General features: G+C 74.8%; 38 protein-coding genes and 1 riboswitch. Of the genes, 17 read left to right on the top strand and 21 right to left on the bottom strand.

What is annotated here, in order from left to right:
* The 3 genes from AB0D10_RS39680 to AB0D10_RS39670 all read right to left on the bottom strand — a co-directional run.
* On the bottom strand, window positions 1-753 hold a 753-nt coding region (locus AB0D10_RS39680), incomplete at its 3' end, for a SulP family inorganic anion transporter (protein WP_360265784.1).
* Between the two features lie 65 nt (window positions 754-818).
* A complete protein-coding gene (locus AB0D10_RS39675) occupies window positions 819-3,563 on the bottom strand; it encodes an HAD-IC family P-type ATPase (protein WP_360265781.1) in 2,745 nt (914 codons plus the stop codon).
* 150 nt (window positions 3,564-3,713) lie between these two features.
* A complete protein-coding gene (locus AB0D10_RS39670; RefSeq protein ID WP_360265778.1) occupies window positions 3,714-4,661 on the bottom strand; it encodes a polyphosphate kinase 2 family protein in 948 nt (315 codons plus the stop codon).
* Window positions 4,662-4,918: 257 nt separating this feature from the next.
* On the opposite strand from AB0D10_RS39670, the gene AB0D10_RS39665 reads away from it, so the two are divergent.
* From AB0D10_RS39665 to AB0D10_RS39645, 5 genes are all read left to right on the top strand, one after another.
* A complete protein-coding gene (locus tag AB0D10_RS39665) occupies window positions 4,919-5,410 on the top strand; it encodes a DUF1269 domain-containing protein (RefSeq protein ID WP_360265775.1) in 492 nt (163 codons plus the stop codon).
* Window positions 5,411-6,115: 705 nt separating this feature from the next.
* On the top strand, window positions 6,116-8,689 hold the full coding sequence (lanKC, locus tag AB0D10_RS39660) for a class III lanthionine synthetase LanKC (RefSeq protein ID WP_360265772.1): 2,574 nt from the start codon (window positions 6,116-6,118) through the stop codon (window positions 8,687-8,689).
* A gap of 205 nt (window positions 8,690-8,894) precedes the next feature.
* Entirely contained in the window at window positions 8,895-9,020 is a 126-nt protein-coding gene (locus tag AB0D10_RS39655) for a SapB/AmfS family lanthipeptide (RefSeq protein WP_350522840.1), read from the top strand.
* A gap of 179 nt (window positions 9,021-9,199) precedes the next feature.
* Window positions 9,200-11,047, top strand: a complete 1,848-nt coding sequence (locus tag AB0D10_RS39650; RefSeq protein WP_360265769.1) for an ABC transporter ATP-binding protein — start codon at window positions 9,200-9,202, stop codon at window positions 11,045-11,047.
* A gap of 198 nt (window positions 11,048-11,245) precedes the next feature.
* Window positions 11,246-13,000 carry an ATP-binding cassette domain-containing protein gene (locus AB0D10_RS39645; RefSeq protein ID WP_360265766.1) on the top strand — a complete coding sequence of 585 codons (1,755 nt, stop codon included), beginning with the start codon at window positions 11,246-11,248 and terminating at the stop codon, window positions 12,998-13,000.
* Window positions 13,001-13,104: 104 nt separating this feature from the next.
* Here the strand turns inward: AB0D10_RS39645 and AB0D10_RS39640 are convergent, their stop codons facing one another.
* Window positions 13,105-13,794, bottom strand: a complete 690-nt coding sequence (locus AB0D10_RS39640) for an SDR family oxidoreductase (RefSeq protein ID WP_360265763.1) — start codon at window positions 13,792-13,794, stop codon at window positions 13,105-13,107.
* Window positions 13,795-14,106: 312 nt separating this feature from the next.
* Window positions 14,107-15,321: a TIGR03364 family FAD-dependent oxidoreductase gene (locus AB0D10_RS39635; RefSeq protein ID WP_360265760.1), complete on the bottom strand. Its 1,215-nt coding sequence runs from the start codon at window positions 15,319-15,321 to the stop codon at window positions 14,107-14,109.
* 161 nt (window positions 15,322-15,482) lie between these two features.
* Between AB0D10_RS39635 and AB0D10_RS39630 the strand changes: the two genes are divergently transcribed.
* Window positions 15,483-16,244 (top strand): GntR family transcriptional regulator, encoded by a 762-nt coding sequence (locus AB0D10_RS39630; protein ID WP_360265757.1) that lies wholly within the window; start codon window positions 15,483-15,485, stop codon window positions 16,242-16,244.
* Window positions 16,245-16,248: 4 nt separating this feature from the next.
* A complete protein-coding gene (locus AB0D10_RS39625; protein WP_360265754.1) occupies window positions 16,249-16,938 on the top strand; it encodes a phosphonatase-like hydrolase in 690 nt (229 codons plus the stop codon).
* Window positions 16,939-17,076: 138 nt separating this feature from the next.
* On the opposite strand, the gene AB0D10_RS39620 is transcribed toward AB0D10_RS39625, so the two are convergent.
* Window positions 17,077-17,796 carry a DUF4232 domain-containing protein gene (locus AB0D10_RS39620; RefSeq protein ID WP_360265752.1) on the bottom strand — a complete coding sequence of 240 codons (720 nt, stop codon included), beginning with the start codon at window positions 17,794-17,796 and terminating at the stop codon, window positions 17,077-17,079.
* 404 nt (window positions 17,797-18,200) lie between these two features.
* Window positions 18,201-18,405, top strand: a riboswitch (M-box (ykoK) riboswitch).
* Window positions 18,406-18,717: 312 nt separating this feature from the next.
* Here AB0D10_RS39620 and AB0D10_RS39615 point away from each other — a divergent pair.
* Together AB0D10_RS39615 and AB0D10_RS39610 are read left to right on the top strand one after the other, a co-directional pair.
* On the top strand, window positions 18,718-20,085 hold the full coding sequence (locus AB0D10_RS39615) for a CBS domain-containing protein (RefSeq protein WP_360265749.1): 1,368 nt from the start codon (window positions 18,718-18,720) through the stop codon (window positions 20,083-20,085).
* The gene (locus tag AB0D10_RS39610; protein ID WP_360265746.1) at window positions 20,082-21,422 is read left to right on the top strand and encodes a divalent metal cation transporter; all 1,341 of its coding nucleotides are present in this window, start codon (window positions 20,082-20,084) and stop codon (window positions 21,420-21,422) included. Before AB0D10_RS39615 ends, AB0D10_RS39610 begins: the two co-directional genes overlap by 4 nt.
* Before the next feature lie 347 nt (window positions 21,423-21,769).
* Here AB0D10_RS39610 and AB0D10_RS39605 read toward each other — a convergent pair whose 3' ends face one another.
* From AB0D10_RS39605 to AB0D10_RS39570, 8 genes are all read right to left on the bottom strand, one after another.
* Window positions 21,770-24,391 carry a TIM-barrel domain-containing protein gene (locus AB0D10_RS39605; protein WP_360265744.1) on the bottom strand — a complete coding sequence of 874 codons (2,622 nt, stop codon included), beginning with the start codon at window positions 24,389-24,391 and terminating at the stop codon, window positions 21,770-21,772.
* A gap of 252 nt (window positions 24,392-24,643) precedes the next feature.
* Complete coding sequence (locus AB0D10_RS39600; RefSeq protein WP_360265741.1) at window positions 24,644-25,585, bottom strand: SIS domain-containing protein; 942 nt, start codon at window positions 25,583-25,585, stop codon at window positions 24,644-24,646.
* Between the two features lie 55 nt (window positions 25,586-25,640).
* Window positions 25,641-26,480, bottom strand: a complete 840-nt coding sequence (locus AB0D10_RS39595) for a carbohydrate ABC transporter permease (RefSeq protein ID WP_360265738.1) — start codon at window positions 26,478-26,480, stop codon at window positions 25,641-25,643.
* On the bottom strand, window positions 26,477-27,412 hold the full coding sequence (locus tag AB0D10_RS39590; RefSeq protein WP_360265735.1) for a sugar ABC transporter permease: 936 nt from the start codon (window positions 27,410-27,412) through the stop codon (window positions 26,477-26,479). The genes AB0D10_RS39595 and AB0D10_RS39590 overlap by 4 nt, the downstream gene beginning before the upstream one ends.
* 106 nt (window positions 27,413-27,518) lie before the next feature.
* Window positions 27,519-28,805, bottom strand: a complete 1,287-nt coding sequence (locus AB0D10_RS39585) for an extracellular solute-binding protein (RefSeq protein ID WP_360265732.1) — start codon at window positions 28,803-28,805, stop codon at window positions 27,519-27,521.
* A gap of 182 nt (window positions 28,806-28,987) precedes the next feature.
* Window positions 28,988-29,746: a DeoR/GlpR family DNA-binding transcription regulator gene (locus AB0D10_RS39580; RefSeq protein ID WP_360265729.1), complete on the bottom strand. Its 759-nt coding sequence runs from the start codon at window positions 29,744-29,746 to the stop codon at window positions 28,988-28,990.
* 135 nt (window positions 29,747-29,881) lie between these two features.
* The gene (locus AB0D10_RS39575; protein WP_360265726.1) at window positions 29,882-30,310 is read right to left on the bottom strand and encodes a hypothetical protein; all 429 of its coding nucleotides are present in this window, start codon (window positions 30,308-30,310) and stop codon (window positions 29,882-29,884) included.
* Window positions 30,311-30,857: 547 nt separating this feature from the next.
* The gene (locus AB0D10_RS39570) at window positions 30,858-32,288 is read right to left on the bottom strand and encodes a hypothetical protein (RefSeq protein WP_360265724.1); all 1,431 of its coding nucleotides are present in this window, start codon (window positions 32,286-32,288) and stop codon (window positions 30,858-30,860) included.
* Window positions 32,289-32,720: 432 nt separating this feature from the next.
* On the opposite strand from AB0D10_RS39570, the gene AB0D10_RS39565 reads away from it, so the two are divergent.
* Together AB0D10_RS39565 and AB0D10_RS39560 are read left to right on the top strand one after the other, a co-directional pair.
* Window positions 32,721-33,215: a DUF6325 family protein gene (locus AB0D10_RS39565; RefSeq protein WP_360265721.1), complete on the top strand. Its 495-nt coding sequence runs from the start codon at window positions 32,721-32,723 to the stop codon at window positions 33,213-33,215.
* Window positions 33,216-33,238: 23 nt separating this feature from the next.
* On the top strand, window positions 33,239-33,526 hold the full coding sequence (locus tag AB0D10_RS39560) for an SHOCT domain-containing protein (RefSeq protein ID WP_360265719.1): 288 nt from the start codon (window positions 33,239-33,241) through the stop codon (window positions 33,524-33,526).
* Window positions 33,527-33,757: 231 nt separating this feature from the next.
* Here AB0D10_RS39560 and AB0D10_RS39555 read toward each other — a convergent pair whose 3' ends face one another.
* On the bottom strand, window positions 33,758-34,261 hold the full coding sequence (locus tag AB0D10_RS39555) for a hypothetical protein (protein ID WP_360265716.1): 504 nt from the start codon (window positions 34,259-34,261) through the stop codon (window positions 33,758-33,760).
* 155 nt (window positions 34,262-34,416) lie between these two features.
* Window positions 34,417-34,938, bottom strand: a complete 522-nt coding sequence (locus tag AB0D10_RS39550; protein WP_360265713.1) for a hypothetical protein — start codon at window positions 34,936-34,938, stop codon at window positions 34,417-34,419.
* Window positions 34,939-35,492: 554 nt separating this feature from the next.
* On the opposite strand from AB0D10_RS39550, the gene AB0D10_RS39545 reads away from it, so the two are divergent.
* The 3 genes from AB0D10_RS39545 to AB0D10_RS39535 all read left to right on the top strand — a co-directional run bounded on the left by AB0D10_RS39545 (window position 35,493) and on the right by AB0D10_RS39535 (window position 39,773).
* A complete protein-coding gene (locus tag AB0D10_RS39545; protein WP_360265710.1) occupies window positions 35,493-35,735 on the top strand; it encodes a hypothetical protein in 243 nt (80 codons plus the stop codon).
* A 200-nt stretch (window positions 35,736-35,935) separates the two neighbouring features.
* The gene (locus tag AB0D10_RS39540) at window positions 35,936-36,826 is read left to right on the top strand and encodes a YhjD/YihY/BrkB family envelope integrity protein (RefSeq protein WP_360265707.1); all 891 of its coding nucleotides are present in this window, start codon (window positions 35,936-35,938) and stop codon (window positions 36,824-36,826) included.
* A 223-nt stretch (window positions 36,827-37,049) separates the two neighbouring features.
* Window positions 37,050-39,773 carry a LuxR C-terminal-related transcriptional regulator gene (locus tag AB0D10_RS39535; RefSeq protein WP_360265705.1) on the top strand — a complete coding sequence of 908 codons (2,724 nt, stop codon included), beginning with the start codon at window positions 37,050-37,052 and terminating at the stop codon, window positions 39,771-39,773.
* An 80-nt stretch (window positions 39,774-39,853) separates the two neighbouring features.
* Here AB0D10_RS39535 and AB0D10_RS39530 read toward each other — a convergent pair whose 3' ends face one another.
* The 3 genes from AB0D10_RS39530 to AB0D10_RS39520 all read right to left on the bottom strand — a co-directional run bounded on the left by AB0D10_RS39530 (window position 39,854) and on the right by AB0D10_RS39520 (window position 44,325).
* On the bottom strand, window positions 39,854-40,840 hold the full coding sequence (locus AB0D10_RS39530) for a hypothetical protein (RefSeq protein WP_360265702.1): 987 nt from the start codon (window positions 40,838-40,840) through the stop codon (window positions 39,854-39,856).
* Between the two features lie 99 nt (window positions 40,841-40,939).
* Window positions 40,940-42,055: an inosamine-phosphate amidinotransferase 1 gene (locus tag AB0D10_RS39525; RefSeq protein WP_360265700.1), complete on the bottom strand. Its 1,116-nt coding sequence runs from the start codon at window positions 42,053-42,055 to the stop codon at window positions 40,940-40,942.
* 449 nt (window positions 42,056-42,504) lie between these two features.
* Entirely contained in the window at window positions 42,505-44,325 is a 1,821-nt protein-coding gene (locus AB0D10_RS39520) for a hypothetical protein (protein WP_360265698.1), read from the bottom strand.
* 243 nt (window positions 44,326-44,568) lie between these two features.
* Here AB0D10_RS39520 and AB0D10_RS39515 point away from each other — a divergent pair, with 243 nt between their 5' ends.
* From AB0D10_RS39515 to AB0D10_RS39505, 3 genes are read left to right on the top strand one after another with little or no spacing between them, the layout of a single operon-like run.
* Window positions 44,569-45,552, top strand: coding sequence for a CoA ester lyase (locus AB0D10_RS39515; RefSeq protein ID WP_360265695.1), 984 nt, complete (start codon window positions 44,569-44,571; stop codon window positions 45,550-45,552).
* Between the two features lie 2 nt (window positions 45,553-45,554).
* Window positions 45,555-46,790: an aminotransferase class I/II-fold pyridoxal phosphate-dependent enzyme gene (locus AB0D10_RS39510; protein ID WP_360265692.1), complete on the top strand. Its 1,236-nt coding sequence runs from the start codon at window positions 45,555-45,557 to the stop codon at window positions 46,788-46,790.
* A 17-nt stretch (window positions 46,791-46,807) separates the two neighbouring features.
* Complete coding sequence (locus tag AB0D10_RS39505) at window positions 46,808-47,338, top strand: MaoC family dehydratase (protein ID WP_360265689.1); 531 nt, start codon at window positions 46,808-46,810, stop codon at window positions 47,336-47,338.
* Window positions 47,339-47,384: 46 nt separating this feature from the next.
* On the opposite strand, the gene AB0D10_RS39500 is transcribed toward AB0D10_RS39505, so the two are convergent.
* Complete coding sequence (locus tag AB0D10_RS39500) at window positions 47,385-48,383, bottom strand: zinc-binding dehydrogenase (RefSeq protein WP_360265687.1); 999 nt, start codon at window positions 48,381-48,383, stop codon at window positions 47,385-47,387.
* Window positions 48,380-49,708 (bottom strand): peptide ligase PGM1-related protein, encoded by a 1,329-nt coding sequence (locus AB0D10_RS39495; RefSeq protein WP_360265684.1) that lies wholly within the window; start codon window positions 49,706-49,708, stop codon window positions 48,380-48,382. Before AB0D10_RS39495 ends, AB0D10_RS39500 begins: the two co-directional genes overlap by 4 nt.
* Between the last annotated feature and the right edge of the window lie 224 nt (window positions 49,709-49,932).

Raw genomic sequence — 49,932 nt, 5'->3', positions numbered from 1 at the left:
CGGCATCAGCAGCCGGTTCAGCTCGGTCAGGTCGGGCAGCGCGGGGCGGGGCAGTCCGGCCGGAATGTCGCCGATCACCGCGAGGCCGTGGTCCTGGAGCGAGAACGCCGCCGAGATCGCGGTGCCGAGCACGAGGGCCAGCAGCGGGCCGGGCAGGCGAGGGAGGAAGCGGGCCACCAGGAGGAGGAAGAGCAGGGTCGCGACGCTGAAGGCGACCGTCGGCAGGTGCGCCTCGGTGATGTCCGACGCGAACGACACCAGCTGCGGGAAGAAGCCCTCCCCCCGGACGTCGATCCCGGTGAGCTTGGACAGCTGGTCCACGATCATGATCAGTGCCACGCCGGCGAGGTAGCCGATCAGCACCGGCCGGGAGAGCAGATCGGCGACGAAGCCCAGCCTGGCCAGCCAGGCGAGCACGCACAGCACGCCGACCACCACCGCCAGGCTCGCGGCCAGGCTCGCGTAGCGGCCGGTGTCGCCGCCGGCGAGCGGCCCGACCACGGTCGCGGTCATCAGCGCCGTGGTCGACTCGGGCCCGACCGACAGCAGGCGGGACGAGCCGACGAGGGCGTAGAGGACGATCGCGGGCAGGATGGCCCACAGTCCGGTCACCGGCGGCAGGCCCGCCACGCTCCCGTACGCCATGACCTGGGGCACCAGGTAGGCGACCACGGTGGCACCGGCCAGCAGGTCGCCGCGCAGCCAGTCCCGCCGGTAGCCGCGCAGCACCGCGAGCCCCGGCAGGGCCGGCACGAAACGGTGCCGGCCGCCGGTGCCACGGACGGCGCCGGGCTCCGGCGGGGGATCCGGGAGCGCCGTCACGGACGGTCGGCGGTCGCCGCGGCGCCGTCGGCGGCCGGCGACCGGCGGGCCAGGGCCTTGCCCAGCTCCCACAGCAGCAGGAGCGCGACGGCGGCCAGCACGGCCCAGCCGAACTGCCGGGCGCTGATGTCGGTGGTGCCGAGGAGGCGGTGGAACGCGTCCATCTGGGTGACCAGCACCGCGAGGACGAACTCGCCGAGGGCCGCCCGGTTCATCTGCTTGCTGTCGAAGGTCCGGACGGTCAGCGCCGTGCCGCGCTCGCTGCGGCATTCGAAGGCCGCCACGATCAGGCAGAGCGCGAAGGCGGTGAACGCGATCGAGTTGCCGACGGCCGCGCTGTGGTAGTGCGCCTCGCCGAGCTTGGTCAGCCCGAGCAGGGCGACCGTGACGGCCAGCCCGGCGAGCCCGACGGTGACCATGACGGGCTTGGTCAGCACCGTCTCCCCGCGCGGGCGCGGGGTGCGCCGCATCAGGCCGGGGCTCTCCTGGTCGAACCCCAGGGCGAAGCCGAACGGGGCGTTGACCACGAAGTGCACCCACAGGACCTGCGCCGGGGTGAACGGCTCACCGGCGGCGATGTTCAGGAGCGCCGCCCCGAGGAACGTCAGCACGAACGTCACCAGCAGCACCAGGACGAACCGGATGTACTTGGTGAGGTTGTCGTAGAGCTTCCGGCCCTCCTCCACGGCGTAGACGATGGTGGCGAAGTTGTCGTCGGCGAGGACCATACGACTGGCGTTCTTCGCCGCGTCGGTGCCGCTGCCCATCGCGATGCCGATGTCGGCGGCCTTGATGGCCGGGGCGTCGTTGACGCCGTCGCCGGTCATCGCGACCACGTCGCCCTTCTTCTTCAGGGTGTCGGCGAGCAGCACCTTGTGCTCGGGGGCGACCCGGCCGACCACGCCGATGCCGTCGATCCGGGCCAGCCGCTCGTGCTCCGGCAGGGCGGCGAAGTCGGCGCCGAGGACGGCCTCGCCGTCGATGCCGAGCTGCCGGGCGATGGCCGCACCGGTGGTGACGTCGTCGCCGGTCACCATCCGGACCCGGATGTGGGCGGCCTGCGCGCTGGCGACCGCGGCCCGGGACTCCTCCCGCGGCGGGTCGACCATGCCCACCAGGCTGGTCACCCGCAGGTCCCGCACGAGCGCCAACAGGTCGCCGTCCGGGTCGAATTCCGCCGGGTCGAGGTCGCGGACGGCCCCGGCCATCACCCGCAGTCCTTCGCCGCCCATCCGCTCGGCCTGCGCTTGGGCGCGCCCGCTGAGGTCCGCGTCCCAGGGGACGACCGCGCCGTCCGCGACGGCGGCGCCGGCGCGGGACGTCACCGCGGGGGCGGCGCCCTTCACGAAGCACCGCACCACCGGCCGGCCGTCGGCGTCCTTCGCCTCGTTGAACGTGGCCATCAGCTTGTAGGTGGGGTCGAACGGCAGGGTGGCGAGCCGGGGGAAGCGCTCCCGGGTGGCCTCGATGTCCAGCCCGGCCTTGTGGCCGAGGACGAGCAGGGCGCCCTCGGTCGGGTCGCCGACGACCTCGCCGTCGACCAGCTTGGCGTCGTTGGCGACCAGGTAGGGCAGGACGGCCTCCTCGATGCTCGCGGCGGAGCCCACGGCGTGGTGGATCCGCCCGTCGAGCCGGTAGCCGGTGCCGGAGACGGTGTAGCGGTCGGTGGGGCTCAGCACCTCCACGACCGTCATCTGGTTCATCGTCAGGGTGCCGGTCTTGTCCGAGTTGATGGCCGAGGTGAAGCCGAGCGTCTCGACGGACGGCAGTTCCTTCACGATCGCGTTCCGTTTGGCCAGGTTGAGGCTGCCGACGGACAGGATCACCTGACTGACCGTCGGCAGCGCCTCGGGGATGGCCGCGATGGCCAGCGAGACCGCGCTGACGAAGAGGGCGTCCCAGGCCTGGTCGCGGCTGCGGCCCAGCACGAACATCACCACCATGGTCAGACCGGCCGCCGACGCGATCCACAGCGTCAGCGTGTCGAGCTCCTTGGTGAGCGGCGACTGCTCCTTCTCGGTCGCCGACAGCATCCCGGAGATCTTGCCCAGTTCGGTCCCGGCGCCCGTCCCGGTGATGACGAGCAGTCCGCTGCCGTGGGTGACCGGGGTGTCCATGAACGCCATGTCGGTCTGGTCGCCCGGGGACAGCGGCCCGGCCGGCAGGGTGGCGACGTCCTTGGCGGCGGGGACGCTCTCGCCGGTCAGCGCCGACTCGTCGATCTGCAGCGCGCTGGCCTCGACGATCCGCCCGTCCGCCGGGACCTCGTCGCCCGCCCGGACGAGCACCACGTCGCCCACGACCAGCTGTTCGGCCGGGATCTCCGCCTCCGTGCCGTCCCTCCGCACCCGCGCGGTGGTCTTCATCATCGACCTGAGCGCGTTCATCGCGCTCTCGGCCTTGCCCTCCTGGCGCAGGCCGATTACCGCGTTGAAGAGGGTCAGGACGATCAGCAGGACCGCGGTGGTCCACTCCTTGATCGCCAGCGACACCACCGCCGCGGCCACCAGGATGATCTGCATGTAGCTGCGGTACTGGTCGAGGAAGCGCAGCCAGTCCGGCCTCGCCTTCTCCTCCGGCAGCGCGTTCGGCCCGCGCGCGGCGAGCAGTTCGGCCGCCCGGGCCGAGCTCAGCCCGGTCGCCGGGTCCACCCCGAGCGCGGCCGCGACCTCCCGGGGAGAACGCGCGTACCAGGGGTCAGGGGGCTCCTGCGGTCCCGGCAGGTCGGCCTGCTCCGACATCTTCACTCCTCAACGTCCGGGAACTCAACGTCCGGGAACGGGCCGGTGGGGTCCGGGAACGGGCCGGTGGGGTCCGGGAAGGCGCCGGCGGGGTCCGGGAAGGCGCCGGCGGGACTCGCGCCGGTGCGGTCCCGGGGGGCCCGCGGTGCGTCAGTCGGTCCGGTGCTTCGTCGCGTAGGGGTCGCGCGCGGCTCCCCTGGGGGCCTCCCGCTCCAGGCGGCGCTTGGCGGCGAGGAGGTCCTTCCGGACCGCGTCGTCGACCTCGGGGTACTGCGGATCGATGCCGATCAGGGTGTGCGCGAGCACCGCCGCCGCGCAGATCCGCGCGAACCACTTCCGGTCGGCCGGCACCACGTACCAGGGCGCCCACGGCGTGCTCGTCGCCGACAGCATGTCGGAGAACGCCTCCTGGTAGTCGTCCCACCGCTCGCGCTCGTGGATGTCGGCCGCGGAGAACTTCCAGTTCTTCTCCGGCAGGTCGATCCGCTTCAGGAACCTGGTGCGCTGCGCCTCCTTGGAGAGGTTCAGGAAGACCTTCACCACCTTGATCCCGTTGTCGGTGAGGTAGCGCTCCCAGTCGTTGATCTCCCGGTAGCGGCGGTGCCAGACCTTGGCGCCCTTCGCCTCCTCGGGCAGCTTCTGCCGGTCCAGGTTCTCCGGGTGGACCCGGACCACCAGGACCTCCTCGTAGTGCGAGCGGTTGAAGATCCCGATCTCGCCGCGCGAGGGGAGCCGCTGCGCGTACCGCCACAGGTAGTCGTGGTCGAGCTCCTCCGCGGACGGCACCTTGAAGCCGCTCACGTGGACGCCCTGCGGGTTGACCCCGCTCATGACGTGCCGGATCGTCCCGTCCTTGCCGCCGGCGTCGAGCGCCTGGAGGCAGAGCAGCACCCCGTAGGTGTCCTGGGCGGCCAGCCGCGCCTGGTACTCCGACAGCAGCGAGACGCCGGTGCGCAGCAGTTCGACTCCGTCGCGCTTCTTCATGCCCGCCTTGTACCGGGGGTCGAAGTCCTCCGCGAGGTCCACCCGCGATCCCGGTTCCACCCGCAGCGGCTTGACGAACTTCGCGATGCGCTTGGCCGTCCGTCGATCCGACATCGCCTTACCACGTCCTCTCCCGGAGGGTGCTACGTGCCACGCTGTGGCAGGCGGGTGACCGCGGCAATCCGGCGGCGTCCTTCCGGGTCCGCCGGGCCGGCCGTGCGACGGCCCGGGCGCGGAGGTGCGCGACGGCTGTCCGGTGGAGCGGCCCCTCGGCGGCGCGGGGTCGCTCCACCGGAGCCGGTGTGTGGCGGGGTCCGGGGTCCGGGCCGACGATGGGGCTGCCGTGCATTCCCCTGCGATCGGAGGCCGTGATGGCGACCCTGACGGTATGGCGCTTCCCCACCGCGACCGGGGCCGACGAGGCCCTCGACACGCTGAAGAAGCTGCAGCGCCAGGAGCTGATCAAGGTCCAGGACGGCGCCGTGGTCGCCTGGCCGGACGGCGCCAAGAAGCCCAGGACCCGCCACCTGAGCGACATGACCGGCATGGGGGCGCTGGGCGGCGCCTTCTGGGGCTTCCTGCTCGGGCTGGTCTTCTTCGTGCCGGTCCTCGGCGCGGCGGTGGGTGCGGCCGGCGGCGCCCTCGGGGGCCACCTCGCGCACCTGGGACTCGACGAGGACTTCGTCAAGCGGCTGCGGGAGAAGGTGACGCCCGGCACCTCCGCGCTGTTCGTCCTCAGCACGGACGCCGTGCTCGACGCCGTCCGGTCCGCGTTCGGGGGCCTGCACGCCGAACTCCTGGAGACGAACCTCTCCGAGGAGGAGGAAGCCCGGCTGCGGGAGGCGTTCACCGAGGGCGAGTGAGGTCCCGGCCCACCAGGGGCGGGTGAACTCCCGGCCCACGGGGGCCGGCGTCCGGTCCGGGCGGCGGGCACGCCGCCCGGACCGCGTCCGCGCCGTCACCCCCGGCCCGCCGTGGGTGACGGACGATCCGTTCGTACCCCGGTCGCACGGGACGGGCCGTCCCCCCGCGCGCGCCGTCGGGCGGACCGGACGCGCCGACGGTTGCGCCGCGAGCGCGCCGGGAGGGATCCGGCCATGACCGGAAATCCGGAGCGGTCGTACGCCGCCGAACCGACCGCACCTTCCGGGTGAAGATCACGCCGCGGGTGCCGGCCGGACCGGTCCGGCGGACCGGCGGCCGGCCCGGCGCGGCGGTGCGCCGGCCTGGCCGCGCGACCTGCGATCACGTCGCGCGGCCCCGCGCGATCCCACCACGGGACGCAGTCGCCCCTGCACCCGGAGCGATCACCGCTGGTGGGGGCCCATGCCAATCGTCCCGACCAATATCCCGATGGGATATTCAGCCAAACATCCTGGATCTACTGGCGTCCGCCGGAGCGCTGACCGCAGACTCTCCCCGGGCCGCTCACCAGCCGCCCCGGTCTCCCACCCGAGGCCTCCACAGCTGCGATCCCCCTCTCCCAGGTTTCTCCCCGGCCCAGTGGTGCCGTACGCCCGGACGACGGCGTGCGGTCGACGCTGCTCGACGCCCCCTGGAGGATTCCGATGGACATGCGCTACGAGGCGTACTCCTACGCCGATCCGCTCTTCTACGACTCTCCGGTCCGCTGGGCCACCCTCGACGAGTTCCCCGCCGCCGTCGAGCCGGCGCCGTCCGGCTGGACGCGCAACACCCGCGAGGTGTGGGTGGGCTTCCAACCCGTCGACCTCCGGCTGCCCGAACAGGGCTGGAAGATCCACGTCTCGGCGCGCATGGACAACGCCCCGCGGATCCTGGACCTCGTACGGGCCCACTGCTTCGAGCACCGCGTCCCGTTCAAGTTCCTGCGCAGCCCGGCGCTGGTCCAGACGCAGAACGCCAAGTACGCCCCGCGCGGCTCCAGCGGCAAGTTCATGACGCTCTACCCGGTCGGCGACGACGCGCTGGAGCGATGTCTCACCGACCTCGACGCCGCCCTCGACGGCGAACCCGGACCGTACGTCCTCAGCGACCTCCGCTGGCGGGACGGGCCGCTCTACCTGCGCTACGGCGGGTTCGTCGAACAGTTCTGTCGCACCGAGACCGGCGAACTGGTCCTCGCCTTCCGCGAGCCCTCCGGCGCGCTGCGCCCCGACGTCCGCCGCGCCGTCTTCGAGGTCCCCGAGTGGGCACCGGTGCCCGCCGTCCTCGCCCCGGCCCTGGCCGACCCGGCGCGGACCGGACCGGGCGACTTCCCCTACACGGTGGAACGGGCCCTGCACTTCTCCAACGGCGGCGGCATCTACCTCGGCCGCCCCGAGGGCGGCGGACCCCAGGTCGTGCTGAAAGAGGCCCGGCCCTACGCCGGCCTGGACCAGCGCGGCGAGGACGCCGTCCGGCGCCTCGGCCGGGAACACGAGGTCCTGCAGCACCTGCGCGGCCTCGACGCCGTCCCGCAGGCCCTCGGGTACCTCACCTCCTGGGAACACCACTTCCTGGTCCAGGAGTACGTCGAGGGCGAACCGCTGCACCGCTGGTTCGGGTTGAACTACCCGCTGGTCCACCCGCACACCGACACCGCGGCCGTCGACGACTACCGCACCAAGGCGCTGCGCATCCTCGACGGCATCACCGAGGGCCTGCGCGCGATCCACGACCGCGGCATCGTGTTCGGCGACCTCCACCCGCGCAACCTGATCGTCCGGCCGGACGGCGGCGTCACCTTCGTCGACTTCGAACTCGCCTCACCCGTCGACGAGTTCCTCAGGCCCGCACTCGGCGCGGCCGGATTCGCCGCCCCGCCCGGACTGACCGGATTCGCCGTCGACGACCACGCACTGGCCGCCATCCGGCTCTGGCTCTTCCTGCCGCTGATGCCGCTGACCGTCCTCAGCCCCGGCAAGGCGGGCTCACTCGTCCGGGCCGCCCGGCAGCGGTTCGGGCTCTCCCCGCAACTGCTGCCCGACCCGCCGGCCCCCTCGGCCCCGGACGCCGCCGGCACGCCGTACCGGTCCTTCGAGGACCTGCTGGACGGCGAGCCCGCCAGTTGGCCGCGCCTGCGCCGGGAGCTCACCGCCGCCATCACGGCCACCGCCACCCCGGACCGCACCGACCGGCTCTTCCCCGGCGACCCCGGCCAGTTCACCCACGACGGACTCGGCCTGTCCTACGGCGCGGCCGGCGTGCTCTGGGCCCTGCACACCACCGGCGCCGAGATCGACCCCGACCACGTCCGCTGGCTCACCGAAGCGGTGAACCGCGAACCCTGCCGGTCCGGCCTGTTCCTCGGCGGCCACGGCGTCGCCTACGTCCTCGACCTGCTCGGCCGCCGCACCGAGGCACTGGACCTGCTGGAACGGCTCGGCAAGGACGACCCCGACGGCCTCGGCACCGACCTGGCCGGCGGACTGGCCGGCGTCGGCCTGACCCTGCACCACTTCGCCCGCACCACCGGCAACAAGGCCATGTTCGACGCCGCCGTGGACGCCGCCCGGCGCACCGTGCTCAAACTCGGCCTCCACCTGCCGGACGACACCGGCGCCCCGGCCGGGGCCCGCACCGGGCTGATGCACGGCCCCACCGGAGCCGCCCTGCTCCTGCTGCGCCTCTACGAGGACACCGGTGACACCGGGCTGCTCGACCTCGCCCGGCGGGCCCTCGACCTCGACCTGGACCGCTGCGTCCTCGCCGAGGACGGCACCCTCCAGGTCGACGACGGAACCCGGGTGCTGCCCTACCTGGAGTCCGGCAGCGCCGGCATCGCGGCCGTCCTCCACGAATACCTGCGGCACCGCCCGGACGCCGCGCTCACCGAACGGCTGGAGCAGATCCGCGGCGCCGCAGAGCCCGAATTCATCGTCCAGTCGGGCCTGTTCAACGGACGGGCCGGTCTGATCGCCCTGCTCCGCCAGGCCCGGGACGGGGACACCGCGCGCCCGGACGCGATCCGCCGCCACGTCCGGCGGCTCGCCTGGCACGCCATCCCCCACCAGGGCCACCTCGCCTTCCCCGGCGAGCAGTTGCTGCGCCTCTCGATGGACCTGGCCACCGGCAGCGCCGGCGTGCTGACCGCACTCGGAGCGGTGTACGCGGACACGCCCGCGATGCCGTTCTGGCCCTCGCCGGCGGCCCCGGACGGGCCCCGCGAGAACCGCGCCTGACCGCACCCGCGGCCCGGCCGACCCGACCACCCCGGCGATCCGGCCGGCCCGCCACGCCGCGCGTGCGCACCCGCCCTGGACCGTCCCACCCCCGGCACGCCGAGCGCGACCACCGGCCGGCTGCCCACCCCCGCGGCGACACCCGCCGCCCACGAGTTCCGGCTACTGCCGGAAGCACGGCACCACAACCTGATGGGAGTTCACCATGTCGATCCTGAACCTGCAGGCCCTGGAGACCGTCGAGGAGACCGTCGAGTACCGCTCGGTCCTCAGCTCGCTGAGCGCCGTCAACTGCACCAACAGCACGGTCAGCACCCTGCTCTGCCTCTGAGCAACCACCGGCCGCGGGCACGTCCCGCGGCCGGTGTCCGAGGCCGGCCGTCCCCGTGGGTCCGGGGCCGGCCGGCCGAGGACGACGCCGGGCCCCGGTCCCACGGCCGGGGCCCGGTACCCGTTCCAGGCCCGGTCCCGGCACCCGCTCCGGGCGAGGCACCCGTCCGGAGGTCACCCGTGCCGACCGAACCCTCCCCGTCCGCGGCACTGCGCACGGACCCCGCCCGCCCGGCGCCCGCGCCGACACCCGCGACGACCGCCGCCCCGCCGAAGGACCTGCCGAACGACCTGCCGAGCGGGCCCCCGGCCGAGCCCGCCCCTCCCCGGCGAGCACGGCGGCAACCGCTCGGACTGCGGCAGGTACTCGGCCTCACCCGCGGCCGGGCAGCCGTCATGGCCCTCGCCGTCACCACCAGCACGGGCGCCGCCCTGGCCCTCCCGGCCGTCCTCGCCCGCGCCGTCGACGCCGCCCTGGCCGGCGCCGGCACCCGGGGCGTCCTGCCGCTGGCCGGCACCCTCGCCCTGCTGGCCGGCTCCGAGGCCGTCGGCCAGTACGCCGGCCCCGGGATCTCCACCGACGCCACCGCGCGACTGCGCGAACGGGCGATCCACGGGGTGCTGGCCGGCAGCCCGCTCGGAGCGCACCGCCTCCCGGTCGGGGACGTCGCGGCGCGACTGACCGCGAGCGCCCCGCAGGCCGCCCTCGCCGCTCCCGCCGTGGTCTACTCCGCGTCCCAACTCGCCATGGCCGCCGCGGCCCTCGTCGCACTGGCCGTCCTCGCACCGACCGCCGCGCTCGCCTTCCTCGGCACCGCCCCGCTCGGCTACGCGGCGATCCGGCGCCAACTGCGCCGCACCGCCCGGCTCGGCGAGGACTACCAGCGGACCCAGGCCGACATCGCGACCCGGCTGCTCGACGCCGTCTCCGGCAGCCGCAGCATCGCCGCCGCCCGCGCCGTGGACCGCGAGGCCGCCCGCGTGCTGCGGCCCGTCCCCGCACTGTCCCGGCACGGCCGGGAACTCTGGGACAGCCAGCGCCGGATCGCCTGGTGCTCCGCCCTGCTCGCCCCTGCGACCCAGCTCGCCGTCCTGGCGGCCGCCGGCACGGCGGTGGCCACCCACACGCTGTCCGTCGGCGGGCTGCTGGCCGTGCTCGGCTACACCGGCATCGGCCTCGGCGGCTTCGGCGCCGCCCAGAGCCTGCTCGACGTCTCCCGGGCCCGCGCGGGAACCGCCCGGCTCACCGAGCTGCTCGACGCACCGGAGCGGCCCGTCGGCACCCGTCCGCTCCCGCCCGCCCGCCCCGGCGCCGGGAGCCTGGACCTGCGCGGGGTGGTCGTCGGCGGGCCCGGCGGCCCCGTGCTCGACCGGCTCGATCTGACGGTCCCCGGCGGGACGTGGACCGCCGTGGTCGGCGCCGACGACGCCGCCACCTCGGCGCTCGCCGCCGTCGCCGCCGGCCTGCTCGACCCGGACGAGGGGGCGGTGCTGCTCGACGGCGTCCCGCTCGGCGCGGTCCGCCCGGAGGAGCTGCGCACCGCCGTCGCCTGCGCCTTCGCCGATCCGGCCCTGCCCGGCCGGACGGTCCTCGACGCCATCGGCCTGGGCCTGGCCCCCGGCCCGGACGAGCGCGTCCACCGCGCCGCCCGGGCGGCGCGGGCCGACGCGTTCGTCCGCCGCCTCCCCGACGGCTACCGCACCCCGATGGACCGGGCCCCGTTCTCCGGCGGGGAACGCCAACGGCTCGGCATCGCCCGGGCGCTGGCCCGCGACGCCCGGCTGCTCGTCCTGGACGACGCGACCTCCTCCCTGGACGCGGCCACCGAGAACCGGGTGCTGCACGCCCTGCGCGAAGCGGCCGGCCACCGCACCCGGCTGGTGGTCACCCGACGCGCCGCGGTGGCCGCCCACGCCGACACAGTGGCCTGGCTCTGCGAGGGCCGCGTCCGCGCGCTGGCCACCCACGAGGAACTCTGCGCCGTCCCCGCCTACCGGGCCCTGTTCGGGGGCGGACCGCAGGACTGACCCCGCCCGGCCCCGCCCGGCCCGGTCCACCCGCGCGGGCCGTCACCCGCCGGTCCTCACCCGTGAAAGGCGGCTGCGATGTCTCCCTCCCGCACGGACCGGCCGGACCGGCCGCATCCACCGGACCGGGCACGCCCGCCGGACCGGCCCCGTCCGCCGGGCGGGGCGGACCGACCGGGCCGGGCGGGCCTGCGGCTGTTGCGCTCGGCACTCGCCCACAGCCGGCCGGCGGTGCTCCGGCTCCTCACCTGGTCACTGCTCTCCGCGGCGCCCGCCCTGGTGTCCGGCAAGGCGCTCGCCCTGGCCGTCGACCGCGGTTTCCTCGCCGGTCGGCCCGCCCAGGCGGCGGGCTGGCTCGCCCTGTTCGCCGCGGTCTCGGTGGCCGGCGCCTGGGCGTCCAGGCAGACGTACCCGTGGCTGGCCGAGGTCGTCGAACCGATGCGCGACCGGCTGCTGGGCCGGGTGGTGACCGGCATGGTCCACGGCGCCGCCTCCGCCCGCGGCCGGACGGACGGTTCGGGCGCGGTCGCGGTCGCCCGGCTCACCCGTCAGGTCGAGGCGGTCCGGGACACCGTCGCGGGACAGCTGCTGGTGGTGTCCCACTTCGCGTTGACCGCCGTCGCCGTCGTGGCCGGCAGCGCGGCCCTCGCCCCGGCCGCCGCCCTGCTGATCGCCGGCCCGCTGCTGCTGTCGCTCCTCGCGTTCGCGGCCCTCGCACCGGCCACCGTCCGCCGCCAGCGGGAGGCCTTCGCGGCCGAGGAGGAACTGGCGCGGTCCTGCGCCGACGTCCTGCAGGCCCTGCGCGACCTGGTCGCGTGCGGCGCCCGGGACGAGGCCCAGCGCGAGGTGCTGGCCACCGTCGCGGCGAACGAGGCGGCCGGACGGTCCCTCGCCCGGCTCGCCGGCGCGCGGCGGCTGATCGTGTCCGCGGGCGCGCACCTCCCGCTGCTGCTGGTCGTCCTGGCCGCCCCCACCCTGGTCGGCCGGGGGATGACGCCCGGCGCCGTGGTCGGCGTGCTGGCATATCTGACGGGCACCCTGGAACCCGCCCTGCGGCTGCTGGTGCAGGGCGCGGGCGCCTCCTGGCTCCGGCTGGCGGTGGCCGCCGACCGCCTCGCCACCACCGGCGGCCACCCCGACGACGGCGCCCCGGGGGCCGCCGAGGCCGGGACGGCGATGCCCGTCGACCACCCCGACGACGCGGCCGCCCGCCCCGCCGACGGTTCCGTCGAACTGACCGGTGTCTCCTTCGCCTACGGCGCCGCCGCGGACCCGGTCCTCGACGGCTTCGACCTCGCGGTGCACGACGGCGAACACCTCGCCGTCGTCGGCCCGTCGGGCATCGGGAAGTCCACGCTCGCCGACATCCTGGCCGGCGTGGTGGCCCCGGACCGCGGCCGGGTGCTGCTCGGCGGGATCGCGCCCGCCCGGCTGACCGGACCGGACCTCGCCCGCGCCCGGGTCCTGCTCCCCCAGGACCCGTACGTCTTCACCGGGACGGTCGCGGAGAACCTCCGGTGGCTGGCCCCGCACGCCTCGACAGCCGCCGTCCTGACGGCCGCGGACGCCGTCGGAGCGCGGTCCCTGGTGGAACGGCTCGGCGGACCGGGCGGGCACGTCACCCCGGCCGCCCTGTCGGCCGGCGAACGGCAGCTGATCGCCCTGGCCCGCGCCCACCTCTGCGACGCACGGCTCGTCATCCTCGACGAGGCGACCCGTCACCTCGACGCGGCCGCGGAACTCCGGGTGGACCGGGCCTTCCGCGACCGGCCCGGCACGGTCGTCACCATCACGCACCGGATCGGCCCGGCCCGCCGCGCGGACCGGGTCCTGTTCCTGGACGGGGCGCAGCCCCTGCTGGGAACGCACCGCAGCCTGCTGGCCGAGGTGCCGGCCTACCGCCGGCTGACCGGCGAACCTGAGCCCGGTGGCGCCACGAAGCCCTCACCGTGAAGAAATTGACGAACAGTCAGACTGCGGACCGGCACTGACGGGCCGGCGGAACGTGACCTCCCCCGGGCGCGGCCGACGGGCGTCCGCGTCCGGGGGTCGGCCGTTCAGCAGCCCGGGCGGATCGTCAGCTCGCTCAGGGTGCCGTCCGCGGGGAAGTCCAGCACCCCGACCACCGCCGCGGCGACGGACGCCGCGGCGAGGCAGATCCCCGGGTCGTACGGCAGGCCGAGCGCGTCGTGGAGCCTGGCCTGCATGGGGGTGTCGACCTCGCCCGGGAACACCGTCGTGACCCGGACCCCGCTGCGGTACTCCTCCGCCCGCAGTGACTCGGCGAGCGCCCGCAGGGCGAACTTCGAGGCCGCGTAGCCCCCGAGACCGGGCGGGGCGTGCAGCCCGGCGCCCGAGTTGACGAACACCACCCGCCCCGGGGCCGCCCGCAGGGCGGGCAGCAGCAGACGCGTCAGTTCGGCCGGGGCCACGCAGTTGACCGCCAGCATCCCCAGCCACACCCCCGGGTCCAGGTCCGCGACCGTCCCGGGCTCCAGCGTCCCGGCGACGTGCATCAGCGAGTCCAGTCGCTCCGGCAGCTCCTGCTTGCCGAGCGCCGCCGCCAGTTCCGTCGGTTCCGCGAGGTCCGCCGCCAGCGTGCGGCTCCCCGGGAACCGCGACCGCAACTCCTCCGCCCGTTCCTCGTCCCTGGCCAGCAGCCAGAGGTCCTCGCCCCGCGCCGCGAGCAGCCCGGCCGTCGCCGCGCCGATCCCGGAGCCCGCACCGGTGATGAGATGAACGCCCATGCCGCCCTCCCTACCCCCGGCCACCGCTGCGGAACGGCGAGTTCACGCCGTCCCGGAGCCCGCCGGCACCGGACCCGCACGCGGGCGCGCACGTCGGGCGGCCGCTCGGCGCCGCGCGCCCCTGCTCCACTCCCCCTCGCAGGGCGGCCCGTCGGGGGTCAGCCCTCCTCGGGCCGCCCGACGGCCGCGGGCCCGTGCCCGGCTGAGCCCGAGCCCGAGCCCGAGCGGGCCAGGGTGACGGGGAGCCCGGCCTCGATGCGGCGCAGCAGCCGGCCGCCGTGGGATCGGGTTCGGATTCGGGCGGGCGGCGGATCAGGCGGTCGCGGCGAGGGTCCCGTCGAAGGTGGCGGCCGCCAGGCCGAAGGACAGGGTCATGCCGATGCCCGAGGTGACGGTGACGGCGCGGACGCCCGGCGCCAGGTCCCGCACCAGCAGGGGGCCGCGGGAGCTGCCGGCGTAGACGCCCTGCCAGCGTTCGACGATCCGCAGCCGCTCCACGCCCAGGACCCGGGCGATCGCGGCGGTCAGCAGCTCGTGGGTGCGCTCGTCGATGAACGGCGGGGTGGTGGCGTCGTAGTGGTGCGAGTCGCCGACCAGCACCGTGCCGTCCGGGAGCCGGGCGAACATCACGTTGGCGCCGATGTCGAGCAGCTCGCGGCTGTGGCCCAGCACCTCCTCCCGCAGCCGGGCGGCGGACGGGCGGGTGGCGAAGGCGTCGTAGCGCAGCATCGACGTGGCGGTCAGCACCGCGGAGTCGGTGCGGAAGCCGGCCGGGGCCTCGGCCCGCGCCATGGTGAGGCGGCAGCGCTGGACCTCGTGGTCCTCGGCGACGTCGGGGAACAGGTAGTCCAGGTCGTGGCCGACGCAGATCAGGATCCGGTCGCCGTGGACCGAACCGCGGGTGGTGTGGACCGTCCCGGGCTCGACGCCGGTGACGGCGGTACCCCACAGGACCTGCCCGCCGGGCTGGTCGGCCACCCAGCGGGCCAGGCCGGGCGCTGCCTCCCGCGGGTTCACCCGCAGGTCGGCGGGCAGCAGCGCGCCGCCCACCAGGTCGCCGGCGTCGGCGTCCGCGCGGCCGAGCAGCGCCGCCGTCTGCGCGGCGGTGCGCAGCTCGACGGCGTCGCCGCCGCGCTCGGCGCGCAGTTCCTCCAGGACGGCCGCCTCGGTCGCCGACCGGGCCACCACCAGGGTGCCGGCCTCCGCGGCCCAGATGCCGGTGGCCTCGGCGGCGCGCAGCCAGCCGGGCCGGGAGCGCTGGGCGAGGGCGAGGAGTTCACCGTCCTGGGCGCTGATGCAGCAGTGGCCGAAGTTGCGGACCGAGGCGCCGACGGGCTGCCGGTCGCGATCGACGACCGTGACGGACAGTCCCCGGCTCAGCGCCTCGAAGGCGTGGGCCAGGCCGATGATGCCGGCGCCGACGATCACCACGTCGCTGCGGCCGGGCGTGCCGGTCGTGCCGGGCGTGCGGGTCGTGCGGGTACGGGGGGCGGCGGAGGCGGTTGCGGGTGCGGTGCTGCTGCTCATGGCTCCAGATTCCGGGCTCGGCGACCTCGACGTCAAGAGGTGTCTATACAAGTTACCGTTCGTTCATCCACGCGACGACCAGCGGACGCGGGCACTTGTTCCGGAAAACACGCAGGTGGGCCGCCTTGAGAAGTTCCACCCCCGAGTGTCATAGTCGACTTGTGAAGACAAGTGAGGACCTCCCGCTCCACCAACGACTCGGCGCCGAGTTCCAACGCCGCATCGAGTCCGGCGAGTGGCCCGAGGGCCGTCCGGTGCCCAGCGAGTCGCAGCTCTGCGCCGAGTTCGGCACCTCCCGCGGCCCGGTCCGCCAGGCCCTGGCCATGCTGCGCCACGAGGGCAGCCTGACCGGCGGACGCGGGAAGCCGCCGGTCGCCCGCCGCACGGCGCCCTCCCAGCCGTTCGGCACCTTCCTGTCCTTCACCCAGTGGGCCCGGACCATCGGCCGCGAGCCCGGACAGACGACCATCGAGGTGGCCCGGCGCCGGGCGTCCCCGGAGGCCGCGGCCCGGCTCGGCCTGGTCGAGGGCGCACCCGTCGTCGAACTCGTCCGGCTGCGCCTGCTGGACGACGTCCCCGCCATGCTGGAGCGCTCCACCTTCGTCCACGAGGTCGGCCGCGTCCTCTTCGACTTCGACCCGGACACCGGATCCGTCTACGAGGAACTGCTGCGCCGCGAGGTCGACCTGCACCGCGCCCGGCACACCATCGACGCCGTCGCCGCCGACACGCACGACGCCGAACTCCTCCGGGTCGCCGTCGGCGACCCGCTGCTGCGCGTGCGGCGGCTCACCACGTCCGGCCGGGGCGTGCCGCTGGAGGACGCCGACGACCGCTACCTGCCCGCCATGGCCACCTTCACCATCGAGAACACCATCGAAGGCCGTACCGTCATCGGCCGCTACCGCACCGAAGAGGACTGACACCGTGATCGAGCTCGCCGCCCTGGACATGGCCGGTACCACCATCGACGAGGCCGGCGCCGTCTACCGGGCACTGCGTACCGCCGTCGAGCGCACCGGAGTCGCCGTCGCCGAGGCCGACCTGCAGACCTGGATGGGCACCGACAAGCGCGAGGCCATCGCCGCCCTGGTCCGCACGGGCGGCGGCACCCCGACCCTGGAGCTCGTCGAGGACGGCTACGCGGCCTTCGCCGAGTTCCTCCGCGAGGCCTACCGGACCACTCCCCCGCGGGCCCTGCCCGGCGTCGAGGCCGCCCTCGCCGAGCTGCGCCGACGCGGCATCAAGGTCGCGCTGACCACCGGCTTCAGCGACGACGTCGCGTACCCGCTGCTCGAATCGCTCGGCTGGTCCACCGGCGAGGGCGGCAACCTCGACGCGGTCGTCACCTCGGACGAGGTCCCGCGCGGGCGTCCGGCGCCGCACATGATCCACCGGGCGATGGAGAAGACCGGGGTCATCGACACCCGCCGCGTCCTGGTCGCCGGCGACACCGTCGTCGACGTCGAGGCGGGCGCCAACGCCGGGGCCGGCGTGGTCATCGGCGTGCTGACCGGGGAACTCACCCGCGCCGCCTTCGAGGGCCGCCCGCACACCCACGTGCTGGACGGCGTCGCCGACATCCCGGCCCTGCCCGAGACCCGGCCGACGGCCTGACCCCACGGCCCCCGGCCCCATGGCCCCGCGGTCGCCCGGCACGACCCGCGGAACACGGCCGTACAAGCCCGGCCGCCGGGAACACGGCCGCCCCGGCCCGGCCCGATCGACGCGTGAGCCGGCCCGGCGGACGCCCCGTCAGGACGGGCTGGTGCCCAGTACCGCGGTGGCGGTCACCTTGTTGTCGCACTCGGCGAAGAGGCCGTCGTCCAGGGCCACCTGGTGCGCTCCCGCGCCCGGCAGGCCCACGACGAGGGTGGGGTAGGCGACCGGTGTGGCCCCCGACGCGCAGGTGCCGTCGCCCTCGCCCTGGACCTGGACGAAGGTGAGCTTGAGCCAGGCCTTCCCGCCGGGGGCCAGCCGCACCGGGGCAGCGGCGCCGGTGTGGGTGACGGCGAGCGGGGCGTTGCGGTCCGGGGAGCCGTTGGCCGCCCCGGCCACGGTCGGGAAGCCCTGCAGGGTGCACGGGTGGGCGGAGGTGTCGGTGAACGCGACGACGACCGCTCCCACTCCGGTGCCCGCGGGCCGCTGCCCGGCCTGGTGGGCGTCCGCCTTCAGGTCGCCGATCCCGCAGGCCGGAGCCGTCGCACCGGCGGACGGGGATCCACCGGCCGGAGCGGCTCCCGTGGCCGGGCCGCCGGTGGCCGGGCCGCCCTTGGTGGGCGCCGGTGCGCCCGGCGCGGCCGGGACGGTTGCCGCCGCCGTCGGTGCCGCCGTCGGTGCCGCGGTCGGCGCGGCGGCCGGCCCGGGCCCGTCGCCCCCGGGCCCGCACGCCGTCACCAGCAGAGCGGCGGTGGCGGCCGAGACGACGGCAACCGCGGCTCTTCGGGTCTTCGTTCCGTACTGTCCGTTCCGCATGAGGTCCCCCGAGGGTTCGAGCGGTGCGGCCCACTGCCGGCACCTGCCCGGTACACACCGCTGCCGCGGGACCGGTTCCCCGGGCGGGCGGCTGTGACAGGACGGTGACGGGACCGGGCCGCGACCGTCGAACGGCGTCGGCCCGGCCAGGGCGTCACCGCCGGGGCGCCCGGCCGCGCCCGCTGTCCACCGGCTCCCCGGGACCGGTCGGCCCCGTCGGCGGGGCCGCCTTCCTGACACTCCGTCATGATCGTTCCCGACGGTGGGAGTCGGGGACCGTCGCCGCGCACCGCCCGGGCGCCGACGCGCGCCCGGCGGCTCCCCCGCAGGTCGGCCGGGGGTCAAAGTCCGGTCAAGGGTTTCGCCGGAAGGGGGGTCGGGGCCTATCCTGGGGCAGATTTGAACAGACACCTCGTTCGGTGAGGCGTCTTCACGGACACAGGCCACTGATCCCACCCGTCGAGAGACGCTCCGGATCAGGACAGGTCTCCCCGGCTCAAGGGGTGACCCCAAGTGGCTTCCCGCCGCTCGCGACCGGACTCGACCGGGCCCGCCGACGACCAGGGACACGCCGTGGAGTGCCAAAGCTCTGACGAGTGGGGGTGCACCGGGCGGAGACGTCGGTCCCCCCTGCCGTGCCGCCGCCGCCCCGATGCGCGGCCGAGACCGGGAGGGAGGCGTGATGGACGGAAGTCCTGGCCATAGTCGGCCCATTCCCGCATCGTCCTCGCCGTCCTTCCGCCGTCCGAGGCGCCCCCGCCTGCCCTGACCGCTCCGGTCCGGCCCGCTCCGCCCCCGCCCGTCCCGACCACCTCGGGACGCGTCGGCGCGCGCCCGGTCCCGGCCCGCGGCCGGGGTGGCGCGGCGCGCCGTCGGGCGGCCCGTGTGCCCCGGTCCCTCCGGGGTGAGGGGGTCTTCCTCGTGGCTGCCACCACACTGTTCTCGTCCGCCACGGCCCGGCTGCGCGACCGCACGGTCGACGCCGAGCGCCGCACCACGGCCTCCCGGGCCGTCCGGTCCTCGCTGGTCTCCCTCGCCGGACTGATCGGCGGCCCGGTCGCCAACCAGGCCGGGGAGGAGATGGGCCGGATCGTCGACGTGGTCGCCCGGCTCTACGGGCCGGAGCCCTACCCTCCCGTCACCGGTCTGATCATCCGGATAGGCCGTCGCCGCGCCTTCATCGCCGCCGACGCCGTCGACCGGATCCTGACCGGCCGGGTCCGGCTGCGCACCGCCCGCGTGGACCTGCGCGAGTTCAACCGCCGGCCCGGCGAGGTGCTGCTCGCCCGCGACGTGCTGGACCACCAACTCGTCGACGTGGACGGCGTGCAGGTCACCCGCGCCGCCGACCTCTACCTGGCCCCGCTGGCCGCCCGCACCGTCCTGGTCGGCGTCGACGTCTCCCTGCCGACCCTGCTGCGCCGCCTCGGCCCCCGCCGCTGGCAGGCCCGCCCGACCCCGGACCGCGTCCTGGACTGGCAGTCCGTCGCCCCGTTCGGCGAGCAGGCGACCCACGGACCGGCCGAGGTCCGGCTGCGCGCCTCCCGCTCCGCGCTGCACCGACTGCGCCCGGCCGACCTGGCCGACATCCTGGAGGACCTCGGCCGCCACGAACGCCAGCAGCTGCTCGGCTGGCTGGAGCCCGAGCACGCCGCGGACGCGCTGGAGGAGATGGAACCCGCCGAGCTGGAGAACCTGCTCCGCGAGGCCCCGCCCGAGCACGCCGCCCGGCTGGTCGACGAGATGGAACCCGACGAGGCCGCCGACGCCCTGCGCGACCTCGACCCCGGCGAGCGCGAGACCCTGCTCGCCCGGATGCCCGCGCCCGGGGCGGCCGAGCTGCGCGCCCTGCTCGCCCACCGCGAGGGCACCGCGGGTGGCGCGATGACCACCCTGCTGGTCACCGCCGGCCCCGCGCACACCGTCGCCCGGGTCCGGGCGGAGCTCGCCGCGCAGGCCGACCACCGCACCGACATCGACGCGGTCGCCGTGCTGGACGAGGACGGCCGGCTGCTCGGCGACCTCCCCCTGTTCGACCTGGCCGTGGCCGAGGACACCACGGTGGTCGCCGACCTGCTCGGCTGGCTGGCCCAGTTCGGCCCGCCGGTGACCGTCCCGCCCGACACCCGCCTCGCCGAGGCCGCCGACCACCTGATCGCGGCCCGCGCGACCTCCCTGCTCGTGGTCGACGACACCGGCCGCCCGCTCGGCCGCGTCCTGGCCGACGACATCCTCGACACGCTGCTGCCCGAGCGCGGGCGCCTGCACTTCCGGAGGCTCCTCAAGTGACCCGCGACCTCGACACCCGCACCCCCGGCACCCGCTCGGACCGCGGTACGGACGCCGCTCACCCGGTGTCCGCGCCGCCCGGCACCGCACCGCCCGGCCGCCGCCGGGGCTGGCGCCGGATCGCCGCCGTCGCGATGGTCGCCGGCCCCGGCCTGGTCGCCGCCAACGCCGGCAACGACGCCGCCGGCATCGCCACCTACGCCAGCGCGGGCTCCCAGTTCACCTACGGCACGCTGTTCTTCATGGTGCTGGTCACCATCGCCCTGGTCATGGTGCAGGAGATGGCCGTCCGGCTCGGTGCCCACACCGGCAAGGGCCTGGGCGCGCTGATCCGCGAACAGTTCAGCCTGCGCCTGACCGCCCTCGCGGTGTTCTGCCTGCTGCTCGCCAACACCGGTCTGGTGGTCAGCGAGTTCGCCGGGATCGGCGCCGCGTTCGAGCTGCTCGGGGTGCCCAAGTGGGCGGTCATCCCGCCGGCCGCCGTCCTGCTCTGGTCGCTGGTGCTGTTCGGCTCCTACAAGTGGGCCGAGCGGATCTTCCTGATCATGTCGCTGGCGTTCTTCGCCTACCCGGTCGCCATGGTCCTCGGCCACCCCGACTGGGGCCGGGTCGGCGAGCACCTGGTCGTCCCGCACCTGGAGCCCAGCAAGGACTTCATCCTGCTGGCCGTCGCGCTCATCGGCACCACCGTCAGCCCCTACATGCAGTTCTACGCCGCCGCGGGGGTCGTCGACCGCGGCGCCAAGCCCGCCGACTACAAGCTGATCCGCGCCGACGCCGTGCTCGGCGCCGTGTTCGCCTGCGTGATCAGCCTGACCATCATCATCGCCACCGCGGCCGCGATCGGCGGCACCGGCCCGCTGGAGTCCGCCGCGCAGGCCGCCGAGGCACTCACACCGGTCGCCGGTCACGGCGCCGAGCTGCTGTTCGCCTTCGGCCTGATCGGCGCCTCCGCGCTGGCCGGCGCCGTGGTGCCGCTCTCGGCGAGCTACGCCATCGGCGAGGCCGCCGGCGTCGAGCGTTCCGTCTCCCGCAGCTTCCGCGACGCCCCGCTGTTCCTCGGGGTGTTCACCGCCCAGATCGCGCTCGGCGCCGTCGTCGCACTGACCCCGGTGGACGTCATCCAGCTGCTGATCGGCACCCAGGTCCTGCAGGGTCTGATCAGCCCGATCGTGCTGATCTACCTGCTCGTGCTGACCAACCGCCGTGCCGTGCTCGGCGATGCCGCCAACAGCCCGCGCTACCGCCTCGCGGCCACCGTCGTGGTCGTCGGCGTCGCGGCCATGTCGACGATCCTGCTCGTCCAGACCGTCCTCGGCTGGTTCGGTCTCGCCTGAACCGGAGCGCGCGGGGCCCCGTCGGCAGCGGCCGGCGGGGCCCTTCGTCGTCGGTCCGGCGGGCCTCGTCTCCCCGGCCGGGCCGCTGACGCTCCGCGCCGCGGATCGCGCGATTTCGGCCGAACCTCGGCCGTGCAGTTCCGGTGAAGCCACTCGTCGACCCGTTCACGAGATGTCCACGACTTCCCCGTACTGGAACCGTCGGGTCGGGCCGCGCCCCCGTCGCCGGCCGGCTGAGCATTCCAGCAGCGCGGAACGGGAGCGGGAGATCGGCCGGGCCGACCTCCCGCTCCCGCCGTCGCGTCACGGTTCCCGCCGTCGCGGCACGGTTCCCGTTGCGGCGCCGGTCAGTTGCCGCCGTGGATCAGGCGCAGCGAGAAGCCGTCGTCGGTGGGGACGGACGGCGTCCGGACCTGCGTCACCCCGGTCGCGGCGTCGTAGTACCAGCCCGAGCGGGCCGAGTCGAGCGCGGCCGCCGAGCCGAGCCGGGGCAGCGGGCCGTCGTCCGTGACCACCAGGCGCGGGGCCGGCCGGCCGTGGACGGTGAAGCGGTACCCCCGCTCGGCCGGTTTGCCCGCGTAGCTCCCCTCGCTGGCGCCGACGTCGACGGTGGTGACGGCCCGGTTGGTGTGCACGTCCACCCGCTGGGTGGCCGAGGAGCCGGCGGCGAACTGCCGAGTGACGCCGTCGTCCTCGTACAGGGTGTACGAGGAGTCGCCCTTCGCCTGCGGGTAGAGGTCGTAGTCGAGTTCGGAGCGGTCCCGGTTCTCCCAGGACAGCGTGCCCTTGGGCCACATCGGCACGATCGCGCCGCCGCGGACGAACAGCGGCAGCGTGTCGAGCGGGGCGGAGTAGCCGTCGACCGTGGTCGGCCCCTGGTAGGTGCGGCCGGTCCAGTAGTCGGTCCAGGTGCCCTCGGGCAGGTAGATGCCGTCGCGCACGGCGGTGTCCGAGTAGACGGGTGCGACGAGGAAGTCGGGCCCGGCGAGGAACTCGTAGGTCGCGTTCGGCCCCAGGGCGTTCGGGTCGTGCGGGTACTCCAGGGCGAGCGGGCGGACGGCACCGATGCCGGTGCGGGTGGCCTCCTCGGACAGGGTGTACATGTAGGGCAGCAGCCGTTCCTTGAGCTGCAGGTACTTCCGGTTGATCGAGGTGTACGGCTCGCCGTCCAGCCAGGGCTGCTGGTCGCGCTGCTGCTTGCCCGTCATGTCCCGGGCCCAGCCGTCCATCGTCATGATCGCCGGGAGGAAGGCCTTCCACTGCAGGTCGCGGGTGTACATCTTCGGGTCGCGGCGGTAGATCGAGCCGACGTCGCCGGTGTTGTAGGCGATGCCGGACATGGTGGCGCCGGCGTAGGTCGGGATCTGCCAGCGGACGTAGTCCCAGGACAGGCTCTGGTCGCCGCTCCACAGCACCCCGCAGCGCTGGGCGCCGGCCCAGGAGACCGGCAGCCAGACGAAGCCGCGGGCGTCGCTGCTGTCCTCGATGCCGGCCTTGGCCTGGTCGCAGGCGTTCAGTGCGAAGTCGTAGCCGTTGCCGACCCAGGCCACGTCGAGCTTGCGCACCCGGACGCCGGCCTTCACCTCGGTGGCCTGGTCGGGCAGGCCGTTCTGGGTCCACAGGCCCAGCTGGGCGTGGTCCTTGCGCAGGCCCTCGCCGGTCTGCGCCAGGTTCTCGTAGCCGCAGCCGTAGCCGTCGTTGACCAGCATCCAGCCCAGCGGCATCCGGTTCCGCACGTAGTCGTCGGCGACCTTCAGCGCGTCGGTGGTGTGGCGCTCGCCGCGGTTGGCGTTGTGCAGGTAGCAGTCGGAGTCGCCGGGCTCCAGGCCGTAGACGGGCGGCATGAAGGGCTTGCCGACGAGGGCGGTGTACCGGCCGATCACCGACTTGACGTCACCGGTGAAGTAGTAGGCGTCCAGGCGGCGTTCCTGCTGTCCCGTGTGGACGGGGGAGCCGAAGTCGTAGGTCCCGGGCGCGAAGGTGTTCCGGAAGACGCCGTAGCCGGCGCTGGAGACGTAGAACGGCTGGGAGTTGTTCCACCCGCCCTCGTTCCAGTCGAAGCTGTTGGCGACGTGGACGGTCCTGTCCCGGTGCGAGAAGGAGCCGTTCTGCTCGCCGCCGCCGAAGAACTGCTCGTCCGGGCCGCGCACCAGGCTCTGCCGCAGTCCGCCGGTGCTCCAGCGCAGCGGGGCGTCCTCCTGCCACAGGGCGGTGCCGTCCGCCTTGTAGAGGCCGAACCGCAACGGGTGCTTGTAGACCCGCAGGACCAGGTCCTTCGAGCGGATGCCGTAGTAGGCGCCGGCGTCGAAGGTGCTGGTGTCGCGCTGGGGTTCGGGCTGCTTGCGGACGATGGTGCTGCCGGCCGGGTCGGTGAGGACGCCGTCCGGGGCGGCGCGCAGCCGCAGCTGGTCGTCGGCGAGGAAGTCGACCCTGGCCTTCAGCGTGCCGGCGGCGACGTCGTAACTCCCCTGCGAGCCGCCGAAGGAGGTCAGGTCACCCGCGTCGGAGGTCTGCGGCAGGTAGGCCGTGCCGGTGTAGGAGCCGCCGTGGACGTCGTAGGGGACGACCAGGACGCGGTAGGTGCCCGAGGCCTTCGGGATCACCGTGGCCTCCGGGTCGGCGGTGCCCGCGCTGCTCGCGACCTGTTTGCCGGCGGCGTCGTAGACGTAGAGGTCGAAGTCGTCGGTCTGGTTCTGCCAGCGGACGGAGACCGGGACGCCGCCCTCCGGGTTGTCGTTCCAGTAGCCGGCCGGCACGTTCACGGTCAGGTCGAAGTGGTCGCAGACGGCGCCGCCCGGGTCCTGCGCGGCCGGCGGGCAGGAGGCCGGGTCGCCGAGGGTGCCCTTGGCGTACTGCGGGCTCTGCCAGGTGACGCTCTGGTGGCCCTGGTCGAGGACGGCGGAGCCGGGGGTGGCGGCCCGGGCGGGGAGCGCGGGCCCGGCCAGCGCGGTGATGCTGCTCAGGGCCACGGCGAGGGCGGCCCGACGGGGCCTGGGTCGGTGGGGCCTGGGTCGGTGGGGTCGGGGTCGGTGGGGCCGGCTGGGTCGGGAGCGGGGTAAGCGCACGGCGGTGCCTCCGTTCGGGGGGGTGGTGGCGGACGGGGAGTCGCGGCACAAGGGGGGCTCGGCGGACGGGGGGTTCGGTGGACAGGGGGTCTCGGTGGACGGGCCGGGGCGGACCCGGCGGCGGGGTGTCGGCGGCGGGGTGTCGGCGCTCCCTCCTCAGGCGCCGTGGTCGCGCAGCACGACCGACCGGGTGAGGTGGCGGGGCCGGTCCGGATCGCAGCCCCGCGCGGCGGCGACGGCGACGGCCAGCCGCTGGGCCCGCACCAGGTCGGCCAGCGGGTCGAGGTCCGCCGCCGCGTCGCCGGACCCGGCGACGAGCCGGCCGCCGGCCCGGGCGATGTCCTCGGTGAGCCCGTCGGGCAGCGGGCCGAACGTCCAGGTGACCCGGCCCGGCGCGGCGATGGCGATCGGCCCGTGCCGGTACTCCATGGCCGGGTACGCCTCGGTCCACGCCCCGGCCGCCTCGCGCAGCTTGAGCCCGGCCTCCAGCGCCAGGCCGTGGGTCCAGCCCCGGCCGAGGAAGGTGAACTGCTCGGCGCCGTCCAGTGCGGCGGGCAGCGGTTCCGTGACGGCCCGTTCGGCGTCGCGCACCGCCCGGGCCAGCGGGCGCACTCCCGCCGGGAGGGCGTCCTCGGTCTCCAGCCGGGCGCGGAGCAGGGCCAGGGCGGTGGTCGCGAAGCGGGTCTGCACCACGGAGCGCTCGTCGGCGAAGTCGAGCACCGCGACGGTGTCGGCCAGCGCCATGACCGGCGTGGCCGGGTCGGCGGTGAGGGCGCCGGTGGGCACTCCGGCGGCGCGGGCGCGGGCGAGCAGGTCCAGCACCTCGGTGGTGGTGCCGGAGCGGGAGATGGCCAGCACCCGGTCGTAGCGGCGCCCGTGGGGGAACTCGGAGGCGGCGAAGGCGTCCGTCTCGCCGTGGCCTCCGCCCTCACGCAGCGCCGCGTAGGCCTGGGCCATGAACCAGGAGGTGCCGCACCCGGTGACGGCGACCCGCTCGCCCCGGCGGGGCAGGACGTCGGCGTGCCGGGGCAGCGACTCGGCGGCGCGGCGCCAGCACGCGGGCTGCGAGGCGATCTCGACTGCGGTGTGGGAGGTCATGCGGCGACTCCTTCGGAGGGGCTGGTCGGACGGGTCGACCGGACGGCGGCGGGCGCTACTTGACCGATCCGGCGGTCAGTCCGGACACCACCCGGCGCTCGATGAGGGCGAACAGCACCACGACCGGCACGATGGCGACGACCGAGCCGGCGAAGAGGTAGTTCCACTCCACGGTGTAGTTGCCGATGAAGCTGTTGATCCCGACGGTGAGGGGCTGGCGCTCCGGCGCCGTCGAGAGGGTCAGGCCCATCACGAACTCGTTCCAGGCGGCGATGAAGGTGAAGACCAGCGCGGTGACCACACCGGGCATGGCCAGCGGCAGCACCACCCGGCGCAGCGCGCCGAGCCGGCCGAGGCCGTCGATCATGGCGGCCTCCTCCAGCTCGACCGGGATCGAGCCGATGTAGGCGGTGAGGATCCAGACGGCGAAGGCCAGGTTGAAGGCGGCGTTGCAGAGGATCAGCGTCCAGACCGAGTTGAGCATGTCCAGCCGGTAGAACTCTCGGTACAGGCCCACCAGCAGCGAGGTCGGCTGGAACATCTGGGTGACCAGCACCAGGAGCAGGAAGAGCCGGCGCCCCCGGTAGCGCACCCGCGCGGTGTGGTAAGCGGCGGGCAGCGCGACCAGCAGCACCAGCAGGGTGGAGCCGCCCGCGACCAGCAGGGTGACCCGCAGGTTGGCGCCGAGGGTGGAGTCGCGCCAGACGTCGACGAAGTTGGACCAGGCGAAGTGCCGCGGCAGGTAGGTCGGGTCGCGCAGTTCGTCGGCCGGGCGCAGCGCCGTGACGGCCATCTCCAGGTACGGGAGCAGGAAGACGGCGGCGAGCAGCCAGGCCACTGCGGCGACCAGCAGGGTGCGCGGTCGGATGCCCCGCGGTGTCCGACGGTCCGTCAACTCTCCTCCCCACGAGCCCGGCCGGTGACCTTGAGGAAGGCCAGGACCATGACCACGACCAGGGCGAAGTTGACCACCGACATGGCCGCGGACTCGCCGATGTCGGAGCTCTTCAACTGGTACACGAACACGGTGGTGGTGGCCGTGTCGCTGCTCGGGCCGCCCTGGGTCATGCCCCAGATGACGGGGAAGGAGTTGAAGACGTTGATCAGGTTGATCACCAGGCCGACCAGGAAGGCCGGGCGCAGCAGCGGCAGGGTGAGCCTCCGGTAGGTCTGCCACCGGGAGGCGCCGTCCACCCGAGCCGCCTCGTACAGCTCCCCGGGGATGGTCTGCAGGCCGGCGAGCAGGGTGTAGGTGGTGAACGGCAGCGAGACGAAGACGGCGACGGCCACCATCCACGGCCAGGCGGTCGCCGGGTCGCCGAGCCAGTCGCGGGGCCCGTCGACGAGGCCGAGGTCCGTCATCGCGGTGTTGAGCACGCCGGCGGTCCGGTCGAGCATCCACCGGAATCCGATCGCGGTCATCAGGACGGACGCCGCCCATGGCGCGATCAGGGCCCAGCGGGCGAACCTGCGGCCGGGGAAGCGCTGGTCGAACAGCTGGGCCAGGCCGAGCGAGAGCACCATCGTCAGGGCGACCACGGCGACGGTCCAGAGCACGGTGGACAGCAGCACGCGGCCGAGGTCGGCCTCGCCGAGGAGCTTGCGGTACTTGTCCAGCCCGGCCGGGCCGCGGACGAAGCCGCTGGTGCTGACGCGCAGGAACGAGGTGCGGACCATCTCGTACACGGGCCACAGGACGACGAGGGCGATCAGCAGGAGGGCCGGGGCGATCCAGGGCAGCGGTCCGGGGCCGCGGCGGCGGGGCGCACGGGCGGGTGCGCGCCGGCGGGGCCCGGCCGCCTGCGGGGCGGGGGCACGGACGGTCATGGCGGGTGCCTTTCGCGGGGCACGTGGGGGACGGCCTCCCGTGGGGGCGGCCGCTGGTTCGCAGCTGCTTGTTCGCGGCTACTTGTTCGCAGCTGCTTGTTCGCGGCTACTTGTTCGCGACGGCGTCCCGGGCCTTCTTCTCCAGGTCGCCGAGCACCTTGGCCGGGTCACCGGCGACGGCGCTGCCGACGGACTTCTTCAGCTCGGCCGAGACGGCCTCCCAACTGGTGTCGCCCAGCGGGTAGAAGGTGGCCCCGGGCAGCAGGGCGAAGAAGGGCTCCAGGTCCGGGTGCTTCCCGCTGGCGGTCATCTCCCGCAGGGCGTCCTGGGTGACCGGCATCAGGTTGTAGGTCTCGTAGAACCGGAGCGTGTTGTCCTTGGTGTAGACGAAGTCGAGGAAGCTGCGGACCTGGTCGCGGTGGCCGTTCTTCTTGAACGCCATCATCCAGTCGGCCACGCCGAGGGTGGACGTGAGCGGGCCCGCCTTGCCGGGGACGGGCGCGACGCCGTAGTCGACCTTGCCGTCCCGGGCCATCGTGATCAGCGAGGGGTGCCCGTTGAGCATGGCCGCCTTGCCCGCGGCGAAGTCGGCGAACGCGGTCTTGCGGTCGGTGGTGGCGGGGTTGGCGTAGGTCAGGCCCGGGTCGACGAGGCTGCTCCTGAGCCAGCGGAAGGTGTCGACGTTGGCCTGGCTGTCGATGGTGTAGGTGCCGTCCTTGCCGGTGGGGCCGCCGCCGTTCCCGAGTTCCCAGAGCATGCTCTCGCCCTGGGCCTCCTCGGGGCCCAGCGGCAGCGCGTACGGGGTGACCCCGGGCACCTTGGCCTTGATGAGCGCGGCGTCCTCGCGCAGCTCGTCCCAGGTGGTGGGCGGCCGGGTGATGCCGGCCTGCTGGAGGACCGCCTTGTTGTAGAAGAAGGCGCGGGCCGAGGAGACGAACGGGATGCCGTACTGCACGCCGTTGACGCGGCCGGCCTGGGCGAGGCCGTCGATGAGGTTGGCGCGGGTGTCGGCGGACAGCACGTCCTCGGCCTTGTAGAGCAGGTCGTCGGCGACCTTGTCGGCGTAGCCGCCGGTCTGCAGGACGTCCGGGACGTTGCCGCTCTGGATCATCGTCTTGACCTGCTTGTCGATGTCGTTCCAGTTGACCACCTGGACGTCGACGGTGATGTCGGGGTGGGCCGCCGTGAAGGCGGCGGCGAGGCCCTTCCAGTAGGCCTTGGAGCTGTTGGACTCCTTGTCGCCGTAGTCGGCGGCGACCAGTTTGAGCGTCACCTTGCGCCCGGGGCCGGACCCGGCGTCCTCGCTCCCGGCGCCACCGCCGCTGCCGCAGGCCGTGAGGGCGAGTGCGGCGAGGGCGCACGTCGTGGCGAGGGACAGCACAGATTTGTTCACCGCAGTTACCGCCTTCGTGCGAGCTCGATCGGCTGATCCAAGTTGCTTGAAGAGAGCTGGTTCTGAGCAGTTCCGAAAGAGCTTCCTGCTTCAGGCAGTTCATGTCAACGGCCGGGACACCGAAAAGCCCGGCCGGGGCGGCCCGGCCGGGCGTCAGGGGTGCGTGCGGGTCGGCACAGGGTTCAGGCCCGCAGGACCCGCACGCCGCACGCGGCGATCTCCTGCTCCCGGGCCGCGCCGGCCTCGTCGTCGGTGACCAGCTCGTGGACGTCCGAGAGCGGGCAGATCCTCGCGAAGGTGACCCGGCCGATCTTGGTGCTGTCCGCCAGGACGACGGCCCGCGCGCCGGCGCGCAGGAACGCCCGGTCCGTCTGGGCCTCCATCTCGTCGTGCGTGGTGCAGCCCTCCTGGGCCGTCAGGCCGTCCACCCCGATGAAGGCGACGTCCAGGTGGTACTGGGCGAGCATCCGGTCGGCGGCCGGTCCCACCAGTTCGTAGCTCGTGGTCCGGGCGATGCCTCCGACCACCACCAGCCGGACGTCCGGCCGGACGATGAGATCGGCCGCGATGTTGACGGCGTTGGTGACGATGGTGATCCCGCCGCGCTCGGCCAGCACCCGGGCCAGCTCGCTCGTCGTGGTGCCGCCGGTCAGGCCCACCACCGCGCCGTCCGGCACCAACCGGTCGGCGGCCAGGGCGATCCGCCGCTTCTCCGCCTGCCGCTTCCCGTGCTTGTGCCGCAGCGGCAGTTCCAGGTTGACGGCCCCGGTCACGGCTCCGCCACGGGTGCGGTGCAGCAGCCCCTGGTCGTGCAGTTCCTGCAGGTCCCGCCGGACGGTGGCCGGGGACACCCGGAGCAGCCCGGCCAGCTCGTGCACGTCGGCGCTGCCCGCCTCGGCGATGTGCGCGAGGATCCGGGCGGTACGGTCAGCTTTGAGCATGGCGGAAGTCTAGTGCCGCCCCCGCCCCGGGCGGTTCCGCGCAGGACCGCTCACAGCACGCCGGGGCTTCCGCGGTGGACGGGCACCGCGGAAGCCCGGGCGGACCTGCTGTCGGGGGTCCTCGGAACTCCGTCTTCAGAGCTCCGTCTTCATCCGGCCGACGCACAGCGCCCAGATGACGGTCGCGTCGATCGCGATCAGGACGATGGCCCAGAACGGGTAGTAGGGCAGCCAGAGGAAGTTGGCGATCATTCCCAGCCCGGCGACGACGATGCCGACGGCTCTCGCCCAGACGGCTCCGCTGAAGATCGCGATGCCCGCCACCACGACGATGACGCCGAGGACGAGGTGGATCCATCCCCACCCCTCGGTGTTCATCGAGTACACGTAGGAGCGCGTGACGACGACCAGGTCGTCCTTGGCGATCGCGGAGGTCCCCTGGAAGATCGCCATGAGGCCGGCGGTGATCAGCATGACCCCGGCGAAGATGGTCCACCCGCTCGCGAAGGGGTGCGGATCGCGGGCTCGGGCGTTCTGGCCGGACCCGGTAACACTGCTGGTCATGGCATGGACTCCTTCGATGGCACCGCCTCGCGGACGGCGGGGGTCGGAAGGGACGAACAGTCGGGCGGGAGTGTTCCCGGAAGGTGCCACCCGTCCGGCTCCCCACCGGCGCGGGCGGGCGGCGGGAGGCCGGGGGTGACACGGCGCGGAGCACGCGGACCGGAACCGTGACGGACGGTGAGGCCCGCGGCCGTGAGGTCCGGTTCACGCGGCCGGGCCGCGAGGCTCCGGACCGCGAGGCTCCGGACCGCGGCGCCGGCCATCGGCGGCGCGGCGGCGGTGCCGGGTCCGTCCTGCGGCGGCACCGGCCCGGCGCCCGGGTGCGGCCCGGAACCGGTGGGGAACACGTCGTCGTCTCGCATGCCGACCGCCCGTCAAGCTCGGCTGGCGGAAAGAGCCCGGAACAGAAGCCCTACGTTCACGGTAGGACCGGACCCGCGTCCTGTCGTGGGCGGGACGCTCCTCGGTCACGGACCGTGACGCCCACGCCGGGCGACCGGCCGGCCGCAGGACCCCCGGCGGAGGACCCACGGCGGCCGGTCGTCCGTCACTCGTCGGTACGACTGCCGGCGTCGCCCTCCCCGGAAGCCCCGCCCTGCCCGGCGGGGCCGCCCTGCCCGGCGGGGCCGCCCTGACCGGTGGAGGGGCCCTGACCTGCGGGGCCGCCCTCCCCGGAAGCCCCGCCCTGCCCGGCGGGGCCGCCCTGACCGGCCGAGGGGCCGGCGCCTCCACCGGTGCCGGCTCCGCCATCGGTGCCGGCTGCTCCGCCCGCGCCGGTGGCGGGGCTGGTGGCGACGACCCGGCCGGACGCGGCGAGCAGCGCCAGGACGGCGAGCACCGCGAGCAGCACCAGGACCAGCAGCAGCACGGTCAGCACGGTCGGGTGGTTCCAGAGGGCGAACACCAGGGCCACGATCAGCAGTGCGCCGAGGATGAGCCAGCGGCGGTGGGCCTCGGTCCAGGTCCCGACCCGGCCGGTGGTCACACCGTGCGAGCCGCTCCAGCCCGCCACGGAGTCCGCGACGTGGTCGGCCCGGCCGCGCACGCCGCGCGGCAGCCGTCCCGCGCCGGAGAGGTAGGCGCCGAGCGCGATCACCACGCCCAGCACGATCGCGGTGCGCAGGCTGATCCGCAGGAAGTGCAGCAGCGTGTCGAAGACCGCGGCCGCCGCAGCCGGGGACTGCACGGCGGGCGGCAGGTGGTCGAGGTAGTAGTGGCGGGCGATCACCAGGGCGATCGCCACCAGCAGGCAGGCGAAGGCCGCGCCGAGCGTCGTGGCCACCAGGGCGCGGCGCCGACGCCGCGCCAGCACGACGCCGATCGCGCCGATCAGCACGGTGATGATCGGCAGCCAGTTGCCGATCACGTCAAGGGCGTGCGCGGCGCGGCGGATCTTGGCCAGCTTGTCGGACTGGAACAGCACGAGCTGCTTGTTGACGTCGGGGATCTTCTCGGCCGGGGTCAGGCCGGCGGACACCAGGTCGTTCTTCAGCGTGTCGACGGCCGTCCCCACGTTGAGGGTGACGGTGCCGCCGTTGACCTCGACCGCGCCCCGGCCCTCGCCGGTGAGGGCGTGGACCACGGCCGTGTGGGCGGCGCGGTTGGCCTGCGTCCACGCGGTGGCGAAGGCGTCGCTCTGCACGACCTTGGTCGCGGCCTTGGTGACCACCTGGTCCACCGCGTCGTCGATCTTGGGCCCGAGTGCCTTCACCGCCGAGGCGGCCTTGGGCGGCAGGCCCTGTGACTGCAGCCAGGAGGACACGTCGGAGGCGACGGCCGGCCCGTCCACCTTCACGTCCACCGCCTTCGTGATCCGGGCGACCGCCGCGTCCTGGATCGCGGGGTTGGTGGCCAGCGGGGCGACGGTGGAGACGTACCGGCCGGTGTCCAGCACGATGTCGTGCACCCAGACGGTGAGCAGCGAGATCGGCACCAGGATGCAGGTCAGCGTGATCAGCACGGCGGAGACGGTGCTCATGACGATCCCGCCCGCCCGGGAGCGGTGCCGGTGCTCCGGGGGCGTGCCCCCGTTCAGCGGCGCGCCCGCGGGGGGCTCGGACGAAGGGGTTTCCAGTGGCCCGTTCAACGATTCTCCCGGCGGTCGGCACGCGGCCGTACTGCCGCTGTTCCTCATTCACGCCGCAAGGTCCGCCGCCCGGCACGCCGGATTGGGCCGCCCGGACGAGCGGCGGGAGCGGCGCTCCGGCGGCACGCGCCCGCTCCGCGCCCATTCCGTGCCCGATCCGCGCCGGCTCCGTGCCCGCTGCCGCCGCCCGGCCTTCGGCGTCCGGCACCGGACCGTGCCCTCACCCCGGGCAGGTGATCCCCGGGCGGTCGGCGGGACCTAGCGTCGAAGCAGCGCCCGGGCCGGTCGGCCGGGCGACGGACTCCACGTGGAAGGAGCACCGCCATGGCCGAGGACGACCTCGTCGAGACCGGGCCCGTCGACTACCTGGTGGTCGAGTTCCCCGGCAACCGCATGACCGGGGAGGGGCTTCCCCTGCTGATCGACCTGGTGGACCGGGGCGTGATCCGCATCCTGGACTTCGCGTTCGTGCGCAAGGACGCCGACGGCACCGTCGTCGGGATGGAAATCGCCGACTTCGACGGTGACGGCCTGCTGGACCTGGCCGTCTTCGAGGGGGTCAGCTCGGGCCTGATCGGCGCCGACGACCTGGGCGAGGCCGCCGCGGTCCTCGAACCCGGGAACTCGGCCGGGGTGCTGATCTACGAGAACACCTGGGCCGCGCCGTTCGCCACGGCCCTGCGCCGGGGCGGTGCCCGGGTCGTCGCCAGTGGCCGGGTGCCGGTGGCGGACCTGCTGCGCTCCCTGGACGAACTGGACGACACCGCCGGGGCCGACGCGTCGGAGGGCTCCGCCTCCGGGGCGTCCGCCGCCGGGTGACCTCACCGAGAGGAGAACCAGTCATGCCTGGACTACTGCGCGGAGTGGCGCGCACCGCCGTCGTCGCCGGCACGGCGACCGCCGTGTCCAACCGGGTGTCCCGCCGTCAGGCGGGCCGCTGGGCCCAGCAGGACGTGGCGGCCGAACCCGCGCCGCCGCCCCCGCCGCCCGCACCGGCTCCCGCCGCTCCCGCACCCGCGAGCATGGACGACAAGATCTCGCAGTTGCAGCAGCTGGCGCAGCTCAGGGACCAGGGGGTGCTCACGAACGAGGAGTTCGCGGCGCAGAAGCAGCGGCTCCTCGCCGGCTGACCACCCCCGGCGTCGCCGGCTGAACGGCCGTCGACGCGTGGTGCCCCGTCCCGGTCCGGCCTGGGACGGGGCACCGTCGCGTCCGCGGCCCGCGACCGCTGCGGCCCCCGCCCACGGGCACGGCCCCGGGGAGAGCAGCAGGGACGGACCGGTGGGCACCGCGCACGGCACGGACCGGTCCGGTGCCGGGACACCCCGACACCGGACCGGTCCGTGCACCGGACGCCGTGCTCAGGCGCCCGGAGTGGACTGCGAACCCCCTTCCGCCCGCGGCGCGGCGGGCGCGGCCGGCGGGAGGGACGGCTCCGGCTGCCCGGGGCCGCCGTGGGCGGTCAGGGCGTAGATGCCGATCACGTCGATCGCGAGCAGGGTCACCGACCAGAGCGGGTACGAGGGAGCGAAGGCCATCTGCGCGAAGGCGTTCAGACCGAGCACGACGACGCCGGTCCACCGGGCCCACTGCGCGCGGGTCACCAGGACGCCGTAGGCCGCGGCGAGTTGGACGACGGCCAGGGCCAGGATCGCCCAGCCCCAGGCGCGCAGGTCGCCGAAGACGTAGTGGGCGTCGCCGATGAAGACGTGCGACCGCGCGATGGCGGCGATGCCGTCCAGGGCGTTGAGGGCGCCCAGCAGCACCAGCAGCACACCGGCGAAGGTGATCAGTCCGGAGCCCGGATGACCGGTTCCGCGGGCGCCGGCTGGCGGGTTCGCACCGTGCGGGGCGATGGCGGTCATGGTTGCCTCCAAGTGGGGGTACGGCCGTGCGCGCGCGACCGTGGCGTCGGCGGACCGGCTGGTCCACCGGCCGGGCGTCCGCGGCAGCGGCGAGGGGCCCGATGCCACCACTCAGTCAGATCCGCGCGGCGGCGGCACCACCCGGACCGGGTGATTCAGTGCCCGACGGCCACCTTGGCCGCCACGATGACCAGGCCCAGGACCAGGTTGACCGCGCCCTCGGCGGCGGCCTGGCGCGTCGTGGCTCCGGCCCGGCGGGCGCCCAGCGTCGCCCAGGTCACCTGCTGGGCCACGGCGACGCCGAGGGCGAGCCAGGCGTTCTCCCCGGCCCCGAGCCAGGGGCTGACCAGAACCGCCAGGGCGGGCAGTGCCGACGCCTCGACGAGCGGCCACTCGTGCCGGCCGACCTCGCGCACCTGGTGCCACTTGACCGTGCGGCCGACCTCGCGCTCTCCGGCCACCTCGGCGTAGACGTGGGCGATCCAGAAGACCAGCCCGGTGATCACCAGCAGCAGGATGAGCGACAGCCGGGGGTGCGGCTCCTGGAGGCTGGAGGCCGCGATCACGGACGCCGCCAGCATCGAGCCGTACACCGCGCCGGCGTAGTCCGTCCGGTTCGCGGCCCCCTCCGGGGCCCGTCCGGGCGGGGCCGGGGACTGACTACGGGACGTTGCCACGGTGCCTCCTCCCGTCCCCGCGCGGGGGGACGACCGATGAGCACGCTGCAGCCATCCTCGCCGCTCCCGGGGGCCCCGGCCTCACCCCCGGCAGGTGAGCGGTGGCGCGCCCTCCGGCCCGGCCCGCCGGCCCCGCACCGGAGGGCGCGCCGCCGTACCGGTCGGCACCGCCCGCTCACCCACGCCGGGTGACCCGCGGCCCGGCCGCCGTTCGTACCGTGAGCGCGAAGGCCGTCCCTTCGCCCACCGGGGAGCACACCGCGGGCCTTCCGCCGCTGGGTGCGGGACCGGGTCGCGGCCGCCGGCAGCGAGCGCGAACGCCTCCAGATCATGTACCGCATCGACGGCGACCCGTCCTGATGGGCGTCTCGTTCACCGTCGGCGCCTACCTCCAGGTCGTCCGCGGCTACAGCGCCACCGGGCGCCGGCCCGGACCGTGAACGCGCCCGCGGCCGGGAGTCACCCCGGCTGGGTGATCCCCCGCGGCGCCCTGACGCGCAGCCTGGTCGCACGGGGGTCAGCGGGGATCGGCGGGCATTCGAGGAAGGACGCTCATGCGTTACGAGTTCCGTATCGCCGGCGCGATGCCGGACGTGACCGTCCGCGAGGCTTTTCCCGAGCTGGAGAGCGTTCTCGTGCCCGACCAGACCCTCCTGTTCGGCCGCGTCACGGACGAGGCCCACCTCTACGGCCTGCTGAGCCGCTTCCAGGCGCTCGGGTTGCACGTCGTGGAGCTGCGTCAACTGCCCGAGCAGGACCCGGCCGACCGGCCTCGGAGCCGGACCCCGGGCGGCTGAACCCGCGCCGGGCCGCCGCGCCGAACGGCGGCCCGCCCGACGTGCCGCACCCCGCCACGTCGCCCCGTGCCGGACGGAATCCGGAGTGCCCGCACCGGCCCCCTTCGACGGACCCTCCACCGACGGCGGGCCCCGCCGACGCCCCCACGAACGAGCCGCATCGACGGCCCGGCCGCCGACACCGACGGAGGGAGAGCGCAGTGGCGGGACAGCCCGGCCGGCCCGGCCGCACCGCCTGGCTCCGCGCCCGGTCCGCCTGGCTGCGGGCACGCACGGACACCCTGCGCGACGCCCCCTTCCCGCGCCGGCTCGCGGCGCAGCTGATCCACATCCACGTCCTGGACACCGCCACCCGCCTCGCGGCGCAGGTGTTCCTGACCGCCATCCCGGTGCTGTTCGTGCTGGCCGCCTTCATGCCGGACGAGGTGCGCACCACCGTCTCCGACTCCGTACGGACCGCCCTGGGGTTCCAGGGCTCCTCGCTCGACGAGGTCAAGGGGGTCCTCCAACCCGAGGGCAACACCGCCACCACCGACACCTTCGGCGGCATCGGGATCCTGGTGACGCTGCTCTCCGCCACGAGTTGCAGCCGGATCCTGCAGCGGCTGTGCGAGCGGACCTGGCACCTGCCCCACCTGTCGGGACGGCTGGCGGCCTGGCGGTGGCTCACCTGGCTGCTGGTGTGGCTCGCCGCCCTGGTCATCCAGGGACAGGTGCGGTCCGGGTTCGGGGCGGGCGACATCCTCGGGGTCTTCCTCTACCTGATCACGGCCACGCTGCTCTGGTGGTGGACCCAGCACCTGCTGCTCGGCGGCCGGGTGCCCTGGCTCGCGCTGCTCCCCGGGGCCCTGCTGACCGGTGCCTCGCTGACGGCGCTCGCCTGGGGGTCGCGGCTCTACGTCCCGCGTTCGCTGAACCGCAGTGTGACCCAGTTCGGCCCGCTCGGCCTGGTCTTCACCCTGCTCAGCTGGCTCATCGTGGTGTTCACCGCCGTCACGCTCGGCATCGGGATCGGCTACGTGCTGGCGCACCAGGGCCGGCTGGTGCGGCTGCTGGGGACTCCGGAGCCGCCCCCGCAGGACGAGGGGTGAGGCCCGCCGGGGGCGGTCGCCGCAGGTGGCGTTCACCCGTGCGGGTGAGCCCGTGTACGGCCCGGGGACGGGCGCCGGAACCGGTCGGCCGCGGGCCACGGGGCCGTTCGGGACCGGCCGCCAGGGCCGGTCGCCCCCTTTGCCGAGCCGGGCCGGGTCGGAAAGGATGGGAACCGTCAGTGATCCGCGCTTCCCGTGCGCCGCCCACCCTGAGGTGAGCACCATGGCCCTCAGCCCAGCCGTCGGGACCCCGGCCCGTCCGGTGGACGGCACCCGCCGCGGCCCCGCCGTGACGAACCGGATACCCGGCGGCGCCCCGGTGCTCGCGGCCCGCTTCGCGGTGCCGGCGACCCCGGAGACCTTCGTCCGCCGGCATCGCCTGGTCGAGCGGCTCGGCGAGGGCCTGCGGACGTCCCTGCTGCTGGTGAGCGGTCCGGCGGGCGCCGGCAAGACCCTGCTGGTCGCGGACTGGGCCGCCACGGCCCGGCTGCCCGGGACCGCGGTCTGGCTCACGGTGGAGCGGGAGGACAACGCGCCGGGCGTGTTCTGGGCCTACGTCCTGGAAGCCGCCCGGCACCACGGCGTCGCCCTGCCCGACGACATCGGCAGTCCCGCCCGCGCCCACGAGGTCGACCACTCCCTGCTGGCCCGGCTGGCCGCCCAGCTGAGCCTCCGGGAGGAACCGGTGGTCCTGGTGCTCGACGAGTTCGAGCACGTGTCCTCCCCCGAGGTGGCCTCCGGGCTCCATTTCCTGCTCGGCCACGCGGGCCCCGGTCTTCGCCTGGTCCTGATCAGCCGCACGGAGCCGCTCCTGCCGATCCACCGGTACCGGGCCTCCGGCGCCGTCACCGAGGTCCGCGCCGCGGACCTGGCGTTCCGTCCGGACGAGGCCGCCGTGCTGCTGCGCCGGCACGGGCTCGGCCTCTCCGCCGAGAGCAGCCGGGCGCTGACCGAGCGCACCGGCGGCTGGGCCGCCGGCCTGCGACTGTCGGCCCTGGCGGCCCAGGGCGCGGCGGACCCCGAGGCCTTCCTGGCCGAGTTCGAGGCCGGCCGGAGCACGGTCGCGGACTTCCTGCTCGCCGAGGTCCTCGACACCCAGCCCGCCGAGACCCAGGACCTGCTTCTGCGGACGAGCGTCCTGGACCAGATCCACCCCGACCTCGCCGACACCCTGACCGGCCGCCGAGGCGGGGCGCGGATCCTCGCGGACCTCTCCCGCGCCAACGCCTTCGTCGAGCCCGTCGGGCACGACTGGTACCGCTGCCACCCGCTGTTCGCCGGGATCCTGCGGGTCCACCTGGCGGCACGGAACCCGGGGCTGGACCGGGACCTCCACCGCACGGCCGCCCGGTGGCTGGCCGGGGCGGGACGGCTGACGGAGGCACTGTCGCACGCCGCGGCAGGCGGTGACTGGGAGTTCGCCGCCGTCCGGCTCGTCGACCACCTGGCCATCGGCCTGCTGTTCGCCGGCCGCGACGCCGAGCGGCTCGACGACCTGTTCGCCGGCATGACCGCCGACGCCCGGGGGCCGGCCCCGGAGCTGGTCCGGGCGGCCCGCGACCTCGCCCGCCACGATGCGCAGAGCGGTCTCGACCACCTCCGGCGCGCCGAGCAGCTCCTCGCGGAGCGCGGCGCCGAGGACGAGCCGGCGGCCCGGCTCACCCTGGCCCAACTGCGGGTGCTGGCAGGCCGGCTGCTCGGCTCGGCCGACCTCGCCCGGGCCGCCGCCGAGCAGGCCGCGCAGTGGGAGGAGCGCGTCCCGCCGCAGCTGCTGGAGGAGCACCCGGAGCTGACGGCGCTCCGGCTGAACGACCTCGGCTCGGTGCTGCTCTGGGAGGGCGGCCTCGACGCCGCCGGTGCGGCCCTGGCGGCCGCGGTGCGGACGGCCGACGGGCCCACCACCGCCGGACCACGGCACGAGGCGCTCGCCCGGCTCGCCCTGGTCGACCTGCTCGACGGGAGGCCGGCGCGGTCCGAGGCCCGGCTGCGGAAGGCGGCGGCCGAGGCCGAGCGGGCCGGCCTGCCGCCGGCCTCCCGCACCGGGGTCGGCCCGCTGGTGCTGGCGGCCCTCGCCGTCGACCGCGACGACCTGCCCGCGGCGCGCTCGGCGGTCGACCGGGCGGCCGGGCCGGCCGTCGCCGGCCACGACCCGGCCGTCGCCGCCGGACTCGCGATCGTCCGGGCAAGGGTGCTGCTGGCCGACGGCCACCCCCGGGCCGCCCTGGACGCGCTCCCCCGGCCGGACGACGTCACCGCCGCCGCCGGGCCCCCGCCGCCCTGGGTGCGGGAGGCCGTGGCCGTGACCGCCTCGGCCGCGCACCTCGCCGACGGCGATCCGGCCGCGGCCCTGGAAGCCCTGGAGCGCGGCGGCGTCGACGGCCCGGAGTGCGCGGTCGCCGCCGCACAGGCGCACCTCGCCGCCGGGGACGGCCGGAGCGCCCTCCGGGCCCTGGACGCCGTCCCCGACCACGGCGGCCACGGACCCGCCGTCACCGTCCGGCTGCTGCTGGCCCGGTCGCAGGCGGCCGCCGCCCTCGGCGACGACGCCGGCGCCCAGCGCCTGATCGCCCGGGCCCTCACCGTCGCCCGGCCCGAGCAGCTGCTCCGGCCGTTCCGGGACGCCGGGCCGTGGCTGCGGCGGCTGCTGCGTACCCGGCCCGCGCTGGTGGCCTCCCACGGCTGGCTGCCCGCCGACCTGCTGCCCGGCTCCCCCGGCACGGCCGACGGGACCGCCGCCGCGCCGGAGCAGCCGGTCGAGCCGCTCAGCGACCGCGAACTCGACGTGCTGGAACGGGCCGCGCAGCTGCTGTCCACCGACGAGATCGCCGCCGAGCTGTTCCTCTCGGTGAACACGGTCAAGACGCACCTCAAGAGCATCAACCGCAAGCTCTCCGTGTCCGGGCGCAGCCGGGCCGTGCGACGGGCACGCGAACTGCACCTGATCTGAGCCCGCTCCGCCTCCCGGCCACGTGACGGCCGGGACCTCCCGGCCAGGCTGCCGCCCGGCCCGTCGCGCGGCGGCCGCCCTCAGCGCTCCCCGGTACGGCGGCCGGACCGCGCCGCCCGGGGCGGATCGCCCCGCCGGGAGCGGCGCCGGCGGGAGCGGACGTAGTGCCACCCGACGACCAGCCCGCTCAGGCCCAGCAGGACGAGGACCATCGCGAGCAGGGAGTTGTCGGCGACCCGCACCCCGGTGAGCAGTACGACCAGCACCGCGCCGGCCGTCGCCAGGAACGCCACCACGGTCCGCAGCACCACCAGGAGCAGGCCGGGCCGCAGCACGGACCGGTTCCAGTTCCGGGGCGGCGCCGCGGCCCCCGACGACCCGTACCGCACCAGGGCGCGGTCGGCGAGCTCGTTGGTGGCGCGGCGGTACATCTCCGCGCACGCGGGCACCCAGACGAACGGCACCACGGTCCCGATGAGCAGCAGCACCCCGATGCCGGCCCAGCCGAGCCATTTGCGGATCCGGCCCCGGGTGGGCTCCTCGGGGGTCACCAGACCGATCAGGTAGGCCTGACGGCGGACGACGGACCACCAGGAGCCCCTGCTCCCGGCGTCGGTGCCGGCCCGGGAGGCCTTCCGCAGGGCTTCCGCCGCGTCCTCCGGCGTCGGGTAGACGCCCTGCACCAGCAGGACCTCCACCGCCGCGTCGCCGCCGCAGGGGTCGTGGCCGGCCATGGCCGCCAGCTCCAGCACCATCCGCAGCTGGGCGAGCAGCGCGGCGACGAACGCGACCGGCAGCAGGAGGATGAAGGGGCCGCCGAGGAAGGAGCCGTCCACCACCGACCGGCGCACGCCCCGGGCGATGGCCTGCTCGGTGACCTCCGCCCGGTCGGCCCCCGCCCGTTCGGCTTCGCGCGCCTGCGCCGCCGCGTCGGCGGCGAGGGGGCCCAGGTACTCCACCGCGAAGACCGCCAGCCGCTCGGGCATGCGTGCGGGGTCCGCCCGGACCGTCCGCAACAGGTCCACCAGCCCGGGTTGCCGTTCGCGCCCGCTCGCCGTTCCGCCCATCAGCCGCAGAATAACCCCGCGGATCGGGGGCCGCCCCGGGGCGGGCTCACCCCGGCGGGGTGAGCCGGACGGGCCCCGGGACGCGCGCCGGCCGACGGGTCAGGACAGGTAGTCCTCCAGCCCGCCGTCGCGCCGGATGTCCAGGGTGACGCAGTGGAAGCCGCCGCCGAGCACCCGGGAGTGCCGCAGCCGGTGCGGCAGGACGGTGATCCCGGTGTGCTCCAGCAGCTTGATCAGGCTCTCCTGGCCCGACTCGACGATCGCCGTGTCCGGGGAGACCATCAGCAGGTTCATGCTGATCCAGCTCTCGCTGAGCGCGTGCTCGGGCGTGTCACCGGTGGGCTCGGCCGGCGGGCACCACAGGACGTCCCAGCCCCGCAGCGGCTCCGGGACGGTCTCCGGGCTGATCCGCTCCGGGTTGAGCAGCACCAGCCCGGGCCGCAGCAGCGCGATGGTGCTGTCGATGTGGGTGTAGCCGTAGATGTCGCGCAGCGGGTGCAGCCGCAGGCCGCCGTCGCCGAGCAGGCCGAGGGTCGACTCGAGCCACTGCAGGCCGAGTTCGTTCCCGCTGCGGGAGACCTGGTAGAACACGTCCCGGCCGAGCCGCAGCACGTTGGCGGCGTCGAACACCGGCTCCGCCTCGCCCAGCAGCGGGAGTCCGTCCGCGTCGAACTCGAAGAGCTCGTCCTTCAGCTGCGGCCGGGGCGCGGCCAGCCAGCGCGCGCCACGGCGCAGGTAGTCCTGGAAGAGTCCGCGCAGCCCGAAGACCTCGAAGTAGCGCTGCCGCATCGGGCTGGCGACCTCGATCACCGTCTCGCCGACCACCAGCGAGAGGTCGCGGGGGCAGTAGGAGTGGAAGCCGCCGTCGGCCTTCCAGAGCGGGGAGGAGAACTCGGCCGCGTGGTCGACCGTTTCGGGCTGGTGGACAGTGACGCCGAGGCCGCGCAGGGTGGCCGCCAGGGCGTCCAGGTCCTCCTCGGTCTCCTCGACGACCTGCTGCGAGTAGGGGCCCGCCTGGATCGAGGCGAGGTCGGCGGCGCTGGTCTTCGGGAAGCAGGACAGCCACGAGGACGGCTCGGTCTGCTCGGGCAGCCGGGCGCCGACCGCCGTGCCGACCACGACCTCCCGCAACGTGGTGAACTCGTCCCAGCTGTGGACCGGGCTGACCGGACGGACCGGGCCGGCCGAATCGGCCGGACTGACCGAATTGGACATGACTCCCCCTTGACACGGGTTTGGGAACACGCGGATACGGCGGCGAACGCGACGGCTTCGAACTTCGCGGCGTGACGGCGGGGCCGGGTGAGCGCCGGACGGCCGCGAGCCGCCCGCGGAGCGAGGTCCCCGGACATGCGGAACCCGCGGTGGAAATCGGTGTGGATTAAATCGCCGGCCCGCCTCCGGCCGACCACGGCGTACGGGAAATCAGCGGCCGGGCAGCCGAATTCGCCTTTCGACGGGCCCGGGATCGATCGTCAAGCTACCCGCCCGGCCGACGGCGGCGCAAGGACCGTGATCGGCACCGAATACGCCGCCGTGACCGGCCGCCGATTGATCCGCCGTTGTTCGACTCCCGCATTCCGGCGCTGATCAATACCCGGCCGACGGCCCGGCCGGGCCGCCCGCGGTGCGGCCCGGCCGCCGCACCGCGCGCCGCCCGGCGCTCACCACCGCCAGGCCCGGCGGATCCGGTTCCCGCCCGCCAGCGCCAGCAGCGCCCCGCCCGCCGCGGCGACCCCGGCCACCGCCAGGTTCTGCCGCTGCGCCCGGCGCCGGTCGGCGACGGCCGCCCGCACCGAGGCCGCCAGGAAGGCCCGCTCGACCCCGGCGGCGGCCAGCTCACCGGTCTCCACCCGCCGCCTGAGGTCCTCCAACCGGACGCCCCGGAACAGCAGTTCCGGATCCCGGTCGGCGGCCGCCCAGCCCCGCGCCGCCGCGGTGAGCCTGCGCTGCTCCCCCAGCGCGTCGCGGCCCTCCGCCAGCCACCCGCGCAGCCGGGGCCAGGCCTGCGGGAGCGCGTGGTGGGACAGCTCGACGGCGTCCCGGTCCACCACCACGAGCCGGGCCCGGACCAGCCGTTCCAGCACCTCCGGCACGCCGGGGTCGTCGAACTCGGCCCGCCGGACCGGCTTGCGGGTGCCCTCGTCGCTGCCGGGCACCAGCTCACCCCCGGACGCCAGGCCGTCGCCCAGCGCCGGCGCGCGGTCGGCGGTGTCCTCGTCGGCGTCGAGCAACTCCCCGCCGAGCCGCAGGAACACGGCCCGTGCCCGGGTCCGGTCGGCCGCCTCCAGCCCGTTGTACAGCGTTTCCGCCGTCCGGGCCAGCGCTCCCTCGAACCCGCCCGTGGCCTGGAACCCGGCCAGGGTGAGGGCGTTCCCGCTGCGCCGCCGCCAGGTCTCCAGCAGCGCCGCCGACAACAGCGGGAGCGCGCCCGGCTGTTGCGCGGCGGTCGAGATGAGGACGGCCAGCAGGGCGCCCTCGACGGTACAGCCGGCCCGCAACGCCGGTTCGGTGATCGCCCGCCGCAGTTCGTCCGGCGCCGGACGCCCCACCGACAGCACCCCGTGGCGACCGACCTCGGCCAGCCCCGGGTGCTCGGCGAACAGCGGCCCGCTCTGGTCCGAGCGGACCACCAGCACGACCCGGCACCGGGCCGGCGCCGCCACCGGCAGCCCGGCCAGGGCCTCGCCCGGGCCTCCCGCGGCCGTCGCCACCAGCGCGTCCAGGAAGCGCGCCCGCTCGGCGGCGTCCCGGCAGCGGGTGCGCAGCTGCTCGCCCTGGTCCACCACCAGCACCGGGTCCCCGGCCGCCGCCGCGGACGCACCGCGCGTCGTCTCCCCGGCTCGCTGCCCGAGCCGGGCGAGCGCGAGCGCGTACGCCTCCATCGGTCGTTCTCCCGGTGTCAGCAGCGCCACCGGGACGTCGGCACCGGCCGGGGCCCGTCCCGCTCCGCCGCCGCCCGCCCTGCCGGCCGACGCACCGACCACCGGGGTCATCCCGAGCCTGGCCAGTAGACCGGCTCTGACCAGGGAGGACTTGCCCGCCCCCGACGGCCCGGTGACAATCACCAGCCGGCGTTCGGCCAGCAGGGCGACCAGCCGCTCCAGCAGCGCCTCCCGGCCGAAGAACCGCTCGGCGTCGACCGCCTCGAACGCCGCCGCGCCCGGGTAGGGCGCGCGCCCGGCGTCCTCGGCGCGCCGCCGGGCGGCGGCGTCGGCGGCCAGTTCGGCGGCCAGCAGCTGCCAGCGGTGCCGCCACTCCCGCACGTCCCCGCCGCAGGCCTGGACGTAGGCGAGGGTGACGGCGAGGCTGGGCAGCCGTCGGCCGCCCGCCGCCACCGACAGGCTGGCGGCCGAACAGTGTGCCCGGAGGGCGAGTTGACGGTACGGCGGGCTTCCGGCGCGCTCCCGCAGGGCCCGTAGATCGCCCGCGAACCGCAGCAGTGACCCGTCCCCAGGGTCCAGCGGACTTTCCCGACGCGGCACGACGGCCCCCTTCTTCGTTGAAGTGGTGTCCCGACACCCATGAGTGCCGACGAGCCACGCGCGGCGCGCGTGGCTCGTGTTCATCCCCCGGTGATTCATCATGCACAGCACAGTTGGCGTCAAACAATGGTGCGTACGGGTCGGTTGTTCCGAGTTGATGTTCAATGTCCAGCCGCACGGCGCCGAACAAAGCCGGTGGGATAGAACCGGGGCCCGCAGCCTTCGCTGACTTCGGAGATGTCCATGAAGTTCACGCGGTACTGCCGTTCCCTCCTGTCCACACCCGCGATGGCGGTGGAGCGGTACACCAAGAGCCACCAGTCCGGGGCCGACATCGCGATGGTCGATCTGGAGGATTCGGTCCCACCCGCCCGGAAGGAGGAGGCCCGTCGACTGGCCGAGGAGTTCTTCACGCTCCCGTCCACCAAGCTCGCGCGCAGCGCGGTGCGCATCAACACGCTGTCCGGGCCGGACGGCCTGCGCGACCTGATCGCCATCACCCGGTACCGCGTCAAGCCGGACCTCGTGCTGATCCCGATGACGGAGTCCCCCCGGGACGTCGAGATCGCCGCCGGCGCGCTCGGTCCGGACTGCCCGGAGACGGAGTTCCTGGCCGTCGTGGAGACCCCACTGGGCGTGGAGCACGCGCCCGCCATCGCGGCCGCCGGACACCGGCTGCGCGGGCTGGTCTTCGGCTCGGCCGACTACGCCTTCGCGGTGGGCGCCCGGCTCTCCTGGGAGGCCCTGTCCCACGCACGCGCCCGGGTGGTCAACAGCGCCCGCGCCGCGGGGGTGGAGGCGATGGACGCCCCGTTCTTCGAGGTCGCCGACCTGGCCGGGCTGCGCCGGGAGGCCGGGCTCGCCCGGGACTTCGGGTTCAGCGGCAAGATCGCCGTCCACCCGCGCCAACTCGCGCTGATCAACGAGACCTTCAGCCCGGACGAGGAACTGCTGGCGCGCGCCCGCCGGGTGGTCGCGGCGGGTCTGGAGAACGGCCGCTCGGTCACCGTGGTGGACGGGGTGATGGTCGGCATGCCGTTCTTCGAGGCCTCCCAGCGCCTGATCGAGCAGTTCGACCCGCCCCGCCCCGACGGCCCGCCCCGCCCCGACGGCCCGCCCCGCCCCGAGGACCCGTCCCGCCCCGACGGCCCGCCCCGGCCGGACGGCCGGCACCACTCCCCGGGCCACCTGCCCACCGACACCCCGAACCACGCGACGGAGAAGTGACGATGACCGAAGAATCGATCCTCGGCCCGCGCCGGTACCGCAACGCCGAGGCCATGCTGGCCACCGCGGACCCGGTCTGGCAGGCGGCCGCCGCCAACGGCCTGATCGGCATCACCGTGGACTCGGAGTCCAACAACCGGCTGATCGTCCGCGAGAGCGGCCACGAGTTCGCCAACATGGTTTCCTGCGCGTACCTGGGCCTGAACAACCACCCCTCGGTCGCGGCCGCCGCGGTGGACGCACTGACCGAGTCCCGCAGCACCTGGCTGGTCACCTCCACCACCCGGATCCGGCACAACCTGCTGGTGCGCCTGGAGGAGGAACTGGGCGAGCTGTTCGGCGCGCACATCCTCCCGGGGGCGTCCTGCACCTCGCTCACCGCCGGCATCCTGCCGCTGATCGCCTCCGGCCACCTGGACGGCACCTGCCGGGGCGGCGGCGGGCCCCGGGTGATGGTCTTCGACCGCTTCTGTCACTTCTGCATGGCGTACGTGAAACCGATCTGCGCCGACGAGTCGATGGTGCTGACCTGCCCGCACAACGACCTGAACTACCTGGAGGACATCTGCCGCAAGTATCCGCGGGTCGCCTACGTGGCGGACGGCGCGTACTCGATGGGCGGCGCGGCGGCGCTCGACGGGCTGCTCGAACTCCAGGACCGCTACGGGCTGTTCCTCTACATCGACGACTCCCACTCGCTGTCCATCATGGGCGAACGCGGCGAGGGCTTCGTCCGCTCCCGCCTGGAGATGAACCCGCTGACGGTGATCGTCGCGAGCCTCGGCAAGGGCTTCGGCACCGGCGGCGGCGTCGCGATGCTCGGCAACCGGGAGCAGTTCGAGTTCCTGCACCGGCACGCCGGCCCGGTCGGCTGGTCGCAGAACGTCGCCCTGCCGCTGGTCGGCGCCTCGCTGGGCAGCGCCGCCATCCACCGCTCCCCGGAACTGGGAGACCTCCAGGCGAAGTTGAACCGCAACATCGACCTCTTCGACGAACTGCTGCCGACCACCTTCGCGGGCAACGGCCTGCCGGTGCGCCGGGTCGACGTCGGCGACGCCGAACAGGCGGTCAAGCTGTCCGCCCAGCTCTTCGAGCGCGGCTTCTACAGCTCGGCGGTGTTCTTCCCGATCGTCCCCAAGGGCGAGGCCGGGCTCCGGCTGATGATGCGCGCCGACATGGACGAGCGGCTGATCCGCGAGTTCGCCGGTCACGTCAAGGAACTCACCGCCGACCTCTAGCCCCGGGAGCAGCCACCATGGAAGGAACCGAACCCGCCGGCTACCGACGGATCGGCGAGCGCCGCTACCGCGAGGTGGTCGGACGCTACTACGAGGAGTTCGAGGTCGGCGAGGTGGTCGAGCACCGCCCCGGGCGGACCGTCACCGAACTCGACAACGTGCTGATGAGCATGCTGAGCATGAACGACGCCCCGCTGCACATCGACGCCGCCTACAGCCGGCACACCCCCTGGGGACGGCCGATCGTCTCCAGCCTGGTCACGCTCAGCATCGTCGGCGGGATGACCGCCCGCTCGACGAGCGGGCGCACCATCGCCAACCTGGGCTGGGAGAACATCCGGATGACCCACCCGGTGTTCACCGGCGACACCCTCTACGCGGAGACCGAGACCCTCGCCACCCGGCTGTCCAAGAGCCGCGCCGGGCAGGGCATCGTGAGCTGCCGCACTACCGGGACGAAGTCCACCGGCGAGGTCGTGGTGGTGTTCGAACGCAGCTTCCTCGTGCCGCTGCGCGGCCACGGCCTGGACGAGGTCGCCGGGTACTGACCAGCGCCGGGCCCGACACCGCGCGGTGTCGGGCCCGGCGGGCGGCTCAGTCCTCGCGGCCGACGTCCACCAGCACCTTCCCCATCGTCTCCCGGGCGGCCAGCACCCGGTGCGCCCCGGCCACCCCGGACAGCGGTACGGTCCGGTCGATGCGCGCCACCAGCCGCCGCCCGGCCGCGAGTTCGAAGAGCCGGGCGGCGGTGGCCGCGAACAGCGCCCGGTCCGCCAGGACGTGCTGCAGCCAGAAGCCCAGCAGTCCCGCCGAGCGGTCGGCCAGCTCGTCCACCGAGAAGCTCTCCTCCGGCCCGCCCCGGGCCCCGACCGACAACAGCCGCCCGAACGGCGCCAGTCCGGCCAGCCCCGCGCGCAGCACCGGACCGCCGACCAGGTCGACGAACAGGTCCACCCCGCCCGACTCCCCGAGCCGGTCCGCCAGGCCGGGATCCGCCGGGTCGAGGACCCGGTCCGCCCCGAGCGAGCGCGCGAACTCCCGCTTCGCCGGGGTGGAGGCCAGGGCGAGCACCCGGGCCGCGCCCAGCTCCCGTGCCAGCTGCACCGCCAGGTGGCCGACCCCGCCGGCGGCGGCGGTCACCGCGACGGTCTCGCCCGGCCGCAGCCGCCCCGCCAGGGTCAGTGCGCCGTAGGCCGTCGCCCCCTGCTCCAGCAGCGCGAGCGCCTGCGCGTCCGCCACACCGTCCGGCACCTCCACGGTGTGCGCCGCCTCGGCGACCGCCACCCGGGCGTACCCGCCGCCGGCGCGCAGCAGCGCCACGACCCTCCGTCCGTCCCCGCGCCGCCGCCCGACCACGTCGGCGCCGAGCACCGCGGGCAGCGGGTAGCGCGCGTACTCGCCGGTGCGGCAGTGCAGGTCCGCGTAGTTGAGGCCGGCCAGCGTGACGTCGATCAGCACCTGCCCCGGGCCGGCCACCGGCTCGGGCACCGTCTCGGTGCGGAACTCCTCCGGCCCGCCGTAGTGGTGGATCACCGCGGCGCGCATCCCGCGCACGGCCGCGCCGGACGTCATCCGGCCCGCGTCGGACGTCATCCGGCGAAGAGCGCGAGCAGGGCTGCCTCCAGGGCGCGGGCGGCCTCCGGAGTCTCGGCGACCGTGCAGTACATCACCGAGCCGTCGGCCGGCGCGAAGTCGCAGCTGTACAGCACGCCGGTGCCGGTCTCCGGGTCGAAGGCGAGCCCGGCCTCGCCGATCGCCGCCACGGCCCGCGCGAAGGACGGCACCTTGAGGCCGGCCAGCTCCAGGATGTAGCGCGAGTCGCGGTGCTCCGCGCGCAGCAGCCGGCCGAAGTAGGCGTCGTGCAGGTGGCTGGAGCCGGTGAGCCGGCCGTTGGTCTCGTGGAACCGGATCTCGCCCTTCGGGGTCAGGACGGCGTCCGCGCTGACCGTCCCCCGGTAACCGATCACCCGCAGCGCCTCGCACAGCTTGGCGCCCTGGGCGACCATCTCGGCCACGGCCTCGGCGTCCGGGGTGACCGGCGGGGTGATCTCCCCGACCACCACCGGCTGCATCACCATCTCGCCGCAGCCGGCCAGGACCACGGCCGTGTCGTCGATGACGAACTGTGCGTACAGCGCCACGGAGTCGGTGAAGTACCGCTCCACCACCACCCGTTGGCCGCGCCCACCGGTCAGCCAGGCCCACCGCCCGGCCACGTAGGCGGCCACCGCCGCCCGGTCCGGCAGCGGCACGACCCGCTCGGCACCGGCCGCCGTGTCCACCCGCTCGTCCCGGGTGAGGACCTCGTTGCCGAACCCGCCCGCCTGGAACTCGACCTTCACCATCACGCTGTGCCCCTGCGCCAGCAGGTCCTCGACGGCGGCCTCGACCTCCGCGGGGGAGCCCGCCACCCGCCCGGGCGGGATCGGCACCCCGGTGCCGGCAGCCACCGCCCGGAACCCGGCCTTGCTGTTGACCAGGGCGTTGCCGCCCTGCGCGGCGAAGGGCTGGCCGGGCATGGCGTGCGCGACGCCGAGCGCGTCGGCCAGTTCGGCGACCGCGCCGTTCGGTGAGATCGCCAGCACCTCCTCGACCGTCCGGCCCTCCAGGACGCGGCGCAGCTCCGCCCGGAATCCCGGGTCGGCCAGCCGGTCGGTGGTGAGCATCTGGTCGCCCTCGGCGCCCGCCGGCGGTATCACGAAGGTCAGGCTGTCGGCCCGCACACCGGTCAGCCCGGTGACGTACGCCAGGTACTCCGGGTCCGGGCCCCAGGGCAGCACCAGGACGTCACCGTCCTCGGCCCACCAGAGCATCCGCTGCGCCCCGCAGCCGGCGAACCGCTGCTCCAGCGGCGTCATCCCGGTGAGGTCCCCGACCATCTCCTCGGTGCGGTTGTTCGCGATGCAGAGCGTCGTCATCTGGTGGACTCTCCCGGCGTTCGGCGCTGTTGCGGCCCTGGTCCCAGCACGGCACGGCTGTGACGTGCGCTACCGGTGTAGCGCACCGGGGTTGTTCTGGTTCGGTCCTCGGTCATTGAACAAAACACCGAACAACCGGGCCGTACAGCGGTGCGGGACGCTGCGGCGGCGTGCACCGCGGCGACGGAGGTGCCGCCGGGCACGCCGGGCCCCCGGGGGGCCGC

This window comes from Kitasatospora sp. NPDC048545, assembly GCF_040651155.1.
Classification (GTDB): Bacteria; Actinomycetota; Actinomycetes; order Streptomycetales; family Streptomycetaceae; genus Kitasatospora.
The sequence above is the reverse complement of the archived record's forward strand: the minus strand, read 5'-3'. Positions and strand labels throughout refer to the sequence as shown.

Coding starts and splice junctions, on each gene's coding strand:
- AB0D10_RS39675 (WP_360265781.1), bottom strand. CDS start 3,563: ATGTCGGAGCAGGCCGACCTGCCGGGACCGCAGGAGCCCCCTGACCCC.
- AB0D10_RS39670 (WP_360265778.1), bottom strand. CDS start 4,661: ATGTCGGATCGACGGACGGCCAAGCGCATCGCGAAGTTCGTCAAGCCG.
- AB0D10_RS39665 (WP_360265775.1), top strand. CDS start 4,919: ATGGCGACCCTGACGGTATGGCGCTTCCCCACCGCGACCGGGGCCGAC.
- lanKC (WP_360265772.1), top strand. CDS start 6,116: ATGGACATGCGCTACGAGGCGTACTCCTACGCCGATCCGCTCTTCTAC.
- AB0D10_RS39655 (WP_350522840.1), top strand. CDS start 8,895: ATGTCGATCCTGAACCTGCAGGCCCTGGAGACCGTCGAGGAGACCGTC.
- AB0D10_RS39640 (WP_360265763.1), bottom strand. CDS start 13,794: ATGGGCGTTCATCTCATCACCGGTGCGGGCTCCGGGATCGGCGCGGCG.
- AB0D10_RS39635 (WP_360265760.1), bottom strand. CDS start 15,321: ATGAGCAGCAGCACCGCACCCGCAACCGCCTCCGCCGCCCCCCGTACC.
- AB0D10_RS39620 (WP_360265752.1), bottom strand. CDS start 17,796: ATGCGGAACGGACAGTACGGAACGAAGACCCGAAGAGCCGCGGTTGCC.
- AB0D10_RS39600 (WP_360265741.1), bottom strand. CDS start 25,585: ATGACCTCCCACACCGCAGTCGAGATCGCCTCGCAGCCCGCGTGCTGG.
- AB0D10_RS39590 (WP_360265735.1), bottom strand. CDS start 27,412: ATGACCGTCCGTGCCCCCGCCCCGCAGGCGGCCGGGCCCCGCCGGCGC.
- AB0D10_RS39580 (WP_360265729.1), bottom strand. CDS start 29,746: ATGCTCAAAGCTGACCGTACCGCCCGGATCCTCGCGCACATCGCCGAG.
- AB0D10_RS39575 (WP_360265726.1), bottom strand. CDS start 30,310: ATGACCAGCAGTGTTACCGGGTCCGGCCAGAACGCCCGAGCCCGCGAT.
- AB0D10_RS39570 (WP_360265724.1), bottom strand. CDS start 32,288: ATGAGCACCGTCTCCGCCGTGCTGATCACGCTGACCTGCATCCTGGTG.
- AB0D10_RS39565 (WP_360265721.1), top strand. CDS start 32,721: ATGGCCGAGGACGACCTCGTCGAGACCGGGCCCGTCGACTACCTGGTG.
- AB0D10_RS39560 (WP_360265719.1), top strand. CDS start 33,239: ATGCCTGGACTACTGCGCGGAGTGGCGCGCACCGCCGTCGTCGCCGGC.
- AB0D10_RS39555 (WP_360265716.1), bottom strand. CDS start 34,261: ATGACCGCCATCGCCCCGCACGGTGCGAACCCGCCAGCCGGCGCCCGC.
- AB0D10_RS39545 (WP_360265710.1), top strand. CDS start 35,493: ATGCGTTACGAGTTCCGTATCGCCGGCGCGATGCCGGACGTGACCGTC.
- AB0D10_RS39535 (WP_360265705.1), top strand. CDS start 37,050: ATGGCCCTCAGCCCAGCCGTCGGGACCCCGGCCCGTCCGGTGGACGGC.
- AB0D10_RS39530 (WP_360265702.1), bottom strand. CDS start 40,840: ATGGGCGGAACGGCGAGCGGGCGCGAACGGCAACCCGGGCTGGTGGAC.
- AB0D10_RS39525 (WP_360265700.1), bottom strand. CDS start 42,055: ATGTCCAATTCGGTCAGTCCGGCCGATTCGGCCGGCCCGGTCCGTCCG.
- AB0D10_RS39515 (WP_360265695.1), top strand. CDS start 44,569: ATGAAGTTCACGCGGTACTGCCGTTCCCTCCTGTCCACACCCGCGATG.
- AB0D10_RS39510 (WP_360265692.1), top strand. CDS start 45,555: ATGACCGAAGAATCGATCCTCGGCCCGCGCCGGTACCGCAACGCCGAG.
- AB0D10_RS39505 (WP_360265689.1), top strand. CDS start 46,808: ATGGAAGGAACCGAACCCGCCGGCTACCGACGGATCGGCGAGCGCCGC.
- AB0D10_RS39500 (WP_360265687.1), bottom strand. CDS start 48,383: ATGACGTCCGACGCGGGCCGGATGACGTCCGGCGCGGCCGTGCGCGGG.
- AB0D10_RS39495 (WP_360265684.1), bottom strand. CDS start 49,708: ATGACGACGCTCTGCATCGCGAACAACCGCACCGAGGAGATGGTCGGG.